This is a genomic window from Frigoribacterium sp. CFBP 8759, assembly GCF_014841655.1.
Taxonomy (GTDB): domain Bacteria; phylum Actinomycetota; class Actinomycetes; order Actinomycetales; family Microbacteriaceae; genus Frigoribacterium.
In genome coordinates this window covers 907,353-965,023 of record NZ_JACYUH010000001.1, presented here as the reverse complement: position 1 = coordinate 965,023, position 57,671 = coordinate 907,353, and the positions used below count along the sequence as shown (strand labels likewise).

General features: G+C 71.5%; 52 protein-coding genes (2 of these 52 cut by a window edge). 43 read left to right on the top strand and 9 right to left on the bottom strand.

The genetic code is table 11. The features are described from left to right. The 4 genes from IFT79_RS04505 to IFT79_RS04490 all read left to right on the top strand — a co-directional run. Window positions 1-353, top strand: the 3' end of a protein-coding gene (locus IFT79_RS04505) for a flagellin N-terminal helical domain-containing protein (RefSeq protein WP_274598573.1). 472 nt of this gene lie to the left of the window's left edge; 353 of the gene's 825 nt are visible here — the last part of the coding sequence; its start codon lies beyond the left edge, outside the window; the stop codon is at window positions 351-353. Window positions 354-540: 187 nt separating this feature from the next. Beyond that, window positions 541-1,929, top strand: a complete 1,389-nt coding sequence (fliD, locus tag IFT79_RS04500) for a flagellar filament capping protein FliD (RefSeq protein WP_123571323.1) — start codon at window positions 541-543, stop codon at window positions 1,927-1,929. Next, the gene (fliS, locus tag IFT79_RS04495; RefSeq protein ID WP_192122990.1) at window positions 1,929-2,405 is read left to right on the top strand and encodes a flagellar export chaperone FliS; all 477 of its coding nucleotides are present in this window, start codon (window positions 1,929-1,931) and stop codon (window positions 2,403-2,405) included. Before fliD ends, fliS begins: the two co-directional genes overlap by 1 nt. Then, entirely contained in the window at window positions 2,395-2,730 is a 336-nt protein-coding gene (locus tag IFT79_RS04490) for a hypothetical protein (protein ID WP_148053688.1), read from the top strand. The genes fliS and IFT79_RS04490 overlap by 11 nt, the downstream gene beginning before the upstream one ends. Before the next feature lie 30 nt (window positions 2,731-2,760). On the opposite strand, the gene IFT79_RS04485 is transcribed toward IFT79_RS04490, so the two are convergent. Continuing rightward, window positions 2,761-4,290 (bottom strand): CitMHS family transporter, encoded by a 1,530-nt coding sequence (locus tag IFT79_RS04485; RefSeq protein ID WP_056043702.1) that lies wholly within the window; start codon window positions 4,288-4,290, stop codon window positions 2,761-2,763. Window positions 4,291-4,578: 288 nt separating this feature from the next. Here IFT79_RS04485 and IFT79_RS04480 point away from each other — a divergent pair, with 288 nt between their 5' ends. Continuing rightward, window positions 4,579-6,570, top strand: a complete 1,992-nt coding sequence (locus tag IFT79_RS04480) for a sensor histidine kinase (RefSeq protein WP_342211761.1) — start codon at window positions 4,579-4,581, stop codon at window positions 6,568-6,570. Further along, window positions 6,567-7,316, top strand: a complete 750-nt coding sequence (locus IFT79_RS04475; RefSeq protein ID WP_192122989.1) for a response regulator — start codon at window positions 6,567-6,569, stop codon at window positions 7,314-7,316. The genes IFT79_RS04480 and IFT79_RS04475 overlap by 4 nt, the downstream gene beginning before the upstream one ends. 193 nt (window positions 7,317-7,509) lie before the next feature. On the opposite strand, the gene IFT79_RS04470 is transcribed toward IFT79_RS04475, so the two are convergent. Beyond that, window positions 7,510-8,475 carry a hypothetical protein gene (locus tag IFT79_RS04470; protein ID WP_192122988.1) on the bottom strand — a complete coding sequence of 322 codons (966 nt, stop codon included), beginning with the start codon at window positions 8,473-8,475 and terminating at the stop codon, window positions 7,510-7,512. After that, window positions 8,468-8,752 carry a hypothetical protein gene (locus IFT79_RS04465; protein WP_192122987.1) on the bottom strand — a complete coding sequence of 95 codons (285 nt, stop codon included), beginning with the start codon at window positions 8,750-8,752 and terminating at the stop codon, window positions 8,468-8,470. Before IFT79_RS04465 ends, IFT79_RS04470 begins: the two co-directional genes overlap by 8 nt. A gap of 192 nt (window positions 8,753-8,944) precedes the next feature. Here IFT79_RS04465 and IFT79_RS04460 point away from each other — a divergent pair, with 192 nt between their 5' ends. The 12 genes from IFT79_RS04460 to IFT79_RS04405 all read left to right on the top strand — a co-directional run bounded on the left by IFT79_RS04460 (window position 8,945) and on the right by IFT79_RS04405 (window position 19,914). Continuing rightward, window positions 8,945-9,292, top strand: a complete 348-nt coding sequence (locus IFT79_RS04460; RefSeq protein WP_055975153.1) for a flagellar basal body rod protein FlgB — start codon at window positions 8,945-8,947, stop codon at window positions 9,290-9,292. Further along, window positions 9,289-9,684: a flagellar basal body rod protein FlgC gene (locus tag IFT79_RS04455; RefSeq protein WP_043596823.1), complete on the top strand. Its 396-nt coding sequence runs from the start codon at window positions 9,289-9,291 to the stop codon at window positions 9,682-9,684. Before IFT79_RS04460 ends, IFT79_RS04455 begins: the two co-directional genes overlap by 4 nt. After that, window positions 9,684-10,040 carry a flagellar hook-basal body complex protein FliE gene (gene fliE, locus IFT79_RS04450; RefSeq protein WP_192122986.1) on the top strand — a complete coding sequence of 119 codons (357 nt, stop codon included), beginning with the start codon at window positions 9,684-9,686 and terminating at the stop codon, window positions 10,038-10,040. Before IFT79_RS04455 ends, fliE begins: the two co-directional genes overlap by 1 nt. Next, complete coding sequence (gene fliF, locus IFT79_RS04445) at window positions 10,040-11,731, top strand: flagellar basal-body MS-ring/collar protein FliF (protein WP_123571315.1); 1,692 nt, start codon at window positions 10,040-10,042, stop codon at window positions 11,729-11,731. The genes fliE and fliF overlap by 1 nt, the downstream gene beginning before the upstream one ends. Further along, window positions 11,728-12,783: a flagellar motor switch protein FliG gene (gene fliG, locus IFT79_RS04440; RefSeq protein ID WP_173153523.1), complete on the top strand. Its 1,056-nt coding sequence runs from the start codon at window positions 11,728-11,730 to the stop codon at window positions 12,781-12,783. Before fliF ends, fliG begins: the two co-directional genes overlap by 4 nt. Window positions 12,784-12,911: 128 nt before the next feature. Next, on the top strand, window positions 12,912-13,661 hold the full coding sequence (locus IFT79_RS04435) for a FliH/SctL family protein (RefSeq protein WP_192122985.1): 750 nt from the start codon (window positions 12,912-12,914) through the stop codon (window positions 13,659-13,661). 80 nt (window positions 13,662-13,741) lie between these two features. Continuing rightward, window positions 13,742-15,100, top strand: coding sequence for a FliI/YscN family ATPase (locus IFT79_RS04430; RefSeq protein ID WP_173154884.1), 1,359 nt, complete (start codon window positions 13,742-13,744; stop codon window positions 15,098-15,100). Then, window positions 15,100-15,558, top strand: a complete 459-nt coding sequence (locus IFT79_RS04425) for a hypothetical protein (protein WP_192122984.1) — start codon at window positions 15,100-15,102, stop codon at window positions 15,556-15,558. The genes IFT79_RS04430 and IFT79_RS04425 overlap by 1 nt, the downstream gene beginning before the upstream one ends. Next, on the top strand, window positions 15,555-16,334 hold the full coding sequence (locus tag IFT79_RS04420) for a C40 family peptidase (RefSeq protein WP_342211760.1): 780 nt from the start codon (window positions 15,555-15,557) through the stop codon (window positions 16,332-16,334). Before IFT79_RS04425 ends, IFT79_RS04420 begins: the two co-directional genes overlap by 4 nt. After that, window positions 16,331-18,136, top strand: coding sequence for a flagellar hook-length control protein FliK (locus tag IFT79_RS04415; RefSeq protein WP_192122983.1), 1,806 nt, complete (start codon window positions 16,331-16,333; stop codon window positions 18,134-18,136). Before IFT79_RS04420 ends, IFT79_RS04415 begins: the two co-directional genes overlap by 4 nt. A 12-nt stretch (window positions 18,137-18,148) precedes the next feature. Then, window positions 18,149-18,595, top strand: coding sequence for a flagellar hook assembly protein FlgD (locus tag IFT79_RS04410; protein WP_052505459.1), 447 nt, complete (start codon window positions 18,149-18,151; stop codon window positions 18,593-18,595). Window positions 18,596-18,744: 149 nt separating this feature from the next. Next, window positions 18,745-19,914, top strand: a complete 1,170-nt coding sequence (locus tag IFT79_RS04405) for a flagellar hook protein FlgE (protein WP_056043669.1) — start codon at window positions 18,745-18,747, stop codon at window positions 19,912-19,914. Window positions 19,915-20,125: 211 nt separating this feature from the next. On the opposite strand, the gene IFT79_RS04400 is transcribed toward IFT79_RS04405, so the two are convergent. The 5 genes from IFT79_RS04400 to IFT79_RS04385 form a co-directional block, all read right to left on the bottom strand. After that, complete coding sequence (locus IFT79_RS04400) at window positions 20,126-20,818, bottom strand: reverse transcriptase family protein (RefSeq protein WP_342211775.1); 693 nt, start codon at window positions 20,816-20,818, stop codon at window positions 20,126-20,128. Then, window positions 20,803-21,495, bottom strand: a complete 693-nt coding sequence (locus tag IFT79_RS16835) for a hypothetical protein (RefSeq protein ID WP_342211759.1) — start codon at window positions 21,493-21,495, stop codon at window positions 20,803-20,805. Before IFT79_RS16835 ends, IFT79_RS04400 begins: the two co-directional genes overlap by 16 nt. A gap of 479 nt (window positions 21,496-21,974) precedes the next feature. Further along, window positions 21,975-22,244 (bottom strand): DUF4190 domain-containing protein, encoded by a 270-nt coding sequence (locus IFT79_RS04395; protein ID WP_054146307.1) that lies wholly within the window; start codon window positions 22,242-22,244, stop codon window positions 21,975-21,977. 113 nt (window positions 22,245-22,357) lie between these two features. Next, entirely contained in the window at window positions 22,358-23,122 is a 765-nt protein-coding gene (locus IFT79_RS04390) for a YitT family protein (RefSeq protein ID WP_192123137.1), read from the bottom strand. Window positions 23,123-23,360: 238 nt separating this feature from the next. Beyond that, window positions 23,361-23,951, bottom strand: coding sequence for a hypothetical protein (locus IFT79_RS04385; protein WP_192122982.1), 591 nt, complete (start codon window positions 23,949-23,951; stop codon window positions 23,361-23,363). A 255-nt stretch (window positions 23,952-24,206) separates the two neighbouring features. Here IFT79_RS04385 and IFT79_RS04380 point away from each other — a divergent pair, with 255 nt between their 5' ends. The 13 genes from IFT79_RS04380 (at window position 24,207) to csrA (ending at window position 35,888) form a co-directional block, all read left to right on the top strand. After that, window positions 24,207-24,605 carry a flagellar FlbD family protein gene (locus tag IFT79_RS04380; RefSeq protein ID WP_192122981.1) on the top strand — a complete coding sequence of 133 codons (399 nt, stop codon included), beginning with the start codon at window positions 24,207-24,209 and terminating at the stop codon, window positions 24,603-24,605. Window positions 24,606-24,607: 2 nt separating this feature from the next. Further along, window positions 24,608-25,453 (top strand): motility protein A, encoded by an 846-nt coding sequence (locus IFT79_RS04375; RefSeq protein WP_056043640.1) that lies wholly within the window; start codon window positions 24,608-24,610, stop codon window positions 25,451-25,453. Beyond that, window positions 25,450-26,496: an OmpA/MotB family protein gene (locus IFT79_RS04370; protein WP_173153494.1), complete on the top strand. Its 1,047-nt coding sequence runs from the start codon at window positions 25,450-25,452 to the stop codon at window positions 26,494-26,496. The genes IFT79_RS04375 and IFT79_RS04370 overlap by 4 nt, the downstream gene beginning before the upstream one ends. 126 nt (window positions 26,497-26,622) lie before the next feature. Beyond that, the gene (locus IFT79_RS16830; RefSeq protein WP_056043639.1) at window positions 26,623-27,570 is read left to right on the top strand and encodes a flagellar motor switch protein FliM; all 948 of its coding nucleotides are present in this window, start codon (window positions 26,623-26,625) and stop codon (window positions 27,568-27,570) included. Next, on the top strand, window positions 27,567-28,292 hold the full coding sequence (fliN, locus tag IFT79_RS04360) for a flagellar motor switch protein FliN (protein WP_056043636.1): 726 nt from the start codon (window positions 27,567-27,569) through the stop codon (window positions 28,290-28,292). The genes IFT79_RS16830 and fliN overlap by 4 nt, the downstream gene beginning before the upstream one ends. Before the next feature lie 2 nt (window positions 28,293-28,294). After that, a complete protein-coding gene (locus IFT79_RS04355) occupies window positions 28,295-28,906 on the top strand; it encodes a flagellar biosynthetic protein FliO (RefSeq protein ID WP_192122980.1) in 612 nt (203 codons plus the stop codon). Next, the gene (gene fliP / locus IFT79_RS04350; RefSeq protein ID WP_446718851.1) at window positions 28,903-29,940 is read left to right on the top strand and encodes a flagellar type III secretion system pore protein FliP; all 1,038 of its coding nucleotides are present in this window, start codon (window positions 28,903-28,905) and stop codon (window positions 29,938-29,940) included. Before IFT79_RS04355 ends, fliP begins: the two co-directional genes overlap by 4 nt. After that, window positions 29,940-30,215 carry a flagellar biosynthesis protein FliQ gene (fliQ, locus tag IFT79_RS04345; RefSeq protein WP_043596053.1) on the top strand — a complete coding sequence of 92 codons (276 nt, stop codon included), beginning with the start codon at window positions 29,940-29,942 and terminating at the stop codon, window positions 30,213-30,215. The genes fliP and fliQ overlap by 1 nt, the downstream gene beginning before the upstream one ends. Before the next feature lie 9 nt (window positions 30,216-30,224). After that, window positions 30,225-30,977 (top strand): flagellar biosynthetic protein FliR, encoded by a 753-nt coding sequence (locus IFT79_RS04340; protein ID WP_255350769.1) that lies wholly within the window; start codon window positions 30,225-30,227, stop codon window positions 30,975-30,977. A gap of 1 nt (window position 30,978) precedes the next feature. Then, the gene (locus IFT79_RS04335; RefSeq protein WP_192122979.1) at window positions 30,979-32,253 is read left to right on the top strand and encodes an EscU/YscU/HrcU family type III secretion system export apparatus switch protein; all 1,275 of its coding nucleotides are present in this window, start codon (window positions 30,979-30,981) and stop codon (window positions 32,251-32,253) included. Continuing rightward, window positions 32,250-34,301: a flagellar biosynthesis protein FlhA gene (locus IFT79_RS04330; RefSeq protein WP_056043626.1), complete on the top strand. Its 2,052-nt coding sequence runs from the start codon at window positions 32,250-32,252 to the stop codon at window positions 34,299-34,301. Before IFT79_RS04335 ends, IFT79_RS04330 begins: the two co-directional genes overlap by 4 nt. A 1-nt stretch (window position 34,302) precedes the next feature. After that, window positions 34,303-35,511 (top strand): hypothetical protein, encoded by a 1,209-nt coding sequence (locus IFT79_RS04325; protein WP_192122978.1) that lies wholly within the window; start codon window positions 34,303-34,305, stop codon window positions 35,509-35,511. Between the two features lie 128 nt (window positions 35,512-35,639). Further along, window positions 35,640-35,888, top strand: a complete 249-nt coding sequence (gene csrA / locus IFT79_RS04320; RefSeq protein WP_043596512.1) for a carbon storage regulator CsrA — start codon at window positions 35,640-35,642, stop codon at window positions 35,886-35,888. Window positions 35,889-36,197: 309 nt separating this feature from the next. Here csrA and IFT79_RS04315 read toward each other — a convergent pair whose 3' ends face one another. Further along, on the bottom strand, window positions 36,198-37,055 hold the full coding sequence (locus tag IFT79_RS04315; protein WP_123571300.1) for a spermidine synthase: 858 nt from the start codon (window positions 37,053-37,055) through the stop codon (window positions 36,198-36,200). Window positions 37,056-37,375: 320 nt separating this feature from the next. On the opposite strand from IFT79_RS04315, the gene rpoB reads away from it, so the two are divergent. The 12 genes from rpoB to pilM form a co-directional block, all read left to right on the top strand. Continuing rightward, window positions 37,376-40,867 carry a DNA-directed RNA polymerase subunit beta gene (rpoB, locus tag IFT79_RS04310; protein WP_192122977.1) on the top strand — a complete coding sequence of 1,164 codons (3,492 nt, stop codon included), beginning with the start codon at window positions 37,376-37,378 and terminating at the stop codon, window positions 40,865-40,867. A gap of 49 nt (window positions 40,868-40,916) precedes the next feature. Continuing rightward, window positions 40,917-44,798, top strand: a complete 3,882-nt coding sequence (locus tag IFT79_RS04305) for a DNA-directed RNA polymerase subunit beta' (RefSeq protein WP_056043611.1) — start codon at window positions 40,917-40,919, stop codon at window positions 44,796-44,798. Between the two features lie 195 nt (window positions 44,799-44,993). Continuing rightward, window positions 44,994-46,196, top strand: a complete 1,203-nt coding sequence (locus tag IFT79_RS04300) for a GNAT family N-acetyltransferase (RefSeq protein WP_192122976.1) — start codon at window positions 44,994-44,996, stop codon at window positions 46,194-46,196. A gap of 165 nt (window positions 46,197-46,361) precedes the next feature. Beyond that, entirely contained in the window at window positions 46,362-48,023 is a 1,662-nt protein-coding gene (locus IFT79_RS04295; RefSeq protein ID WP_056043605.1) for a GspE/PulE family protein, read from the top strand. Between the two features lie 46 nt (window positions 48,024-48,069). Next, window positions 48,070-50,082 (top strand): type IV pilus twitching motility protein PilT, encoded by a 2,013-nt coding sequence (locus tag IFT79_RS16620; protein WP_274604814.1) that lies wholly within the window; start codon window positions 48,070-48,072, stop codon window positions 50,080-50,082. Then, complete coding sequence (locus tag IFT79_RS04285; RefSeq protein ID WP_056043602.1) at window positions 50,082-51,314, top strand: type II secretion system F family protein; 1,233 nt, start codon at window positions 50,082-50,084, stop codon at window positions 51,312-51,314. Before IFT79_RS16620 ends, IFT79_RS04285 begins: the two co-directional genes overlap by 1 nt. 295 nt (window positions 51,315-51,609) lie before the next feature. Next, window positions 51,610-52,080, top strand: coding sequence for a type II secretion system protein (locus IFT79_RS16615; protein ID WP_159827830.1), 471 nt, complete (start codon window positions 51,610-51,612; stop codon window positions 52,078-52,080). A gap of 92 nt (window positions 52,081-52,172) precedes the next feature. Next, window positions 52,173-53,558, top strand: coding sequence for a type IV pilus modification PilV family protein (locus tag IFT79_RS04275; RefSeq protein ID WP_159827828.1), 1,386 nt, complete (start codon window positions 52,173-52,175; stop codon window positions 53,556-53,558). Next, a complete protein-coding gene (locus IFT79_RS04270; RefSeq protein ID WP_056043596.1) occupies window positions 53,558-54,238 on the top strand; it encodes a PulJ/GspJ family protein in 681 nt (226 codons plus the stop codon). Before IFT79_RS04275 ends, IFT79_RS04270 begins: the two co-directional genes overlap by 1 nt. A gap of 8 nt (window positions 54,239-54,246) precedes the next feature. Then, window positions 54,247-56,097, top strand: a complete 1,851-nt coding sequence (locus tag IFT79_RS04265) for a hypothetical protein (protein ID WP_192122975.1) — start codon at window positions 54,247-54,249, stop codon at window positions 56,095-56,097. Beyond that, the gene (locus IFT79_RS04260) at window positions 56,094-56,927 is read left to right on the top strand and encodes a prepilin peptidase (RefSeq protein ID WP_192122974.1); all 834 of its coding nucleotides are present in this window, start codon (window positions 56,094-56,096) and stop codon (window positions 56,925-56,927) included. Before IFT79_RS04265 ends, IFT79_RS04260 begins: the two co-directional genes overlap by 4 nt. 28 nt (window positions 56,928-56,955) lie before the next feature. After that, window positions 56,956-57,671, top strand: partial view of a type IV pilus assembly protein PilM gene (pilM, locus tag IFT79_RS04255; RefSeq protein ID WP_159827822.1) — the 5' portion only. Its footprint extends 334 nt past the window's final position; only the first 716 of its 1,050 coding nucleotides appear in the window; its start codon is at window positions 56,956-56,958; its stop codon lies beyond the right edge, outside the window.

Below are 57,671 nucleotides of genomic sequence, written 5' to 3'. Positions count from 1 at the left end.
AGATCTCGGTGAACCTCACCGACATCACGGCCGTCGCGACCGCCGTCAAGGCGCTCACGTTCGACTCGTCGGCCAACGCCCTCACCTCGATCGCCGCCATCGACACGCAGATCAAGGACGTGTCGTCGGCTCGTTCGGAGCTCGGTGCCGTGCAGAACCGCTTCGAGCACTCCATCGCGTCGACCAACGTCGCGAAGGAGAACCTCACGGCGGCTCAGTCGCGCATCCGCGACGTGGACATGGCCGAAGAGATGGTCAAGTACACCCGCTCGAACGTGCTCAGCCAGGCCGGCACCGCGATGCTGGCCCAGGCGAACCAGAGCAGCCAGGGCGTGCTGTCGCTCCTCCGCTAGTCGTAGCCGAGGAGGGTCCCGTGCTCCCAGCCCGGGCCTGACCCACCACCTCACCGCGGTTCGAGACCGGGTGGCCTCGACGGTGCAGCTGATCCTGCACCGTCGGGCCACCCGGTCTCAGCGCTCCCCCCCACTTCGATCTGCCCCACGGTCCGACCCGGACACCCCACCTCGACAGGAGCACCTGATGGCCTCGCTCGGCATCGACGGCCTCGTCAGCGGGCTCGACACGACCACGCTCATCAACACGTTGATGCAGTCCGAGGCCGTGCCCCAGACGATCCTGAAGAACAAGGCCACCGTCGGCCAGACGCTCGTCACGGCCCTGCAGGGGCTCAACACGAAGATCGCCGACCTCGCGACCCTCGCGACCTCGACCGCCAAGGCGGGCTCGCTCTCCCTCTTCACCCCGACCAGTAGTTCGACGGCGGTGACGGCCACCACCGCTCCCGGTGCCGTCTCCGGCTCGGTCGACCTCGTGGTCGGGGCCACCGCGTCGTCCAAGACCGCGGTGACTGCGGCGATGACGGCGTGGCCCGACTCGCCCGCGACGCTCACCTTCGTCTCGGCCGCGGGCACGAGGACCGAGGTGACCGCCGCCTCCTCGTCGCTCGACGACGTCGTGACGGCGATCAACGCCTCCGCCGCCGGCATCTCGGCCGTCAAGGTCGCCTCGGGCAAGGACGCCTCGGGTGCCGTCCAGTACCGTCTCCAGCTGTCGAGCCAGAAGAGCGGAGCCGAGGGTGGCTTCGACGTCTTCCGCGGCACCACCGCCGACGTGGCCGCCGGCACCGCCCCCGACCTCATCGCCCAGCCCGGCGCCGCCGTGATCTCGCAGGCGCGCGACGCCTCGATCACCCTCTGGGCGGGCACGGCGGCCGAACAGGTCGTCACGAGCAGCAGCAACACCTTCACCGACGTCCTGCCCGGCGTCTCGGTCACGGTCTCGGCCACGACGACCGAGCCGGTGCACCTCGCGATCGCCCGGGACGCGACCGCCGCCACCAAGGTCGCCACCGACCTGGTCGCCGGCGTCAATGCCGCGTTGAGCCTGATCAGCACCAGGAGCGCGGCCACCACCACGACCAACGCGTCCGGCGTGACCACGGTCACCGCGGGCGTCTTCGGTGGCAACTCCACCACCCGTGGCATCACACAACGCTTGACCGACTCCGTGCTCAGCCCCGTCGACGGGCAGTCGCCGAGCGTCATCGGCATCTCGATCGACGCCAAGACCGGCCAGTTCGCCGTCGACGCCACGAAGTTCGCCGCCGCCCTCGCCGCCGACCCGGCCAAGGTGCAGGCGACGATGAGCGCCATCGCGGCCCGGGTCGCCTCGACGGCCACGGCCGTCTCGGACAAGTTCGACGGTTCGCTGACGAAGACCATCACGGGGCAGCAGTCGGTCGTGAAGGACCTCAACAACCGCGTCAGCGACTGGGACGACCGTCTCTCCGCTCGCCGCGCGAGCCTCCAGAAGACCTACTCGGCCCTCGAGACCTCGCTCAGCGCCCTGACCGCGCAGCAGAAGTACATCTCGAGCCAGCTCGCCAGCCTCTCGACGAGCAGCAGCTGATGGACGCCACCTCGTTCGCCGCCTTCGCCGCGGCCTCGGCCGGCCCCTCGGCCGTCGTGCAGAAGCAGCGCGCCCAGTACACGAGCGACGCCGTGCTGTCGGCGACGCCCGTCCAGCTCGTCACGATGCTCTACGACCGCCTCATGCTCGACCTGTCACGTGCCGAGGCCGCACAGGTCGCCGCGAACTGGCCCGCCGCCTCCGAGCAGTTGCTGCACGCCCAGGCGATCATCGCCGAGCTGTCGTCGTCGCTCAAGATCGACGTCTGGGACGGCGGCGAGGGCCTGCTCGCCTTGTACACCTACACGTCGACCGCCCTGGTCAACGCCAACGTGCACCGTGACGTCGCGCAGACCCGCGAGGTCGCCGGGCTGCTCGAGCCCCTGCGCCAGGCGTGGCACGAGGCCGCGGCCTCGCTGCAGGCCGGCGCCGCCTCGTCGGTCCCCGGCCTGGCCGGAGGCGTCGGTGTCGCCTAGGACCGAACGGACGCACGCCGCCTGGCGCGCGGCCCTCGACGAGTTGGAGGCGCTGGTCACCGAGGCGGACGCCTCGCTCCCCACGGGTGACGGCGACCCCACCGCGCTGCCGACTCCGGCCCGCCGCTGGACGCCGCCCGTGGGGCTGGGTCCGCTGCCGCAGGAGTTGGCGACCCGCGCCTCCTCGTTGGCCGAGCGCCAGCGCGACGTCCTCGGCCGTCTCGAGGCCGCCCGGGTCGCCGTGCTGCAGCACCTCGGAGCCGTCCGCACCGTCGAGGCGTCGCACGAGCCCTCGCGCCCGGTCTACCTGGACGCCACCGGCTGACCCCGCCCCGCTGACCCCGGCCGGGTGGCCTCAGCCGAAGGGGATGACCCCGACGACGACGGCGACCACGAGCATGACGACCGAGACGACGGCCGCCCGCCAGAGCACCTTCTTGTGGTGGTCGCCGAGGTTGACGTTCGCCAGGCTGACCAGCAGCAGGATCGCCGGCACGAGCGGGCTCTGCAGGTGCACGGGCTGGCCGATCACCGAGGCGCGCGCCATCTCGACCGGTTCGATGCCGAACGCCGCGGCGCTCTGGGCGAGCACGGGCAGGATGCCGAAGTAGAAGGCGTCGTTGCTCATGAAGAAGGTGAGCGGCAGGCTGAGCAGTCCCGTGATGACGGCCAGGTACGGACCCAGTTCGTTCGGGATCACCTGCACGAGCCACTGCGCCATCGCGTCGACCATGCCCGTCCCGTTGAGCACGCCGATCAGCACGCCGGCGGCGAAGACCATCGAGACGACGCCGACGATGCTCGGCGCGTGGGCGACGATCTCGGCCGACTGCTGCTTGACCTTCGGGAAGTTGATCAGCAGCGCGACCGCGACGCCGACCATGAACACGTAGGCCAGGGGGAAGAGGTCGAGCACGAGCAGCACCATCACCACGACGGTCAGCGCGAAGTTGAACCAGATCAGCCCGGGGCGCAGGGTCTCGCGAGTGGGGTCGAGCATCGTGTCGGCCATCGTGCCGGTCAGGGGCGTGCCGTTCTCGCTGGCGCCGCTGCCGCCGGGGTTGTCGACCGCGCGCTCGCCGGGGGCGTCTGCGCGGCTGCCGTCGGCGCGACCGCCGCGCAGGCCCAGGGCGACCGTGGGGCTGGTGAACATCGAGACGCCGACGCCCGCCTTGCCCGGTCCGCCACCGCGGGCGGCCGTGGCCAGCTCGCGCGACAGGGGCGACATCTTCTCGGCCGCGGCGGCCAGCACCGACCCGCCGAGCTCGACCGTGCCGAGGCGGCGGCGCTCGCGCAGGCCCATCAGCCAGGCGAACACGAACACGATGACGAGGCCCGTGATCAGCGACGGCACGAGGGGCACGAAGATGTCGGACGGCGCGACGTTGAGCGCCGCGGCGGCCCGCACGGTCGGCCCGCCCCACGGGACGATGTTGAGGGTGCCGTTGGCGAGGCCGGCGACGCAGGTCAGCACGACCGGGCTCATGCCGAGCTTGAGGTAGATCGGCAGCATGGCGGCGGTCGTCACGATGAAGGTCGTCGACCCGTCGCCGTCGAGAGAGACGGCCCCGGCCAGCAGGGCCGTGCCGAGCACGATCTTCGCGGGGTCGTTGCCGGTGACGCGGAGGATGAAGCGCACGAGCGGGTCGAACAGCCCGACGTCGATCATCAGCCCGAAGTACATGATCGCGAACATCAGCAACGCCGCGGTCGGGGCCAGGTCGCCGATCGCCTCGATCACCATGTCGCCGATGCCGAGGCCGGCCCCCGCGAACAGGCCGAAGATGGTCGGCACCATGATCAGGGCGAGCATCGGCGAGAGCCGCTTGGTCATGATCAGCACCATGAAGGTGGCGATCATCAGATAACCGAGGATGACGAGCATCAGGACTCCTTCGTCCGGTTCGTGTGTCCGGGCACGCTAGCCGCGCCTCCCGAGCCGCGTCGCGCTTGTGCGCATTGGCCGACTATCGCGCGTTGGCACCGTTCTGCGCGTTCTGCTCACGCCCGGCCTGCCCCCCGACCCCACCCCGGCTTGGCGCCGCGTTTCGTGCACCACACCGTGCCTAGACGAGGTGCGATGCACGGGACGCGGTGCGGCGCGTGCGCGAGGGCTGGGCGGGGCCGCGAGGAGGCGCGGTTCGCGTCGGCCGCGCCGGGTACCCTGGCGGGCGTGACCGACGACAGCTCACCACGGGGACGCCGCACGCCGGCGAGCCGTCGGGCGGGTGCGCGAGGCGGGTCGGGGCAGGGGGCGGCGCCGCGCCTCCGGAAGCGGCGTTTCGCCACCGAGGTGCTGTTGCTCCAGCTCGCCGTCGTCACCGCGATCGTGCTGCTGACCAGTGCCGTCTTCGCGACCATCGCCGTCCAGCGCCTGGCGCGCGAGGCCGAGTCGACCGCGCTCGCCGTGGCGCAGAGCGTCGCGAGCGACACCGACGTCCGGGAGCAGGTCGCCCTGCTGAGCGTCGACGGCACCGAGATCGACCAGGAGGCGCTGGCCCGGGGAGCCCTGCAGCGCACCGCGGTCGCGGCCCAGCAGCGCACCGGGGCGCTCTTCGTCGTCGTGACCGACGATCGCGGGGTGCGGCTGGCGCACCCGGACCCCTCCCGCATCGGCGAGCGGGTGAGCACCAGCCCCGACGCCGCCCTGCGAGGGGAGGAGGTCGTCGCCTGGGAGCGCGGCACGCTCGGCGACTCGGCCCGCGCGAAGGTGCCGATCTACGCTCCGGGCGTCTCGGTCGGCGCGGCGTCGGTGGCCCCCGGCTCGGCGGCGGACGTCGTCGGCGAGGTCAGCGTCGGGTACGCGCCGACCCGGGTCTACGACACCCTCGTGCAGGACGCCCTGCCCGTCGTCGGGGTGGCCGTGCTCGCCCTCGTGCTCGGCGTCGTCGCGTCGGTGCTGATCCGTCGGCGGCTCGACCGCGCGACCCTCGGGCTGCAGCCCGAGGAGCTGTCGAGCCTCGTCCAGAACCAGCAGGCCGTGCTCGGCGGGGTCGGCGAGGGGGTGCTGGCGGTGTCCGGCGACGGCGTCGTGACGGTGTGCAACGACCAGGCCGCGCGACTGCTGGCGGTCGACGCCTCGACCGCCGTGGGGAGGCCGCTCGCCGGGCTCGGCCTGCCCGAGGGGCTCGTCGCGCTGCTCGGTCCGAGCGGGCCGAGAGGGCCGCGCGACGCCGTCGACCAGGCGTCGGCCGGCACCTCGGCGGGCACCCCGGCCGACACCACGCTCGTGGTCGGCCACCACGTGCTGCTCGTCGACGTGCGTCCGGTGTCGCGCGACGGGGTCGACCTCGGCCGGGTCGCGGTGGTGCGCGACCGCACGGCCGTCGAGGCCCTGACCCGCCGGCTCGACGCCGTCGGCGCGATGACCACGGCCCTCCGCGCGCAGCGACACGAGTTCGCCAACCGGCTGCACGCCCTGTCGGGGATGCTCGAGCTCGGTCGCGCCGAGCAGGCCCGCGCCTACCTCGCCGACGTCCTCGACCACGGGCCGTTGCGCTACCCGGTCGCCCACGCCGACCGGCTGACCGAGCCGTACCTGCAGGCGTTCCTCGGGGCGAAGGGCGTCGAGGCGGCCGAGCGGGGCGTCCTGCTGAAGCTCGGGCCCGAGACGCTCGTGACGGGGTCGGTCGTCGAGCCCGGCGACGTGACGACCGTCCTCGGCAACCTGGTCGACAACGCGGTCCGGGCGGCCGTCGCCGGACGGGTCACGCCCGCCTGGATCGAGGTCGAGGTGCTCGACGACGGCACCGACCTGCACCTGTCGGTGATGGACTCGGGCGACGGCGTCGCCGACGTGGACCAGCTGTTCGACCGTGGGCCGCACGGTGCCGACGACGAGCCCGACCCCGCACGCGTGCACGGCCTGGGGTTCGGGCTGCCGCTCTCCCGGGACATCGCCCGACGCCGCGGCGGCGACGTCTGGCTCGGCTCGCCGGGCGGCGACGGGCACGGCGCCGTGTTCTGCGCGAGGCTCGTGGGCGCGGTCTCGCGCGAGGCGGTGGCGACGGGCGAGGCGGTGGTGACGGGCGCGTCCGGGCCGGCCCGCGCCTCCTCGTCCCATGGCGGCGACGACCCGCGACCGCCCGGCGTCGGCACGTCCGCCGGCAGCGCCCCCGCCCCCGGACCGCCCGCCCCCGACACCCCCGAGAGGACCACCCCGTGACGACCGAACTCACCGTGCTCGTGGTCGACGACGACTTCTACGTCGCCGACCTGCACCGCCGCCAGGTCGAGCAGCTGCCCGGCCTGCGGGCGTTGCCGGCCGTCGGCACGGTCGCCGAGGTGCGCCGCGTCCTCGCCGAACGGCACGTCGACCTGCTGCTGCTCGACGTCCACCTGCCCGACGGCAGCGGGCTCGACCTGCTGCGCGAGGTCGACGTCGACGCGTTCGTGCTCAGCGCCGCGTCGGACGCCACGACCGTGCGGCGGGCCCTGCGGCGCGGGGCGCTGGGCTACCTGATCAAACCGTTCGCGTCGGGCACGCTGGTCGACCGGCTGCGCGCCTACCAGCGGTACCGCAACGTGCTCGACGAGCGGACGGCCGTCGACCAGGAGGCGCTCGAACGGGCCCTGCGCATCCTCCATTCCGGCGACGCGGCGAAGGCGGCCTCGCCGTCGCGGTCGGCGACGGAGCAGGCGGTGCTCGAGCAGTTCGGAGCCGAGGCGGATGCGGACGCCGCGGACGCCGACACCGAGGTCGGGGCCGGGGCCGGGGCCGGGGCCGGGGCCGGGGCCGGGGCCGGCGTCGGGCCGCTCGAACTGTCGGCGGCCGACGTCGCCGCCCGGGTCGGGGTCTCGCGGGCCACGGCGCAGCGGTACCTCGCGGCGCTCGCCGCCGACGGTCTCGTCACGATGAAGCTCAGCTACGGCACCACCGGCCGCCCCGAGCACCGCTACTCGCGCCCCTGACCCGACCCGCGCCTCCTGCTCGTCGCCCGCTCGCTCGTCCGCCTGCTCGCCACCGCGTCGCACCGCCCACTGAACATCGCACCGCCCACTGAACATCGCACCGCCCACGTCGGCGGTGCGACGTCCAGTCGGCGGTGCGAAGCCCCCCCCCCCCCGCTCGTCGGGGCGGGCCGCCGAGGAGGCGCGGGCCGGCTCAGTCCGCCGGTGCGGTCTCGACGACCGGACCGTTCACCTGCACGTCGATGAGGCGGCTGAGGGAACTGTCGGGTCCTCCCTGGAGGGTCACGGTGTAGGGCTCGTCCGCACCCTCACCGGGTCCGGTGACGATCCGCCGTGAGCCGCTCGGCGTGGTCTCGTCTTCGATGACGGTGAAGCCGTCGGCGACGAGAGCGTCGACCAGCGCTGCCGTCGTCGCGTCCCGTGAGGCGCCCGGAACGAGCACGACGGAATGCGCGACGGTCCACTGTCGGATGCTGCTGTCCGGGTCGTTCGGCGTGCCGGCCACACCGGCGTCGCCGTCCTCGAACACCTCGACGCTCTCGACGACGGCCGGGTCGACGAGCGCGACCACCCGGTCGACGAGGTCGTCGGCACGTCGGCCGGTCTCTTCGAGGGAGGGGGTCGACTTCCCCGTGGGGGTCTCGTCGACGGTCGGTCCGACCACGCCGAGGAGGACGTAGTTCTGCCCGGTCGACGCCCCGTTGTCACCGGCCTGCACGGTCAGCTCGAAGCCGTCGTAGCGGTCCTCGTCCGAGGTCAACGTGACCCAGCGACCTCCCGCGTTCGACGTCTCCCGGTCGAGACCCACCGTCCAGCCGTCCGCGACGCGGGCATCGATCACGGACTCGGCGACGTCGAGCTGGGGTGCGTCCGGCACGAGGTTCACGTACCGCAGCACCCGCCACTCCTGGATGCTGCCGTCGGCGTCGTCCGCGGAGCCGCCGATCGACGCCGCGCCGTCCTCCTGGGCCTCGACGCTCGCCACGAGCGTCGGGTCGACCTGGGCCTGGAGGCCGTCGATCAGTTCCGTGGCGATCGTGCCGGTCTCCTCGAGGGTCCTTCCGTCGTCCACATCGCGAGGGCCCGTCGTGCCGGTGCTGCACGCGGTGAGGAGGGCGATGCCCAGCGCCGCGAGGCAGAGCGCTCGTCGATCACCCATGGAGACCCACGAACCACCAGAGCGACGCGATCTCGGCGGGCTGCTGCTGGAGGCCGATCCACAGACCGACCGGCCACAGGAGCAGGGGCAGCACGACCCCGACCGCGACCACCGCGACCACGAGGGCGAGGAACACGAGTCCGACCGCGGCACCGACCGACCGGCGACCCAGAGCGGCCTCCGCGGCCGCCTCGTCGTCGTCCACGACGATCTCCTCGTCCGGGTCGGCAGCGTGCTCGTCCCCGAGGCCCAGCAGTCGTCGACCGTCCTCGTCCATGCGCGCGCCCCCGTCCCCCCGGTCCTGGGCGCGACGCTAGCAGCAGGGGCCGCCCGCCCCCAGTACGGGGCAGCCGCCTGCGCACCGCTTACGTCGCCCCGCGCCCCGCCGATAGAGCGCCGTGAGCACGGATCGCTCGCACACCGGCCACGGATCGGCCCCTCGCACTCCATCGACCCCACCGGGACAGGCATGCCACTCGAATCCGTGACGCAAGCGGCGCTGCAGAGCGCCCTCGACGGTCTCTCGCTGCGTCAGAAGACGATCGCCGCGAACATCGCGAACGTCAACACCCCGAACTACACCGCCAAGCGGGTGCAGTTCGAGGAGGCGCTGGGCCGGTCGGTCGCGTCCGGCAGCGGAGCGGTCCAGGCGTCCACGTCGCGCAGCCTCGAGCCGACCCGTCTCGACGGCAACAACGTGAACCTCGACACCGAGACCCTGTCGAACGTCGACACCGTGCTGCGGTACCAGTTCGCCACGCAGGCCATGAACTCCGAGCTGACGGCCGTCCGCGCCGCGTTCCGGACGAACTCGTGACCGCCTTCGACGCGATCGGCATCGCGAGCACCGGCCTGACCGTGCACCGCAAGTGGCTCGACGCCGTGTCGGACAACATCGCCAACGTCAACACCGTGAAGTCGATGGACGACACCGCCTTCCAGGCCCGCTACGTCGAGGTGCAGGAGGGCGCCGGCACGTCCGGCGTCTTCGTCAAGGCCGACCGCTACGGCAGCGAGGCCGGCCGCGTCACGTACCTCCCCGACCACCCGCTGGCCGACGCCGAGGGATACGTGCGCATGCCCGACATCGACCTCGGCGCCCAGATGGGCGACCTGATCATGGCGCAGCGTGGCTACCAGGCCAACGCCGCCGTGGTCGACCGTGCCAAGACGGCCTACGAGGCCGCACTCCAGATCGGACGTGGCTGATGCCCATCGCAGGAATCCAGGCCCTCGGGGCCGTGCAACAGACCGGCTTCGCCGACGTGGGCACGCTCATGGGGGCCGGCGGTGCGTCCGACGTGACGGGCGTGGCCGGCGCGACCGGCGCCTCCTCGGCCTCGGGCGCGACCTTCGGCGCGACCATGACCGGAGCCGTCGAGGGGCTGCAGCAGCTGCAGTCCGAGGCGAAGACCCTCGCGGTCAAGGCCGTCACCGGTGACCTGACCGACATCCACGACGCGACCATCGCGGCGACGCGTGCCCAGGTCACGCTCGAGCTGGTCAGCGCCGTCCGCAACAAGGGCGTCGACGCCTTCAACGAGATCATGAGGATGCAGGCCTGATGCCGAACGCCGTCAAGGGCCAGCTCGCCAAGCTCGGTGCCGCCCTCCAGAGCTTCACGGTCGCGCAGCGCACGATCGCCGTCATCCTGGTCGCCGCCCTCGTGCTCGGCGTCGTCGCGCTCGTCAGCTGGCTGGGCAAGCCCACCTACACGCCTCTGTTCAGCGGCATCGACCCCACCGACGCGAGCGCCATCGTCGAACTGCTGCAGACCGACGGCGTGCCGTACGAGCTGACCGCGGGCGGCGGCACGATCCTCGTGCCCGAGAACGTCGTCTACGACGAGCGCCTCAAGGCCGCGGCCGCGGGGCTGCCCGCCGCGAGCTCGGGCGGCGGCTACTCGCTGCTCGACACCATGGGCGTCACCTCGTCCGAGTTCCAGCAGAACGTCACCTACAAGCGTGCGATCGAAGGCGAGCTCGCCAACACGATCAAGGCGATGGACGGTGTCAAGAACGCCAGCGTGCAGCTCGCGATCCCCGAGGAGTCGGTGTTCGTCGCCGAGCAGCGCGACCCGACCGCCTCGGTGTTCGTCGAGACCCAGGCCGGTGCGACGCTGGACTCCAAGCAGGTGCAGGCCATCGTCAACCTGACCAGCGCCTCCGTCGACGGCATGAAGGCGACCGACGTCGCCGTCACCGACGCCTCGGGCACGGTGCTCTCGGCCGTCGGCAGCGGAGCGGTCGGAGGCGCGGACGGCGACGCGAGCGACTACGAGTCCAAGGTCCAGGCCTCGGTCCAGGCCATGCTCGACAAGATGGTCGGCCCCGGCAACTCGTCCGTCGTGGTGGCCGCCGACCTCGACCAGAGCTCGGGCACCAAGGTGACCGAGTCGTTCTCGCAGCCGACCTCGGGGCCGATCGCCCTGAACGAGTCGGGCACCACCGAGCAGTACGGCTCCGGGGCGAACGGGGCGAACGGCACCGGTGCGACCGGCGTGCTCGGCCCCGACAACATCGCGGTGCCCAACGGCACGGCGGCCGACGGCACGACCACCGCGGGCACCGGCGCCGACGGGGGCTACACCAACGAGTCGACCACCAAGAACAACGCCGTCGACAAGGTCACCGAGAGCCTCAACGTCCCCGCCGGCGAGGTCAGCCGCCAGACGGTGTCGGTCGCGCTGAACTCGGCCGCGGCCAACGGGGTCAACATGCAGAGCGTCCGCGACCTCGTCGGTGCCGCCGCCGGCATCGACGCCGCCCGCGGCGACACCGTCCAGGTCGCGCAGGTCGACTTCGACACCTCGGCCGCGGACGCCGCCGCCGAGGCGCTCAAGGCCGCCGACGCGGCGAGTGCCAGCGAGGCGATGTGGGGCACCATCCGCACGGTCGGCATCGTCGCGGCCATCGCGATCGCCGCCATCGTGGGGCTCATCGTCTTCGCCCGTCGCAGCCGCCGCCAGGACCGCGAGGACGTCGACCTCGGCGAGCTCTCCCCGCAGAACGGCGCCCAGACCTGGGACGCCACGATGCCGCTGTCGCTCGACGACGCCGTCGCCACCTCGCGCCTGACCCTGCCCGGCATGGGCGAGCCGAAGACCGAGCTGCTCGAGGTCGACGCCCCGACGCCGTCGCCCGAGTTCGTCTCGGCCGAGCGCCGCCGGGCCGAGATCGACGCGATGGCCGAGCGCGACCCGGGCAAGACCGCCGAGCTGCTCCGCGGCCTGATGGACGACCGGCAGCCCGCATGAGCCTCGTCCCCACCACCTTCGGCGCCCCCGCGGTCCCCGGGGTCGGCAAGCCGTTGACCGGTGCCCAGAAGGTCGCGGTCATCCTGATGCAGATGGACCAGGCCCGCGCGGCCGCGGTCATGAAGGAGTTCAGCGAGGTCGAGGCCGAGGAGATCGCGGCCGAGATCGTCCGCCTGCGTCGCGTCGACCCCGCGCTCGCCGAGGCCACCGTGGCCGAGTTCCACGACCTCAGCGTCAGCGGCCGCTACCAGCGCCGCGGCGGCCACGACGTCGCCGTCGGTCTGCTCGAGGCGTCGTTCGGTTCCGAGCGTGCCGCCGGCGTCATGGAGCGCATGGCCTCCAACATGGCCGGCAAGTCGTTCGAGTTCCTCGACGAGGCCGAGGCCGGTCAGGTCGTGGCGCTCCTCGACGGCGAGCTGCCGCAGACCATCGCCCTGGTGCTCGCGCACCTCAGGCCCCAGCAGGGTTCCGCCGTGATGTCGGGCCTCGACGTCGAGCTGCGCGCCGACGTGGCCCAGGCCATCGCGACGATGGGCACGGCCACCCCCGAGTCGGTCGGCATCGTCGCGGCCACCCTCAAGGTGCGGGCCGGCGCCGTCGTCGCCCCGCGGGACCAGGTCGAGGTCGTCGGGGGCATCCAGCCGCTGATCGAGATCCTCAACCGCAGCGACGTGGCGACCGAGAAGGCGCTGCTCGAGGGCCTCGACGAACGCGACCCCGAGCTGGCCGAGGAGGTGCGCTCGCGCATGCTCACCTTCGAGGACATCGTCAAGCTCGAGTCGCGCGACATCCAGCAGGTGCTGCGCGGCATCGACGCGGCGATCCTCGCTACGGCGATGAAGGGCGCGCCGGCGGCGGTCACCGAGGTCATCCGCGGCAACGTCTCCGAGCGCAACCGCGAACTGCTGGACGACGAGCTGCAGTCGATGGGTCCGGTCCGCAAGTCGCAGATCGAGGAGGCGCGGGCGTCGGTCGTGCGCGCCATCCGCGAACTCGAGGCGATGGGCGCGATCACCATGCACCGCTCGGACGACGACGCCCTCGTCGAGTAGCCCGGCCCCCCTTCGGGGCAAGGGCTAACGCCGTCCCGGCCGAGGTCGAGAGTCGCCGGTGAGCACGGATCGCTCACCCACCCCAGGCCACGGATCGGCCGTCACCCCCAACGCCGAACGGCCCTGTGATGCTCGATTCCGTGATGACCCCCGAGGGCGCCGCCCCGGCCTTCGCGCGCGTCAGCTACCCGTCCGTCACGCTGCCGGGGTCCGACGCCGCCACCACGCGACGGGCGCACGACGCCCGGGCCGAGGCCCGGGGGCACGCCGCCGGGTACACCGCCGGCCTCCGCGCGGCCGAGCTCGAACTCGCCGCCCGCCGGGCCGTCCTCGAGGCCGAGCACTCCGACCTGCTGCACCGCCTCCAGGCCGCCACCGTCTCGGCCGTCGAGGCCCTCGCCTCGTCGGCCCGCGCGCTCGACGCCCGCGTCGCGCCCGTCCTGGACGACGCCGAGGAGGCGCTGGTCGCGACCGCCTTCGAGCTCGCCGAGGCGGTCCTCGGCTACGAACTGCGCGCCTCCGAATCCGTCGACGGCGGCTCGTACGGGGCCGACGCCACCGCCCGGGGCGCCGCCGACACGGTCGACCCCCGCGAAGGACGGACCGCCCGTGCGGCCGTCGCCCGCGCCCTCGCCGTGACCGACCCCGGCGACGTCGTGACGGTCCGCCTCCACCCCGCCGACCTCGCCCAGCTCGACGCGGCGACCCGCGACTCCGTGGCCGCCGAGGTGGCCTTCGTCGCCGATGCGACCCTGGCCCGCGGCGACGCCGAGGCCGAGCGTCGCATCGGCCAGGTCGACGCCCGCCTCGGCACCGCGCTCGACCGGGCGCGGACGGCGTTGCTCGGCGACCCGGCGACGGACGGGGGCGCCTCGTGACCCTCACCGCGCCTCCTGCCCTCGTGCCGGCGTTTGCCGTCGTGCCGACGGGTGCCGTCGTCGACGGCGGGCGTCCGCGCGTGCCGGCCGTCCTCGCGCCCCGTCTCGCCGCCGCCCGCGTCGCGGCCCGTCCACAGCGCGTGGGCCGGGTCAGCTCGGCCGTGGGCCTCGGCCTCACCGTGCAGGGCCTCGACGCGGCCGTCGGCGAGATCGTCGCCGTGGGCGACGCGACCGCGACGTCCGGGGGCACCGCCGCCGGTTCGGACCTCGCCGAGGTCGTCGCGACCACGCCCGACGGCGTGCGCTGCATGCCGCTCGGCCGTCTGACCGGCATCACGACCGGCACGCCCGTCCGGTCGACCGGCCGTCCGCTGCTCGTCCCCACCGGCACGGGCCTGTTCGGGCGCGTGCTCGACGGCCTCGGCCGACCGATCGACGGCAAGGGGCCGCTCGTCGGCGCCGACGGGGGTCGCGTCGACCTCGTGCCGCTCGACCACGAGACCCCGTCCGCCATGCACCGCGCGCGCATCGACACGCCCCTGCAGCTCGGCGTGCGCGTGCTCGACACCCTGACCACGGTCGGCAAGGGACAGCGCGTCGGCCTGTTCGCCGGCTCGGGCGTCGGCAAGTCGTCGCTGCTGTCGATGATCGCCCGCGGCTCGGACGCCCAGGTCAGCGTGATCGCCCTGGTCGGCGAGCGCGGCCGCGAGGTGCGGGAGTTCCTCGAGGACGACCTCGGGCCCGAGGGCCTCGCCCGCTCGATCGTCGTCGTCTCGACCAGCGACGAGCCCGCCCTGATGCGCCTCCGGGCCGCCTTCGTCGCGACCCGCATCGCCGAGTCGTTCCGCGACCAGGGCGCCGACGTCGTGCTGATGATGGACTCGCTCACGCGCGTGGCGATGGCCCAGCGCGAGATCGGCCTGTCGGTCGGCGAACCGCCCGCGACCCGCGGCTACCCGCCGTCGACGTTCTCGGTGCTGGCCGGCCTGCTCGAGCGGGCGGGGACCGACCGCATCGGCTCGGTCACCGGGCTCTACACGGTGCTGGTCGACGGCGACGACCACAACGAGCCCATCGCCGACGCGGCCCGCAGCATCCTCGACGGGCACGTCGTGCTCGACCGCAAGCTCGCCGTGACCGGGCACTTCCCGTCGGTCGACGCGCTCGGCTCGGTCTCGCGCGTCGCCTCGAAGGTGACCAGCCCGCCCCAGCGCGCCGCCGCGACGACGCTGCGCAAGGTCATGGCCGCGCGCCGGGCCGCGCAGGACCTGCTCGACGTCGGTGCGTACCAGCGCGGCACGAACCCGCTCGTCGACGCGGCGGTCGACCACCAGGGCGCCATCGACGCGTTCCTGCAGCAGGGCATGGACGACCGGGCGGCCTCGGCCGACTCGTGGAACGCCCTGGCCTCGCTCACCTCGCGGTTCGGAGCGATCTGATGGCGCGCCCGTTCTCGCTGCTCGGCCTGCTGCGGCTGCGCCACGCCCAGCAGGACCAGGCCGGTGCCGTCCTCGCCGAGGCCAACGACCGTCTGCGCGAGGCCGCCGACGAGCGCGTGCGCGCCAAGCGCACCCTGGCCGACGAGCCGTCCGAGGTCACCGACGCGGCCATGCTGAGCGCGCTGGCGGCCTCGCGGGCCTCGTCGCGCGGCATGCTCGCCGAGCTCGACGCCGTCACCCAGCGCCGTCAGGCCGACGCCGACGCCGCCCAGGCCGCCTTCAACGAGGCCCGTCGCGCGGCGATCGGCCTCGAGAAGCTCGAGCACAAGCACGCGGTGGCCGAGGCGGCCGCCGACCTGCGCGACGAGCAGATCGCCCTCGACGAGATCGCCTCGCGCCCCCGCGCCGACGGCTCGCCGTCCGGCACCGACCCCGAGAACCCAGGAGGCGCGGCGTGAGTCCCGTGACCGAGGTCCTGTCCCGCATCCAGGACATCCAGGCGACCATCGCCCAGCTGCGCGCCGGCACCACCGGTGCGACGTCCGCGACGGCCACCGCCGCGTCCGCGACGTCGGCCACGGCCTTCGCCGACGCGCTCGCCGGCACGTCCGGCCCGGGGGCGACGGCGACCAGCGCCTCCGTGGACGCCGTGGCCGGGTCGGTCGCGAGCGGCAGCGGAGCCGACGGCTCGGACGTGGTCGAGTCCGCGAAGAAGTACCTCGGCGTGCCGTACGTGTTCGGCGGCGAGGACCGGACCGGCATGGACTGCTCGGGCCTCGTGCAGACCGTGTTCGGGGACCTCGGCGTCAGCATGCCGCGGGTCGTGCCCGACCAGGCGAAGATGGGCGCCGAGGTGCCCTCGCTCGCCGAGGCGAAGCCCGGCGACCTGCTCGTGCCGAAGGGCGAGGGCCACATCGTGATCTACCTCGGCGACGGCAAGGTGCTGCACGCACCCCGCCCGGGCAAGGACGTCCAGATCGTCGACAACTGGTACAAGGACTCCGACCTCAGCACGATCCGGCGCATCGTCCCGGCCGAGGGCGCGACGGGTGCCGCCTCGGCGTCGTCCGCCTCGTCCGCCTCGTCCGCGTTGTCGAGCCTGTCGGGCCTGTCCGGCCTGTCGGGCTTGTCGGGTCTCTCCGGTGCCGCCGGTGCGTCGGGCGCGTCCTCGTCGGGGACCGACCTGATGACCGCGGCCCTGCAGAAGCTGATGAGCGCGGGGGTGGCCTCGTGACCCTGTCCCGCACCCTGCCGTTCGCGCCTCCTGCCCTGTCCGATGCGTCGTCGCTCCGCCCCTCCGTGGGGTCGCGGGGCCCGGGGGTCGGCACCGCCCGTGACGCCGACCGCGCGGCCACCGGCTTCGGTGCCGCCATGCGCGACGAGGGCTCCTCGACGCGGGGCGCCGACCGGAACGCCCCTGTCGCGTCTCCTCCTGCCCCCACCCCGGCTCCGGCGTCCGCCTCGGCCGTGACCGGGTCGTCGTCGCTCGATGCCCCGTCCGTCGCCCCGTGGCGCTGGCCCCTCGCCGAGGCGACCTCGGCACCGGGCTCCCTGGTCGAGGAGTCCGACACCGCGACCACCACGACCGAGGCCGCCTCGACGACCGACGGCGCCCCCACCGGGCCGGGCGCCGTGCCTGGCGACGCGGTGGTCGACGCGTCGGTGGCCGGGGGCTCCGTACCGGTCGAGGTCGCGACGTCGGCCGCCCCGGCCGAGACGGTCGCCGCCGCCCTCGCCGCTCTGCTGCGCCCCTCCGCCCTCACCGCTCCGGTGCGCGTCGCGTCGCCGGCCGCCGGTGGCGCCGGGGCCGAGCCGCTCGACCCCGCGCGCGACGGATCGGCGACCGATCCGTCCGCCGCCTCCGCCGCTCTTGCTCGGACGGCAGCGGCTGTCCTGGCGGCACCGGCGGTGCAGGCATCCGCAGCCGCAGCTCCCGCCGCGGCCCTCGCCGCGACCGCCGTCTCGACCGTGCAGCCCGCGTCCGCTCCTGCCCCGGGTCCCGCCGGCACGTCCGCCACCGCGGCGAGCCCCGCGGCCGCCGGCGCGGGTGTGCCCGTCGCGCCCGGCGAGCCGACGCCGTCCGCTCCCGGTGGTGCGGTCCGCGCCGAGCCGGCCGCCGGTCCCGACACGGCCGCCGTCGTCGGCGACTCGTCCCGGAACGGTTCGCCGATGCGGGCACCCGCTCCCACCCCCGTCCCGGCAGTGGTCGACCGCGCCCTCGCGCCGGCCGCCCTCGTGCTGCCCGGCACGCCCGGTCCGTCGAGCGCGACGACCGGCGCACCGTCCGCGCCGTCCGCGACGCCCGCCGCGGCCTCCCCGGCCGGAGCCTCCGCCCCCGCGGCCTTCTCGGCGACGGCTGCGGCCTCCGCGGCGACGCCCGCGGCGTCCACCTCCGCACCCGTCCCGGCTCCCGCGACCACCGACCCGATCGTGTTCGCCGCCCCCGCGGTCGGCGCGACGTTCCCCGTCGCCGCGACCGCCGCCTCCTCGTCCGCGACCCCGTCGCCGGTCGCCACCCCGCCGGCGCCGTTGACCTCGCAGCTCTCCCGGCCCCTGTTCACGCTCGCCGCGGCGGGCCCCGGGGTGCACGTCGTCACGGTCGACGTCGCCCCCGAGGCGCTGGGCCCGGTCACCGTCCGGGCCCACGTCTCGGCGCACGGCACGCACGTCGAGATGTTCGCCGCGTCGGACGCCGGCCGTGACGCCGTGCGGGCGATCCTCGGCGACCTGCGCCGCGACCTCGCGACGGCCGCCTCCACGACCGCGGGAGGCGCGGGTCACCAGACCAGCGTCGACCTCTCGTCCCAGGACCAGCCGTCCGACGGCCGGGGTGACCGCTCCGGTCAGCTCGGCTCGCCCGGGGCGCAGGCCGGTGCCGACGGAGGCGCCGGGCGACAGGCCCGTGACGCCGCCGAGGTGCGCGGCGCCACCGGCCGCACGCCGCGCGACGGAACCGACCCCCTCGACGCGACGGGCGCGGTCGACCGTGCCCGCGCCTCCTCGTCCCTCTCGACGTCCCTCGACGTCCTGGCCTGAACCGGAGACCCCATGCCCTCGATCGACCAGATATCGGGAACCGTCGACGTCGCGACCCAGATCGCCGCCGCCAACGCCGCGAAGAGCGGCTCGAGCCGTGCGACGGCGAACACGATGGACAGCGAGATGTTCATGAAGCTGCTCGTCACGCAGCTGAAGAACCAGGACCCGTCGACCCCGATGGACACCAACGCCATGATGTCGCAGACCACCCAGCTGGCGATGATGGAGCAGGTCACCGCGCAGACGACGACGGCCAACGAGAACTTCTCGCTGCAGATGCGCATCGCCGCGTCGAACCTGGTCGGCCGCGAGGTCAGCTACACGGGACCCGACGGCGTCGAGGTGAAGGGCACCGCGACGAGCGTGTCGTTCGCCGAGGCCGTCCCCAAGGTCTCGGTCGGCGGGAAGGAGGTCGCGTTGGATCTCATCTCGGGCATCGCCACCACGAAGGCGTGACACGCGTCCCCGACGCGCACCCCGCAGCACCACCGGCACCACCCGCACGACCCGCACCACCCCTCGAACCACACCGGGAGCAGGACGCGACCGGCACCACCCGCGCAGGACGCGCCTCCAGATCTCTCCCCAGCTGAAAGGCAGCACCCATGCTCCGCTCCCTCTACTCCGGCATCTCGGGCCTCCGCTCGCACCAGACGATGCTCGACGTCACCGGCAACAACATCGCCAACGTCAACACCGCCGGCTTCAAGTCGTCGACCACCCAGTTCCAGGACACGCTGTCGCAGATCACGCAGGGCGCCGGCGGCCCGCAGACCGGCATCGGCGGCACGAACCCCGCCCAGATCGGCCTCGGCGTGCAGGTCGCCGGCATCTCGACGAACTTCGCCCAGGGGTCGGCGCAGGCCACGGGCAAGGCGACCGACCTGATGATCTCGGGCGACGGCTTCTTCGTCACCCGCCTCGGCAACGACACCGTCTACACCCGCTCGGGCGCCTTCGACTTCGACGCCGACGGCCGTCTCGTGTCGTCCGACGGCAAGATCGTGCAGGGCTACTCGGCCACGAACGGCGTCATCAACGACGGAGGCGCGCTCGGCGACATCACGCTGCCCCTGAACGCGGCGGCCCCCGCGACGGCGACCTCGAGCGCCACGGTCGGCGGCAACCTGCCGAGCGAGTCGGCGGTCGGCGACAAGATCGTCCGCGACACCAAGGTGTTCGACGCCAACGGCCTCGAGCGCACCCTGACGCTCACCTTCACCCGCACGACGGCCGGCTGGGACGCCTCCGCGACCGACGGCAACGGAGGCGCCACGGCCTCGCTGGCCTTCGCCGACGGCAAGCAGGCGGGCGCGGCGTCGCTGCGACTGAACGGCGTCACCGTCGACCTGTCGGGCATCACCGGGTTCGCGGCGCTCAACACGACGTCGATCACCGAGCAGAACGGCCGTGCGGCCGGCACGCTGCAGGGCTTCTCGCTGTCGAAGGACGGCACGCTCATGGGCCAGTTCAGCAACGGCTCGACGGTCGGCCTCGGCCGCGTCGTCCTGGCGACCTTCACGAACCCCGGCGGCCTCGAGAAGGAGGGCAACTCGGGCTACCGCGCCACCGCCAACTCGGGTGCCGCGACCGTCGGCGCCCCCGGCTCGCCCGGCATCGGCTCGCTCTCCAGCGGCTCGCTCGAGATGTCGAACGTCGACCTGTCGCAGGAGTTCACCAACCTGATCGTCGCCCAGCGCGGCTTCCAGGCCAACGCCCGCATCATCACCACCTCGGACGAGGTGCTGCAGGAGCTCACCAACCTCAAGCGCTAGTCGGCCGGCGGCAGCCCGCCGCTGGCCGCTGGTCGCCAGCGGCCGGCGGCAGCCCGCCGCACCCTCCGCACCGCGTTCCGTGCACCACACCCGATCTCGTCGCGGTGCGGTGCACGGAACGCGGTGCGTTCGTCGTCAGGGGGCGCGGCGCCGGCCAGGAGGCGCGGCGCCGGCCAGGAGGCGCGGCGCCGGTCAGGAGGCGCGGCGCCGGTCACCGGGGGACGCGCGCGAAGGCGGCGCGCAGCCGGGCCCCGCGCCCGGGGTTCAGCTGCTCGACCCAGCCGATGCGCCCCCAGAGCTGGGCCGCGAAGTCCGGGTGTCCGGCCCGGTTCTGCGCCTCGAGCCCGGTGGTGGCGGCGTTGTGCAGCACGGCCCGCAGCCGGTCGTACTCGGAGCGCATCGTGTTCGTGCCCGCGTTGACCACCACGCCGGTGACGACCTGTCGCGTGGCGGCTCCGCGCACCCGGGTCTTCGTCGCGTTCAGCAGGTGTCCCTCGTCGCCGACGATGCGTCCGACGCCCCGCACGAACGCGTCGGCCCGCCCCGCCAGCGTGCCGTCGCCGCTGAACGCCAGGTCGTCGGCGTACCGCGTGTAGGTCGCTCCCGCGGCCCGGGCGTAGCCGGCGAGCCGCGAGTCGAGCCTCCGCACCGCCACGTTCGCGAGGGTCGGCGAGGTCGGGGCTCCCTGGGCGAGGTGGGCGGCCGAGAGCGCGTGACGCAGGGCGAACCGCTGCTCGGGGCTGCCGCCCGGCGGCATGCGCGACAGCACGCCCGGCGGCACGGAGGTCGTGCAGAGCCCGGTGAGCACGTGGGCGACGGCGTCCGGCAGGCCCTCGCGGCGCAGCGCGCCGAACACCTGCCCGGCGGTGACCCGGGCGAAGAACGAGGTCAGGTCGAGGGCGATGACGACCTCTCGGCCGACGTGCCGTCGCGCGCCGGTGACGGCGCTGCGCCCCGGGACGAAGAGTGCGCCGCGTCGTGCAGCGGCACCGCCGCCAGCACCTCGTCGAGCACGACGCGGTGCAGGTCGCGCAGGCGGAACCCGGGCACCTCGAGCAGCCGCGGCGTGCGTCCGGGCCGTGCACGCCACTCGTACCGGTGGTGCTGCAGCGGACCTCCTTCGATCCGGCGGTTCCACCGGCCGGGGTCGGCGAACCAGTCGAGCTCGCCCACGGTCAGGTGCAGCAGTCGGGCGACGTCGGCCACGGTGCCCAGACGCAGGAGGCGCGGGTCGGTCGAGCGCGCCTCCTGCGTCACGGGCACGTGGTGGACGATGCGCAGGGGCCGGCCGCGCCTCCTGGCCTCGGTCACCGCCTCGGTGAAGGCCGGATCGCGGCGGATGAGGGCGACGAGCGTGCGGGGGTCGTCGTGTGGTGCCCGGGGCAGGACGCGGACGAGGCCGCGGGCGAGCGGACGCCAGAACCTGGCCGGTCCGTCGACGGCCTCGCCTGCGGCGGCGGCCAGTGCGCCCACGGTCCACTCGGCCGCGAGCAGGGCGTCGGCGAGGGCGGTCGCGACGGCATCGGGACCCGGGTCGGGCTCGCGGGCGCCCACGGCGGACGCGGGGGAGTGGGCGGTCACCCGGTGGTCGTCCGACCGCCGGCCGCGCGGGTCGCGGTCGGGTGCCGCCGGGGCGGGTGCGGAGTCCGTGTCGGGGGTGACCCGCCTGCGTCCGCGGCGGGTGCGGTGGGGTGGCTGCGGCGGTGCCTCGGCGACTCGTGCATCGGTGCGGGCCGCGAGCCGCGCGGAGCGCGGTCACCGGCCTGCGGAGCGGTGCCGTGGTCGATCTGCGTGCCCCGGGGTAGCCCCGGAGAGGACGGCACAGCGCGTGTGCCCTCCACCTCGCCGAGACACCGTCGCATGCCCACACGCTAACGGCGACCCCCGACGATCGCGATCCCCCGCAGGGCTGAGCCCCTCGGCGGGCTGGGCCCCCCCCCGCAGGGCTGAGCCCCGTGCGTGGTCGGGCCTACGGGCCCGCGACGCGAAGGAGGCGCGGTGCCTGCTCTGCAGACGCCGCGCCTCCTGTGCTCCCCGGCTCGTGCGCCGGGTCGATCGACCTAGTAGGTCTGGACCTGTGCCATGCCGGCGCTGAACGCCGAGATGCCGATGATGATGCCGCCGACGAGGAAGACGGCGCTGAGGATCACGCCGGCCAGGGCGAGGCCGTGGCCGCGCTCGCCGGTCTTCTTGATCTGCGACAGGGCGATCAGGCTGACGATGAGGCCGGCGAGGCTGAAGACGAAGGCCAGGATGAACCCGACGATCGCGAGGACGTTGTAGCCCGCGGCGGTGCCGGCGGACTGGGGCATGGCGGTGTTGTTGGACATGGGACTCCTAGGTGGTGTGACGTCCGGGGACGTGCAAGAAGAAAGTGACCGCTTCGAGACGAGAATGCCTCAAACAGACCGGTCGTGCACGGAAGTCTGGCAGAAAGGTGTGATCACGTGTGTCCGACGTACCGGCCGGCCTTGTGGTTCATCGCCAGTACGAGGTTCAACACGACGGCGCCGAGGGCCGAGAGCAGCACGATCCACGGCGAGACGACGGTCAGCGAGGTCAGCACGATGACCACGTCGAAGCCCATCTGGACGTAGCCGGCGCGCAGCCCGGCGCGTTCCTGCAGCACAAGGGCGAGGATGTTGATCCCGCCGAGGCTGGCCCCGTGCCGGAACAGGATGAGCAGGCCGACGCCGACGAGCAGGTTGCCGGCGAGGGTGCCGTAGATCGGGTTGATCCCGTCGATGTCGAACATCAGCGGGTGCAGGTACGAGAAGGCGGACAGCATGACGACGGTCAGGATCGTCCGCAGGGTGAACGGCCAGCCCTTCTTCCACACGGCGAGCGCGAAGAACGGCACGTTGACGAGGACGAACAGCACGCCGAAGGTCCAGCCCGTGGCGTAGCTCGTCAGCAGGGCGAGACCGGCCGTGCCGCCCGACACGGCCCCGCTGGTCTTGAGCAGGAAGAGCCCGAACGAGGCGAGGAAGACACCGGTCACGACGCCCATCACGTTCTCGGCGAGCGTGTGTTTGTTGACGTCGACGGTCTCGATCGAGCCGGTCAGGGCCGGGTCGTCGATGCCGTGCCGGGCGGGGGCTGCGGCGTCCGGGGTCGCGGCGTCCGGCAGGCCTGCCGGGGAGGACTCGGGGGCGGGCCCGTCGTCGCTGCCGACGGCGTTCCGCTCGGAGCTCGCGGCGCGGGACATGCTCGCGGTCGGGGTGGGGGAGGAGGTGCGGGTGACGTCGTCGGCGCGGGCGGCGGGGGTGGTGCCGGGGCGCGACTCGTCGAGGGGTTCGTGGGTCACCGGCACATCCTGCCAGCCCCCCGTTTCGCGCACGTGACGCGCCGCGCGCCCGCTTGTCAGCCTGCCGCACCGTCGAGTGGACGTGACGCCGCCGCATGCCGCGGTGTCTCGTCCACACGGCGGTGTCCTTCCGGAGCGATCAGGCCACGCCGCTCATCACCATGGCGATCGGCACGACGACGGCGATCAGACCGGCGACCGCCACGAGGGCGCAGAGCACCGGACGGCGGTTCGTCAGCGGGATGACACCTGGCACAATGGCGGCTGCGTTCTTGCCCGAGAAGACCTGATCGGCCGGCATGATCGTGAGTCGTCCGTGCTGAGCGATCTCGAGCAGTTGTTCTCCAGGCCAGTTGGCCTCGGTGAGGACGAGTCGGCGGCCCTTGCCGTCCCGGACGGCGAGGTATCCGAGGTTCTGCACGCCCTGGTTGAGCATGCAGAGGATGCCCTGGTGGTCGCCGTCCAGGGCGACGGTCGTCGTGCGTCCCCAGCGCCGACGGGTGACCGCCGTGCCCGAGACCGAGAGGGTCGTCGTCCGAAGGTAGATCCCCAGGCCCACGGCCATCACGACCACCCCCGCCACGAGGTAGGGCAGGGCGGAGACGCCCATCCGGTTGATGCACACGAGGAAGGCGAGGGGGACGAGGAACACCCGGCCCTTGGCCTTCGCCCAGAAGTGCGACCACGTCGGTCGGTAGGTGACGGGGGTGCTGAGGGGAGTGGTGGTCATCGATCTTCTCTCCGGTCGGACGAGGCGTGGGGGCTGCCCTGCCGGTCGGAGCGCGTCGTGGCATCCCGTCATCCGACATGAGCAATGTCACCAACCTACCGATCGTCGAGCCTGGCACGGCAGGGCTGTGGACAACCGCGACCCGCACCTAACGCCCCGCCACCCCCGGCCGATAGTCACCCGTAGCCGCTCAGGACGAGCAGCGACACCTGCCCCCACGGACGGAGGCAGGAGACACAGACCTAGGACGGGCCGATGATCGTCGTCACGCGACTCAACGACAGCAGATTCGCTGTCAACCCTGACCTCATCGAGCGCATCCACGAGACGCCCGACACGGTCCTGATCATGGTCGACGGCGCCAAGTACGTCGTGACCGAGCCGATGGCCGAGGTCATCGAGATGATCGCCCGTTACCGGGCCCGCATCGTCTCGCTCGCCTACGACGAGCCGTCCGCCACCGCGCCGACGCCCCAGGCGCTCGGCAACCGCACCTCCACCGGTCCGCAGCTCGGCATCGTCCGAGGCTCGTCGGGTGCAGGAGGCGCGGGTCGCGTCACCGAGTTCCGTCCCGCCGTGCAGGCTCCCGCCGTCCACGCGCCGTCCGTGCCGGCTGCGCCGGCCGCATCGGCCGACACCACGCAGGGACGCTGACCGTGGATCCCGCAACGATCATCGGCATCGTCCTCGCCCTGGGTGCCCTCTTCGGCATGATCCAGCTCGAGGGCGTCAGCATCGCCGGGCTGCTGTTGCCCGCCCCGATCATCCTCGTCTTCGGCGCCACCATCGGCGTCGGCATCGCCGGCACGACGATCAAGGACGCGATCCTCAGCTTCAAGAAGATCTCCCGCGCCTTCACCGGCAAGGTCGTCCCTCCGCAGTCGGTCATCGACGGCGTCGTGTCGCTCGCCGAGAAGGCCCGCAGCGAGGGCCTGCTCTCGCTCGAGCAGGAGGCCGAGAAGCTCGACGACCCGTTCATGAAGGGCGCCCTGCAGAACATCGCCGACGGCACCGACGGCGAGGAGCTGCGCATCCTGCTCGAGGACGAGATGGAGTCCCGTCTCGCCGCCGACCGCACGGCCAGCAAGTTCTTCATGAGCCTCGGCGGGTACGCCCCGACGGTCGGCATCGTGGGCACGGTCGTCAGCCTCACCCACGTGCTCGAGAACCTCGCCGAGCCCGACGAGCTCGGCCACATGATCGCCGCGGCGTTCGTCGCGACCCTGTGGGGCCTGCTCACGGCGAACTTCCTCTGGCTGCCGCTCGGCGCGCGCCTCAAGAAGCTGGCCGACCTCGACGAGCTGCGCATGACGCTGCTGATGGAGGGGGTGCTGGCGGTCCAGGCCGGAAGCCAGCCGCGCCTCCTCGGCGAACGGCTCAAGGCCATGGTGCCGACGCACGCGCTCGACGGCGGCGACGGCAAGGGCGGCAAGGGTGGCAAGGGCGCCAAGGCCAAGGCCGGCGCCAAGACCGGTGGCGACGACCAGGGGCTGGCCGCATGAGCGGGGCACGCGGAGGTCGCAAGAAGAAGGGGCACGCCGAGGACGAGCACCCCGACGAGCGCTGGATGGCCTCGTACATGGACATGATCACCGTGTTGATGTGCATGTTCATCGTGCTGTTCGCCATGTCGAACGTCGACCAGGACAAGTACATCGCCCTGCGCAACTCGCTCGCGACCGGCTTCGGCCAGACCGACGTGGGCAAGGTCGACACGGCCTCGGGCACCGTCGTGAACGCCGCCGACGTGACGAAAGAGGGCAAGGGCTACTCGTCGGGCGACGAGACCGACCTGAGCAAGGCCGCCGCCTCGGGGGAGGCCCAGACCGCCGAGCAGGCCGCCGCCGCCACGGTCGCGGCCCAGGGCGAACTGGACGACCTCACCGCCATCAAGGCCGCGATCGCCGCGAACCTCGAGGGCTCGGGGCTCAGCGCCGACGTCGAGTTCGCCGTCGACGCCCGGGGCCTGACCGTCCGCCTGATCGGCTCCGAGACCTTCTTCGGCACGAACAGCGCCGACCTCAGCGGCACGGCCGTGAACGTCATGAACGCCATCGGGCCGGTGCTGAAGACCTCGGGTCACGACGTCTCGGTCGAGGGCCACGCCGACCAGCGCAGCTCGACCGCGCCCTTCGCGACCAACTGGGAGCTCTCCTCCGCCCGCGCCACCCAGGTGCTGCGCGACCTCGTCGAGCGGGGCGGCGTGGGTGCGGACCACATCCAGTCGGTCGGCTTCGGCTCGTCGCGTCCGCTCAGCACCGGCACGACCGACGCCGACCTCGCGTCGAACCGCCGGGTCGACATCGTCGTCCTGTCTAACCAGTCCGACACGGTGAGCGCGCTGCTGCCGCAGCTCGAGCAGGCCGCCGCCGCCGCAGGAGGCGCGGTGACCGACGGTCGCAACCCCACCGTCCAGCAGGCGGCCGACACCTCGACCACGGCCGAGTCGGGTGACGCGTCGACGGCGGACGCCGCGGTCGAGACGAAGACCGAGACGAAGACCGAGAAGAAGACGGAGAAGAAGGAGGAGTCCTCGGGCCACTGACCTCCGCCGGGCCCCTCCGGCCCGGGAGCGCGACCCCGCGCCGCAGCACGACGACGGCAACCCAGTCCGGGGGGTACGACCGATCCTGGGCTAACGCCCAGGTGGGGCGGGCCGATAGCTCCGTCCGTGACACTCCTCGACGCCCCGACGGGCAGCAGCGCACCGACCTCGACGGTCGGCTCGTCGACGCGCCCGCAGAAGACCGTCGAGGTCTACGACTTCCGCCGTCCGACGACCCTCGCCCGTGAGCACTCGCGCGTCCTCGAGCTCGCCTTCGACACCTTCGCGCGGCAGTGGGGCACCCAGCTCACCGCCAAGGTCCGGGTGCTCTCGCAGGTGACCTGCGACCAGGTGCAGATGCTCACCTACGACGAGTACGCCTCGTCCCTGCCGCCGACCACCGCCATGGTGCTCTGCACCCTCGAGGGCGTCTCGGCGAAGGCCGTCATCCAGTTCCCGTCGTCGGCCGCGCTCACCTGGGTCAGCCACATGCTCGGCGCGGTCAAGCCCGCCACGCTGCCCGAGCGCACCTTCACGCCCATCGAGCAGGCCCTCGTGCGCCGGCTGATGGACGACGCCCTCGACGACCTGCGCTACTCGTTCGGCACCATGCTCGCCGACCCGATCAGCGTCGGCGGGTTCCAGTACAACTCGCAGTTCGCCCAGGCCGCCCAGAAGTCCGACCTGATGATCGTGGCCTCGTTCGAGATCCGCGTCGGCGAGCGCGTCGCGCCCGGCACGGTCGCGATCCCCGCCGACGTCCTGCTGTCGCAGCTGGGCGAGTCCAACCCGACGATCGACGCCGCCGACGCCCGCGACCTGCTCGGCGCCCAGCTGGCCTCGGTGCCGGTCGGCGTCTCGCTGACCTTCGCCCCCGCCGCGGTGCTGCCGAGCGTCGTGCTCGGGCTGGCCGTCGGCGACCTGCTGCCGCTTCCCCACCCGCAGCACCGCCCGCTCGAGATCAGCGTCGACGGCCAGCCCGTCGGCCGTGCCGCCGTCGGAGCCGCCGGCTCCCGTCTGGCCGGCATCGTCGTCTCCACCTCCCTGACCGGCACCGAAGAAGGAACCTCATGACCGGCACGACCATCACCCTGCACACCGCGGCGGTCGAGGCGCTGGTCGCCCAGCTGCCGACGCCCACGCCCCTGCGTGCCGTGGCCGTCGACCCGGCCTCCGCGCACGGCCTCCGCCTCGCGGGTCCGTCCGTCGTGGTCACGTCGTTCGTCGGGTCGGTCTCGGCCGACACCGCGGTCCTGCTGGCCGACATGGACCAGCTCGCCGCCGCGGCTGGCACCGACAACCCGATGGTCTCGGTCTCGGACGTCCTGCGTCCCGCGCTCGAGGCCGCGACGGGCGTGCTCGGCACCGGCGTGCTCGGCGAGAGCCGTCGCGAGTCGGCCGACGCGCTCCTGACCGACCCCGAGACGGTCGTCTTCGAGCTGACGGCCGCGGGTCAGCCCGCCGGCTGGTTCGCCCTGCGCCTCCGCGAGACCGGCACGATCGGCGGCTCGTCGCCCGTGGCGCCGACCGTGGGCGCGGTGTCGACCGGCAACCTCGGTCGCATCAACAACGTCGAGATGGCGCTGACGGTCGAGATCGGCCGCACCCGCATGTCGGTCCGTGACGTCCTGGGCCTCGAGCCCGGGGCCGTCATCGAGCTCGACCGCTCGGCCGGTGCCCCCGCCGACGTGCTGCTCAACGGTCGCCTGATCGCTCACGGCGAGGTCGTCGTCGTCGACCAGGACTACGCCGTCCGCATCACCAAGATCCTCGACGTCGCCGACGGCATCGCCTGATCGTGGACACCGTCGTCGTCGGCCTGCGGGTCGTCCTCTCGTTGGGCGTCGTCCTCGCCCTGCTCTGGGTGCTGCAGAAGCGCCTGGTGAAGGGCGGTCGTGCGGGCTCCCGCGCCACGTCGCAGGTCTCGGTCGTCGCCCGTCAGGGCGTCGGCGCGAAGGCCAGTGTCGTGGTGGTCGACGTCGAGGGCGAGCGTCTCGTGCTCGGCGTGACCGAGTCGTCCGTGACCGTCCTGGCGGCCGCCGACCGTCCCGTCGACGCCGGTGCCCTGACGCTGGTCCCCGAGCCCGAGGAGTCCGCGACCGAGTCCGTCACGCAGGAGGCGCGGGTCACGTCGATCGCCCCCGTCGCGTTCGCGTCCGTCCTCTCCGCCGAAGGCGCCGCGGCCCGCGACGAGCGGCCCGCCCGCCCGGCCGACGCGACCCCCGTCGACGCGACCCCCGTCGAGTTGCTGCGCCCCCGCGGCGCCGCCCGCCGTGCCGCCGTCTCGCGTCCTCGTGACCTCGACGCCCGTCGTCGCGGTCGCACCGCCAAGTCGATCGAGGGCTCGATCCTCGCACCCGACACCTGGCGTCAGGCGGCCGCGGCCCTGCGCAGCGGACGAGCCGGATGACCGGCCGCCGGTCGTCCGCGTCCCCGACCCGCCCCTCCTTCGCGTCCGCCCTGCGTCGCCTCGCCCGCCCGACGCTGCGGGACGGCCTGCACGGGGCCCCCCTCGGCCGCTCCCTGGTGGCCGCACCCGTGCGCTTCGCCGACACGCGCTTCGCCCGGGCCGTCGTCGTCACGCTGCTCGCGCTCGTCGTGGCGTCCGCCCTCGTCATGTTGATCGGTCAGCAGGCGAACGCGGCCCCCGTCTCGCCGACGGCCCCCACCGCCCCCACCGCCCCGGCCACGGACGGCACCGACGCCACCACCGGCACGACCCCCACCGACTTCACCGACACCGACCAGACCACGTCGGACGGCACCGGCTCGGGCGGCCTGAGCATCGACATCAACGGCCCCGACGGTGCGCCCAGCCAGGCCGTCGTCACCCTGATCGGCATCACGCTGCTGAGCGTGGCGCCCGCGCTGCTGCTGATGATGACGTCGTTCACGAAGATCTTCGTGGTGCTCGCGATGACGAGGAACGCGCTCGCGCTGCCGTCGATCCCGCCGAACCAGGTGCTCGCGGGGCTGGCCCTGTTCCTGAGCCTGTTCATCATGGCTCCGATCCTGACCCACATCAACACGGACGCCGTGCAGCCCTACCTCGACGGCCGCCTCGACCTGCAGGGCGCGATCGACGCCGGCATCGCGCCGTTGCGGGAGTTCATGCTCGCCCACACCCGCGAAGAGGACCTCGCGCTGATGACCCGGTCGGCGAACCAGCCGAACCCCGACAGCCAGGCCGACGTGCCCATGCTGACGCTCATCCCGTCCTTCATGATCAGCGAGCTGCGCGCCGCGTTCATCATCGGCTTCGTGATCTTCATCCCCTTCCTCGTCATCGACCTCGTCGTCAGCGCCGCGCTCATGTCGATGGGCATGATGATGCTGCCGCCGGTGATGATCTCGCTGCCGTTCAAGATCCTGCTGTTCGTCCTCGTCGACGGCTGGGGCCTCATCATCAAGAGCCTCATCGAGAGTTACCAGGTGGGTGCCTGATGGATTCCAACGCCGTCCTCGACCTCTCGATGCAGGCCCTGATCATCACGGGCAAGCTCGCCGCGCCCGTGCTGATCACCTCGCTCGTCGTCGGTTTCGCGATCTCGCTGCTGCAGTCGATCACGCAGATCCAGGAGGTCACCCTCTCGTTCGTGCCGAAGGCCGTCGCCGTCGGCATCGCGCTCATCGTCACCGGCCACTGGATGATCAGCGAGATGGTGTCGTTCACGACGATGGTGTTCGACCGCATCCCCCAGCTGCTCAGCGGCGGGTAGGGACGCACCGTGTCGTTCGACCTCAGTTGGCTCGAGGCCACCCTCCTCGCCGCCGTGCGCATGACCGCGTTCCTCGTGATCGCGCCTCCGTTCTCGTACCGGGCCTTCCCGGCGAGGGTGAAGGCCATGCTCGGCATCGGGCTCGCGCTCGCCGTCGCGCCCCGCGTCGCCCCCGGCTACGTGTCCCTCGAGACGGGCCCTTTCGTCATGGCCCTCGTGCTCGAGCTCGTCGTCGGCGCCGTGCTGGGCTTCCTGGTGTTCGTCGCCTTCGCCGCGGTGCAGGCGGCCGGCAGCCTGATCGACCTCTTCGGCGGCTTCACGCTCGCCCAGGCGTTCGACCCGCAGTCGATGGTCAACGGCGCGCAGTTCACCCGGTTGTTCCAGATGACCGCGCTCGCCCTGATGTTCGCGACCGGGGGGTACCAGCTGATCATCGGCGGCCTCACGCGGTCCTTCGACGCCGTGCCGCTCGGCCTCGGCATGGACCTCTCCCGTCCGGTCGAGCTGCTGACGACCGGCGTCAGCCAGCTCTTCCTCTCGACCATCCAGATCGCCGGGCCGCTCTGCGTCGTGCTGTTCCTCGCCGACGTCGGCCTCGGACTGCTCTCCCGCGTCGCGCCGGCCCTCAACGCCTACGCGATGGGCTTCCCGCTCAAGATCCTCATGACGGTCATGCTGGCCGGCGGCGTCTTCCTCGCCCTGCCCGGCGTCGTGGCCTCGTTGACCGGCGACGCCGCCGACATGCTGCTGGGGGTGGGCTGACATGGCGGACGACTCCGGCGAGCGCTCCGAGGCCGCGACCGAGAAGCGGATGAAAGAGGTCCACTCGAAGGGCCAGCTGTCCCGGTCGCAGGACCTCAGCGCCTGGGTGGGCGTCGGCGCCGCCGCCGTGATGATCCCCTCGACCATCGAGCGCGCCTCCTCGGCGGGCGTCGACCAGATGTTCTCGATCCGCCAGGCCATCACGCACCCCGACTCGGCGACCGTGGTCACCGAGCTGATGCAGGGCGCGGGTTCGATGGGGGCCACGATCGGGCCCATGCTGGCCGTCGTCGGCGTGGCCGTCCTCGCGACCGCGATCGTGCAGGGCGGCGTGCACATCAAGCGCATGACCGGCAACTACGAGCAGTTCAACCTGCTCAACGGCCTCAAGAACACCTTCGGCACGCAGGCGCTCTGGAACGGCGCGAAGGCGTTGATCAAGACGACCGTCGTCGGCCTCGTGCTCTGGTTCGCGATCCAGGGTCTGATGCCCGTGCTCATGAGCGGCGGCGGCCTCAGCGTCTCGGCCGTGCTCGAGGAGGCCAAGGCCGGCACCGGCATCCTGATCAAGGCCGCGATCGCGGCCGGCCTGCTGCTCGCCTTCGCCGACGTGTTCGTCGTCATGCGCCGCAACCGCAAGAAGACCCGCATGACCAAGAAAGAGGTCAAGGACGAGAACAAGTCGAGCGACGGCGACCCCCTGGTCAAGTCGCAGCGGCGTTCCCGTCAGCTCGCGATGAGCCGCAACCGCATGATCGGGGCCATCGCCGACGCCGACGTCGTCATGGTGAACCCGACCGACTACGCCGTGGCGGTCAAGTACGAACCCGGCAAGTCGGCTCCGCGCGTCGTCGCGAAGGGCGCCGGCACTGTCGCCGCCCGCATCCGCGAGCAGGCCACCGCCGACGGCGTCCCGCTCGTCGTCGACGTCCCGCTGACCCGAGCCCTCCACGCCGCCTGCGGCCTGGGCGAGGAGATCCCCGTCGACCTCTACACGCCGGTCGCCCGGGTGCTCACCTTCGTCATGGCGCTCAAGGCCCGCGGCACGCTGAAGGGGACGCACACGCCGCCCCGCGTCACCACGGCCGACGAGGTGGCCGGCGTCCTGGCTCCCGAGTCGCTCGAGGCCGACGCCGTGCCCCGCCGCCTCCGCATCGCCCGCGAGGCCGCGACCGGCGCGACCGGCACGACCGGCGCGACCTCCGCACCGTCCCGCACCGCGCCTCCTGCGCTCTCCCGCTCCGTCCGCCCCGCCACCCCTGGAGGCACCCGATGAAGTCCACCCTGCCCAAGCTCGCCGTCCCGGTCGGCATCGTCGGCATCGTGCTGCTGCTCGTCGTGCCGGTGCCCGCGCCGATGCTCGACGTGCTGATCATCCTCAACATCCTGTTGGCGCTGGTGATCCTGCTGACGACGCTGTTCGTCAAGAAGCCGCTCGACTTCTCGGTCTTCCCGTCGCTGCTGCTGGTGGCGACGCTGTTCCGCCTCGGGCTCAACGTGGCCTCGACGCGCCTCGTGCTCGGCGACGGCTTCGCCGGCGACGTCATCGCGGCGTTCGGGCACGTCGCCGTGAGCGGCTCGATCATCATCGGCTCGGTGATCTTCCTGATCCTCGTCGTGATCCAGTTCGTGGTCGTGACCAAGGGTGCCGAGCGCGTCGCCGAGGTGGGCGCCCGGTTCACCCTCGACGCCATGCCGGGCAAGCAGATGGCCATCGACGCCGACCTCAACGCGGGCCTCATCACCGACGAGGTCGCCAAGCAGCGTCGCGCCGACGTCAGCGCCGAGGCCGACTTCTACGGCGCCATGGACGGTGCGTCGAAGTTCGTCAAGGGTGACGCGATCGCCGGCATCATCATCATCATCATCAACCTGGTGGGCGGCATCGCGATCGGCGCGCTGCAGAACGGCATGGCCATCGGCGACGCCCTCTCGCACTACGGACTGCTCACCATCGGCGACGGCCTGACCACGCAGATCCCCGCCCTGCTGATGGCCGTCTCGACCGGCATGATCGTCACCCGCTCGGGCGCCGACACCGAGATGGGTGCGCAGGCCGCGTCGCAGCTCGGCCAGTCGCGCATCGCGCTCGCCGTGGCCGGGACCGCCGCCATCGGCATGGGCTTCATCCCCGGCATGCCGATCGTCGCGTTCCTGCTGATCGGTGGGGCGCTGCTGCTCGTCGCCTACCGGCTCGGCGTGGCCGCCAAGGCCGAGGAGGCGCGCGCTGCTCTCGCGGAGCAGCAGGCGGCGGTCGTCGCCCCCACCGACACGACCGACGACCTGCTCGAGCAGATGCGGGTGCACGCGCTCGAGATCCTGCTCGCGCCCGACCTCGTCGACATGGTCGGGGGAGCGTCGGACGACCTGCTCGGCCGGGTCAAGGCCCTGCGTCGCAAGATCGCGGTCGACCTCGGCATCGTCGTGCCGCCCGTCCGCACCCGGGACAGCGTCGACCTGCCGCCGGCCACCTACTCGATCCGCATCGCGGGCGTCGAGGCCGGTCGCGGTCAGGCGCCGGCCCGCTCCGTGCTGGCCCTCGGCGACGCGCTCGACGGCCTGCCCGGCACCGCCACGGTCGAGCCGGTCTTCGGCCTCGCCGGCAAGTGGGTGCCCGCCGAGATGCGCCACAGCGCCGAGATGACCGGTGCCACGGTGATCGACCGCGTCTCGGTGCTCGTGACGCACCTGTCGTCGATCATCGCCGACAACGCCGCCCGACTGCTCACCCGCGAGGACGTCCGCGTGCTGACCGAGGGCGTCAAGCAGGTCAACGCCCCGGCCGTCGACGACCTCGTGCCGAACATGCTGTCGCTCGCCGAGCTACAGCGCGTCCTCCAGGGCCTGCTGTCGGAGCGCATCCCGATCAACGACCTCGCGCGCATCTGCGAGGGGCTGACGCTGCGGGCGAAGGTGTCGACCGACCCGGAGGGACTCGTCGAGGCGGCCCGCGCCTCCCTGGGCCCCGCGCTCACGGCGCAGTACCTCGACGGCCGCGTGCTGCGGGTCATCATGATCGACCCGACCCTCGAGCAGTCGATGCTCGAGGGGCTGCGACCGAGCGACCAGGGGACGCAGATCCTGCTCGACGGGCACCGGGTCGAGCAGGTGCTCGGGTCGCTGCGCGAGGCCGTGCAGTCGGTCGAGGCGCAGGGTCTCAGCGCGGTGCTGGTCTGCGCCCCGGCGTTGCGACCGGCCATCCACCGGCTCGTGTCGGCGCAGCAGAACGGCCTGCCGGTGCTGTCGTACCAGGAGGCCACCGCCGCCGGCTCGACCATCGAGACCGTCGGCGTCGTCCGCGCGACCGACTCGATCGTGGCCTGAGATGCCGACCACGATCGTCATGACCGGCGAGACGCTCGACGGGCTGCGCCGCGAGGTGCGGGCGACCCATGGGGCCTCGGCGCGCATCGTCGCGGCACAGAAGGTGACCGTCGGGGGAGTCGGCGGCTTCTTCGCCCGCAAGCACTACGAGGTCACCGTCGAGGTGCCCGACCCCGCGATCGACCTGCCCGTCGCCCGGGTGCGCATCACGACGCCGGTGCCGGCCGAGCGTGCGGGCATCGCGGCGTTGCTGGCGTCGGCCGACGAGGCCGAGGACGCCCTGCAGGCGGGGGCTCCGGCAGCCCGGGCCGCGTGGTCGGCATCGCTGGCCGCGGGGGACGCCGCCGCCACGGCGGCGACGCCCGCGCGCGACGGCTTCGACGACGTGCTGACCGGTTCGGCCGTGCCCGTGAGCCCGCGTCGGGCCGCTCGTGCCGCGGCGGCCGCCGCGACGGGTCCCGGCGGGGCCTCGGCCTCGCCGTCGAGCGCAGGAGGCGCGGTGCCGGTCGCGTCCCCGGCCGACGTCTCGACGCGCACCGACGCGTTCGCCTCGATCATGGACGACCTCACCTTCAACGGCATCGCTCCGGCCGCCGGTGCCGCCGCCGGCCTCGGAGCCGGTGTCGCGGCGACGGGCCCGGGCTCCACCGCCGTCGCCGACGGTGACGCCGCCGACCCCGACGCGCCGCACGGGGCCGCTCCCGGTCGGACGGCGGCGTCGCTCGCGGCCGCTGCCGACGCCCTCGCCGCGCAGGCCCGGGCCGTGGCCTCCCCGGGCGTGCCGCCCGCCCCCGACGTGTCGCGCGGGGCAGGCGACCTCGTCGTGGTCGTCGGCCGCCCCGGCGACGCCTTCCGCGTGGCCGCCCAGATGGCCTCGACGTTCGGGCTGCGCTCCGTCGACGTGTCGGATCGCCGGAGCGGCATCCTGGCCCGGGCCACCGGCGTGCACGAGAACTCGGCCGTCGTGACGGCCCTCGCCTGGGACGCGGCCGCTCCCGCCGCCCTCGAGGCGATCGCCGCCGACCAGGTCTGGGTCGCGGTCGACGTCGGGCGAAAGCACGACGACACCGCCCGCTGGGTCGAGGCCGTCCGGGCGGTCGCGCCCGTGGTCGCGGCCGCCGTGGTCGGCGAGGACGACACGGCGACCCCGGGCACGGTGCACCTGCTCGGCGTGCCGGTGGGCTGGCGCGAAGGAGGCGCGGGCCGCTGAGTCGCGCCTCCTCCGGCGGTCGTCCTCCCGCGGTCGCGCCTCGGGGCCGATGCCGTCCTGTGATCGCCGACCCGCGCCTCCTGCCTGTCGTCGTGGCCGGTGCGCCCCGCGCTCGGTAAGCTGGTCCGATGCTGGTGCTGACACGCAAGGTCGGAGAACGCATCGTGATCGGCGACGACATCGTCATCACGGTGCTCGACTCCCGTGGCGACGGCGTGCGCATCGGGATCGACGCACCGCGCGGGGTCAAGATCCAGCGCGAAGAGGTCATCAAGGCCGTGACCGAGGCCAACGTCGAGGCGGCCAAGGCCCCCGACGACGCCGAGGCCCGCCTGCGTGCCGCCCTCGGCGCCCCCGCCCCCCGCGCCGACCAGTAGTCCCGCCGCCCGGCCCCCTCCGCAACCGGCCCGGGCCGCTCTGGCCTCGTGCCGCGGCGCGCTCGTGCCGCCCCGCCGCCGTGCCCTCACGTCGCCTTGCCCTCACGCCGCCACGAGATGGACACAGCGCCACCTTTTCGCCTGGCGTCGTGTCCACATCGTGGCGGGTTGCCGGAGAGAACCGCAGCCTCTGACGGTTCTGAGTAGTCGCGGCACTGTGGCTCGTGTTCTTCTCACCTGTCGCGCCCCTCGCCTCGGCCGCCGTCGTGGGCGCCACGGGGGCGGCCCACTGGCTCGACCGGGGCGTCGTCAGCGCGCCCCGAACACGCTCCGTGACGGCTCGGGCGAGGGCACGGCCGTCGCGTCGGTGACGACGGGCGCCCCGGCGACGAAGTCGCGCAGCTCACGGCCGTGGACGACCTTGGCCGGCAGCGGGTCCGACGAGTAGAGCCGGGGCATGCGGTCGGTCGGCAGCGGCGACGGCGAACCGATCAGCACGACGTTGCCGAAGCGACGGCCCTTGAGCGTCGCGGGGTCGGCCACGGCGACGACGTGCTCGAACACGGTCGCGAGGGTCGACGCCTGGCCGCGGGCGAAGGCCAGCCCCGCGCCGTCGGCCGAGTTGACGATCAGCATGCCGGTCGGCGACAGGAACTCGGCCGCCGCCGTGTAGAACTCGAGCGACGTGACGTGGGCGGGGATCTGCGAGCCACCGAACACGTCGACGATCAGCAGGTCGACCGTGCCGCGCAGTCCGGCGGGCAGCTTCACCATGACCTCGCGGGCGTCGCCGTAGCGCACCCGGATCGAGGCCCCCCGCGGCAGCGGCAGGGTCTCGCGCACCAGGGCCACGAGGTCGGCCTCGAGCTCGATCACCTGCTGGCGCGAACCCGGTCGGGTGGCCTCGACGTAGCGCGGCAGGGTCAGGGCGCCGGCGCCGAGGTGCAGTGCGGTGACCGGCCCCTCGGGCAGCAGGTCGACGGCGTGCCCGATGCGCCGGACGTACTCGAAGGCCAGGTGCGTCGGGTCGTCGAGGTCGACGTGCGACTGGGGCGTGCCGTCGACGACGAGGGTGTACGAACCGGGGCGGTGCCGGTCCTCGTCCACGCGGGCGAGACCCGCCCCGATCGAGATCTCGACGGGCGGGTCGTCGTGCTGTGCGGCCATGCCCCAAGCCTCCCATCCCGGGGACGAGGAGGCGCGCGCGGCCCTCGATCCCGTGGAATGCCTGTGCATGCGCCCGGGTTATACCGAAGCTCGGGCGAAAGGTCAACGACAGGGCTTGCCAGGCGTGTCCGGGGCGACCTAGTATGGACCTTTGCGCTCCCCGTGCGTCCTGTCGTCATATTGCGGTCGACAACGTCTCGAGACACCCACCCCCGAATATGACGGCGGGGTGGATGGTGTCCGCCGGGTAGGGCCGTTCACTCACTCACCACATACTGTCCGACAGTGATGACCCGACGGGGTCCACGGAGGTTACTTCCTTGGCTGCTGCGAACAACGCATCCACCAACTCACCCAAGAACGGTCGCAACGCATCGCGGCTCTCGTTCGCCAAGATCACCGACACGCTGACGGTCCCCGACCTGCTGGCGCTCCAGACCGAGAGCTTCGACTGGCTCGTCGGCAACGACATCTGGAAGGACCGCCTCGCCGAGGCGACCGAGCAGGGTCGAACCGACCTGGCCCTCCACTCGGGCCTGGAAGAGATCTTCGAAGAGATCTCGCCGATCGAAGACCTCGGCGAGACCATGCAGCTCTCGTTCACGGCCCCCGAGCTCGAAGAGCCCAAGTACACGATCGACGAGTGCAAAGAGCGTGGCAAGACCTACGCCGCGCCGCTCTACGTGAACGCCGAGTTCATGAACCACCTCACCGGTGAGATCAAGACCCAGACGGTCTTCATGGGCGACTTCCCGCTCATGACCGAGCGTGGCACGTTCATCATCAACGGCACCGAGCGTGTCGTCGTCTCGCAGCTCGTCCGCAGCCCGGGCGTCTACTTCGAGCGCGCCTCCGACAAGACCAGCGACAAGGACATCTACTCGGCTCGCGTCATCCCGAGCCGTGGTGCCTGGCTCGAGTTCGAGATCGACAAGCGCGACCAGGTCGGCGTGCGCATCGACCGCAAGCGCAAGCAGAGCGTGACCGTCTTCCTCAAGGCACTCGGCCTGACGAGCGAAGAGATCATGGAGGAGTTCAAGGGCTTCGCCTCGATCGAGGCCACCCTCGAGAAGGACGCCATCCTCACCAAGGAAGAGGCGCTCAAGGACATCTACCGCAAGCTCCGTCCGGGCGAGCAGGTCGCTGCCGAGGCCGCGCGCGCGCTCCTCGACAACTTCTACTTCAACCACAAGCGCTACGACCTGGCCAAGGTGGGTCGCTACAAGATCAACCGCAAGCTCGGCATCGACGCGCCCCTGGGCGACTCGGTCCTGACCGTCGACGACATCGTCGCGACGATCAAGTACCTCGTGTCGCTGCACGCCGAAGAGAAGTCGATGAACGGCACGCGCGAGGGCGAGCCCGTCCAGCTGCGCCTCGACGTCGACGACATCGACCACTTCGGCAACCGTCGCATCCGCGCGGTCGGCGAGCTGATCCAGAACCAGGTCCGCACCGGTCTGTCGCGCATGGAGCGCGTCGTCCGTGAGCGCATGACCACGCAGGACATCGAGGCGATCACGCCGCAGACCCTGATCAACGTGCGCCCCGTCGTCGCCGCGATCAAGGAGTTCTTCGGCACCTCGCAGCTCTCGCAGTTCATGGACCAGAACAACCCGCTCTCGGGACTGACGCACAAGCGTCGTCTGAGCGCGCTCGGCCCCGGCGGTCTGTCGCGTGAGCGCGCCGGCGTCGAGGTCCGCGACGTCCACCCCTCGCACTACGGCCGCATGTGCCCGATCGAGACCCCTGAAGGCCCGAACATCGGCCTGATCGGCTCGCTCGCGTCCTTCGCGCGCATCAACTCGTTCGGCTTCATCGAGACGCCCTACCGTCGCGTGGAGAAGGGCAACGTCACCACGACGATCGACTACCTCACCGCCTCCGAAGAGGACGACTACGTCGTCGCCCAGGCGAACGCGCCCCTCGACGACAAGTTCGACTTCGTCGACGACAAGGTGCTCGTCCGCAAGAAGGGTGGCGAGGTCGAGCTCGTCGACAAGGCCGAGGTCGACTACATGGACGTCTCGCCGCGCCAGATGGTGTCGGTGGCCACGTCGCTGATCCCGTTCCTCGAGCACGACGACGCGAACCGCGCCCTCATGGGTGCGAACATGCAGCGTCAGGCCGTCCCGCTCGTCCGCAGCGAGAGCCCCCTCGTCGGCACCGGCATGGAGGGCTACACCGCGATCGACGCCGGTGACGTCGTCACCGCCGACGCCGCGGGCGTGGTCTCCGAGGTGTCGGCCGACGTCGTCACCGTCCAGCTCGACGACGGCGGCACGCAGGACTACTACCTGCGGAAGTTCGACCGCTCGAACCAGGGCGCCAGCTACAACCACCGCGTGATCGTCGACGCCGGCCAGCGCGTCGAGGTCGGCGAGGTCATCGCCGACGGTCCCGCGACCGAGAACGGCGAGCTCGCGCTCGGCAAGAACCTGCTCGTCGCGTTCATGCCCTGGGAGGGCTACAACTACGAGGACGCGATGATCCTGTCGCAGAACCTCATCAAGGACGACACGCTCTCGTCGATCCACATCGAAGAGTACGAAGTCGACGCCCGCGACACGAAGCTCGGCAAGGAAGAGATCACCCGTGATCTCCCCAACGTCAGCCCCGACCTGCTGGCCGACCTCGACGAGCGCGGCATCATCCGCATCGGTGCCGAGGTGCGCCCCGGCGACATCCTCGTCGGCAAGGTCACGCCCAAGGGCGAGACCGAGCTCAGCGCCGAAGAGCGCCTGCTGCGCGCGATCTTCAACGAGAAGAGCCGTGAGGTCCGCGACACGTCCCTGAAGGTGCCCCACGGCGAGCAGGGAACGGTCATCGGCGTCAAGGTCTTCGACTCGCAGGACGGCGACGACGAACTCGGCTCGGGCGTCAACCAGCGCGTCGTCGTCTTCATCGCCCAGAAGCGCAAGATCACGGCGGGCGACAAGCTCGCCGGTCGTCACGGCAACAAGGGCGTCATCTCGACGATCCTGCCCGTCGAGGACATGCCGTTCCTCGCGGACGGCACGCCGGTCGACATCATCCTCAACCCGCTGGGCGTCCCCGGTCGGATGAACTTCGGCCAGGTGCTCGAGATCCACCTCGGGTGGATCGCGGCGCAGGGCTGGAACGTCGAGGGCGTCCAGGAGTGGGCGAAGAACCTGCCCGAAGAGGCGCTCAGCGCCGCTCCCGGCACGAAGGTCGCCACCCCGGTGTTCGACGGTGCCGCCGAGCGCGAGATCGAGGGTCTGCTCGACTCGACCCTGCCGACCCGCGACGGTGAGCGTCTGATCGGTTCGTCCGGCAAGGCGCGCCTGTTCGACGGTCGCTCGGGTGAGCCGTTCCCGAACCCGATCTCGGTCGGTTACATGTACATCCTGAAGCTGCACCACCTCGTCGACGACAAGATCCACGCGCGTTCGACGGGCCCGTACTCGATGATCACGCAGCAGCCGCTGGGTGGTAAGGCACAGTTCGGTGGCCAGCGCTTCGGTGAGATGGAGGTCTGGGCCCTCGAGGCCTACGGCGCCGCGTACGCGCTGCAAGAGCTCCTGACCATCAAGTCGGACGACATCCTCGGCCGCGTGAAGGTGTACGAAGCCATCGTCAAGGGCGAGAACATCCAGGAGCCCGGCATCCCCGAGAGCTTCAAGGTCCTCATCAAAGAGATGCAGTCGCTCTGCCTGAACGTCGAGGTCCTCTCGGCCGACGGCCAGACGGTCAGCCTGCGCGACACGGACGACGAGGTCTTCCGTGCCGCCGAAGAGCTCGGCATCAACATCTCCTCCCGCTTCGAATCGTCGAACGTCGACGAGATCTAAGCCCCCTTCCCACAACGACACGTCGATACATCTGACAAGGGATTAAATTTTGATCGAAGCAACAACTTTCGATGAGCTGCGGATCGGCCTCGCCACTGCCGAGAACATCCGCGCCTGGTCGCACGGTGAGGTCAAGAAGCCGGAGACCATCAACTACCGCACGCTGAAGCCCGAGAAGGACGGCCTCTTCGGAGAGCAGATCTTCGGGCCGTCGCGTGACTGGGAGTGCGCGTGCGGCAAGTACAAGCGCGTCCGCTTCAAGGGCATCGTCTGCGAGCGCTGCGGCGTCGAGGTCACGAAGTCGTCCGTGCGTCGTGAGCGCATGGGCCACATCGAGCTCGCCGCTCCCGTCACGCACATCTGGTACTTCAAGGGCGTCCCCTCGCGCTTGGGCTACCTGCTCGACATGGCACCGAAGGACCTCGAGAAGGTCATCTACTTCGCGGCCTACATGGTCATCTCGATCGACGAAGAGGGCCGTCACGCCGACATGCCCGGGCTCGAGAACGAGCTCCGCCTCGAGATCAAGCAGCTCGAGTCGCAGCGCGACACGCGCATCGCCGACCGCCTCCAGAAGCTCGAGGACGACCTGGCCGTCCTCGAGGAAGAAGGCGCGAAGAGCGACCAGAAGCGTCGTGCGAAGGACGGCGCCGAGAAAGAGATGTCGCAGACGCGCAAGTCGTTCGACGAGGACATCAACCGCCTCGAGCGCGTCTGGGAGGACTTCCGCAACCTCAAGGTCGGCGACCTCAAGCCCGAGGACGCCGTCTTCCACGAGCTGCAGGACCGCTTCGGCATCTACTTCGAGGCCCACATGGGCGCCGAGGCGATCAAGAAGCGCCTCGAGGGCTTCGACCTCACCACCGAGGCCGAGAACCTCCACCTGCAAATCTCCGAGGGCAAGGGTCAGAAGAAGATCCGCGCCATCAAGCGCCTGCGCGTCGTGAGCTCGTTCCTGGCCACCGGCAACTCGCCGGCCGCCATGGTCCTCGACGTCGTCCCGGTCATCCCGCCCGAGCTGCGCCCGATGGTGCAGCTGGACGGTGGCCGCTTCGCGACCAGCGACCTGAACGACCTCTACCGTCGCGTGATCAACCGCAACAACCGCCTCCGTCGCCTGCTCGACCTCGGTGCTCCCGAGATCATCGTGAACAACGAGAAGCGCATGCTGCAAGAGGCCGTCGACGCCCTGTTCGACAACGGTCGTCGCGGTCGTCCCGTCACGGGTACCGGCAACCGCGCCCTGAAGTCCCTGAGCGACATGCTCAAGGGAAAGCAGGGTCGCTTCCGCCAGAACCTGCTCGGCAAGCGCGTCGACTACTCGGGTCGTTCGGTCATCATCGTCGGCCCGACGCTGAAGCTGCACCAGTGCGGTCTGCCCAAGCAGATGGCCCTCGAGCTGTTCAAGCCGTTCGTCATCAAGCGCCTGATCGACCTGAGCCACGCTCAGAACATCAAGTCGGCCAAGCGCATGGTCGAGCGTTCGCGCCCGCAGGTCTGGGACGTCCTCGAAGAGATCATCCGCGAGCGCCCCGTGCTGCTGAACCGTGCGCCCACGCTGCACCGTCTCGGCATCCAGGCGTTCGAGCCCCAGCTGGTCGAGGGCAAGGCCATCCAGCTGCACCCGCTCGTCTGTGCGGCGTTCAACGCCGACTTCGACGGTGACCAGATGGCCGTGCACCTGCCGCTGTCCGTCGAGGCCCAGGCCGAGGCGCGCATCCTGATGCTCGCGTCGAACAACATCCTGAAGCCGTCCGACGGTCGTCCGGTGACCCTGCCCGCACAGGACATGATCATCGGTCTGCACTACCTGACCACGGTCACCGAGGGTGCCGAGGGTGAAGGCCGAGCCTTCTCGTCGGTCGCCGAGGCGATCCTCGCGAAGGACCAGGGCACGCTCGACCTCAACGCGATGGTCAAGATCCGCATGAACGGCGTGCACTTCGCCGAGGGCGAGGCTCCCGAGGGCTACGAGGTCGGGCAGGACATCCTGCTCGAGACGACCCTCGGTCGCGCGCTCTTCAACGAGAACCTGCCGGCGGACTACCCGTTCGTCCAGCAGGTGACCGACAAGGGCATGCTCTCGACGATCGTCAACGACCTCGCCGAGCGCTACCCGAAGGTCGCCGTCGCGGCGGCACTCGACAACATCAAGGACGCGGGCTTCTACTGGGCCTCGCGTTCGGGTGTCACCGTCGCGCTGTCCGACGTGCTCACGCCTCCGCGCAAGCCCGAGATCGTCGCGGGTTACGAGAAGCAGGCCGCCGCCGTGCAGTCCGAGTTCGACAAGGGCTTGATCTCGGACGCCGAGCGTCGCGCCGACCTGATCAAGATCTGGACGGAGGCCACGAACGAGGTCGCCGCCGAGATGCGCGCGAACTTCCCGATCGACAACACCATCAACCGCATGGTGACGTCGGGTGCTCGTGGTAACTGGCTGCAGGTGCGCAACATCGCCGGCATGCGAGGCCTGGTGAACAACCCGAAGGGTGACATCATCCCGCGCCCGATCATCTCCTCGTACCGCGAGGGTCTGTCGGTGGCCGAGTACTTCATCGCGACGCACGGTGCCCGCAAGGGTCTGGCCGACACGGCCCTCCGTACGGCCGACTCGGGGTACCTGACCCGTCGTCTCGTCGACGTGTCGCAGGACGTCATCATCCGTGAGGACGACTGCGGCACCTCGCGTGGCCTCGAGATGCCGATCGCCGCACCCGACGCCAACGGCGTCATGGTGCGCGACGCGACCGTCGAGAACACCGTGTTCGCACGGTCGCTCGCGGCTGCCGCGGTGGACGCGAAGGGCACGGTGCTGGCCGAGGCCGGCGCCGACGTCGGAGACGTCCTGATCGACGAGCTCGTGGCGGCCGGTGTCGAGACCATCAAGGTCCGCTCCGTCCTCACCTGTGAGGCCGCCGTCGGTGTCTGCGCCCAGTGCTACGGCCGCTCGCTGGCCACCGGCAACCTGGTCGACATCGGTGAGGCCGTCGGCATCATCGCGGCCCAGTCGATCGGTGAGCCCGGCACGCAGCTGACGATGCGTACCTTCCACACCGGTGGTTCGGCCTCGGCCGACGACATCACGCAGGGTCTGCCCCGCGTGACCGAGCTGTTCGAGGCGCGTACCCCCAAGGGTGCGTCCCCGATCGCCGACTCGGCCGGTCGCATCACGATCGAGGACACCGACAAGGCTCGCCGCGTCATTCTGCAGCCCGACAACGGCGACGAAGAAGTGATCTACCCCGTGCTCAAGCGTTCGACCCTCCTCGTCGAGGACGGTCAGCACGTCGAGCTCGGCGAGCAGATCATCGCCGGTGCGGTGGACCCGAAAGAGGTCCTGCGCGTCAAGGGCGTCCGTGCGGTGCAGCAGCACCTCGTGGGTGGCGTCCAGGACGTCTATCGCTCGCAGGGTGTGCCGATCCACGACAAGCACATCGAGGTCATCGTCCGTCAGATGCTCCGCAAGGTCACCGTCGTCGACCACGCCGACACCGACCTGCTGCCCGGTGAGCTCGTCGACCGGTCGAAGTACAACGAGATCAACCGTGCGGCACTGACCGAGGGCAAGCGGACCGCGTCCGCTCGTCAAGAGGTCATGGGCATCACGAAGGCCTCGCTGGCGACCGAGTCGTGGCTGTCCGCCGCGTCCTTCCAGGAGACGACCCGCGTCCTGACGCAGGCCGCCATGGAAGGCAAGAGCGACCCGCTGGTCGGTCTGAAGGAGAACGTCATCATCGGAAAGCTCATCCCCGCGGGCACCGGCCTGTCGCGTTACCGCGACGTGTCGGTCGAGGCGACGGAAGAAGCGAAGGCGGAGCGGTACCCCAACCGCGTCTTCACCGACGACGCGTCGTTCAACGAAGCCGACCTGAGCTTCGTGGACTTCGACTCCTTCTCGTCGGACGACTTCACTCCCGGCACCTACAACTGAGAACCCCGTCAGGAGGCGCGGTGAGGGTCTGACCCCCACCGCGCCTCCTGAGGGCCTCACCTCGAAGGGCCCCGGCTCGCACTCCGTGCGGACCGGGGCCCTTCGTCGTCCCCTCCCGGTCGGGGCGGCGACGCGAGCGGGTGTTCCCCCGCCGGGCTGAGGCGACGGGGGAAGCCGACCCGGCAGGATGGAGGGATGCCTGACGATCAGCCCGACGAGACCGCCACCCTGACGACCGGCGTCGCCGCCACTGCTGCTGCCGCCACGGCCGCCGCCGCCGTCGGAGCACCGGCCACACCGCCCCCGGTCGTCGTCGGCCGAGGCGAGGCCGCCGAGGGGGTCGGCATCGGCACGGCCGACCGCCCCGTCCGCGAGCGGGTGACGGCACCCGACGTCGTGGCGTCACCGGAGCCCGTCGCCGGTGTCACCTGGCGACCGCTCACCCTCGACGACCTCGTGCCCCTGCACGCGCTCTGTGCCCGCATGGGGTCGGTCGACCACCCCGACCGCGGCCATGCGCTCGAGGTCGTGCGTGACGACCTCACGTCGCCCGGCATCGACCTCGTGCGGGACAGCATCGTCGGGGTGGACGCCGACGGCCGCTTCGTCGCCTGGGGCCTCAGCCACCTCGGCCCGACGCGGGTCAGCCTCGTGCGGGTGGGGGTCCCCGGCGGTGTCGACCCCGGGCGACGCGGCGAGGGTCTCGGTCGCCGCCTCCTGGACTGGCAACGGGTCCGGGGCGAGCAGCACCTGGCCACCTGTGACGAGGTGCTGCCGGCCGGTCTCGTGACCGACGTCGAGGAGGACGCCCTCGCCACGCGGGCGGCGTTCCGTCGGGCGGGGTTCGACGAGTCGCGGTGGTGGACCGAGCTGCGGCGCGACCTGACGGAACCGGTCGAGCGCGTCGCGCTCGACCCGGCCGTCCGCCTGGTCACGATGACCGACGAGTGGGTCGAGGCGACGCGCCAGGCCCGCAACGACGCCTTCCGTGACCACTGGGGCAGCCAGCCGACGAGCGAGGAGCGATGGGGGCGGATGGTCGGTGCCGGCACGTTCCGGCAGGACCTCTCGCTGCTGGCCGTCGCCCGTCCCCTCGACGACCCCGAGGCCGCCGAGCAGGTCGTCGCGTTCGTGCTGAGCGACGTCGACCCCGAGGACTGGGCGGCCCTGGGGCGGCGGTGCGCCTACGTCGAGTACGTCGGCGTCCGGCGCTCCTGGCGGGGACGACACCTCGCGCAGTCCCTGCTCGCGTCGACGCTGGAGGCGCACGTCGCCGAGGGGCTCGAGGTCACCGTGCTCGACGTCGACTCCGTGAGCCCGACGGGCGCCCTGGGGCTCTACGACCGGGCCGGGTTCGTCGCCGCGAGGCGCTCCGCCACGGTGGTCCGCGCCTACTGAGTCCGACCGGGGGGCGACCGGCGCACCCCTTCGAGGGGCACCCGCTCTGGGACGTGCCGCCGACGGCGTCGCCACCGTAGCGTGAGGCAAGCTCGGACCCGACCCCGAGCGTCGAACGGCCTCGTCGTCCTACCCCCGAGGCCCTGTACTTCCGAGGAGGTACGCGTGGCTTCCATGACCGAGATCCTGATCTTGCACGGGCTGTTGCCGATCGAGCAGCTCGACGTGATCCCGCGCGGCCCTGCCGAGGAAGAGGCGTCCATCCGCGACCTCCTCTCGCGGGGCGTCGTCACCGAGATGCAGGTGGCGAGGGCCCGGGCCACCGCCGCCGACCTCGACTTCGTCGAGCTGATCGACTACCCGGTCGACCGCTCGGCCGTGACGATGGTGCCCGCGGCCGTGTGCCGACGGCACAAGGTCCTGCCGATCGGCGTGCGCGACGGTGCGTTGATCCTCGCCATGGAGGACCCGGGCGACGTCTTCGCCATCGACGACGTCCGCGCCGGCCTGCGCATGGGCGTCGACCCCGTCGTCGCCGAGAAGAACGACCTGCGCGCCGCCATCGACCGGTACCTGCGTGCCGACGACGAGCTGAACGACCTGACGTCGACCCTCGAAGAGGAGAGGGCACACGAGACGGCGGCCGACATCACGGACGGCCCCGACGACGACGTGCCGATCGTCCGGTTCGTCAACCTGCTCGTCAGCCAGGCGATCACCGACCACGCCTCCGACATCCACATCGAGCCGTCCGAGACCGACGTGCGCATCCGGTACCGCATCGACGGCGTGCTGCACGAGATGCAGCCGGCGCCCAAGGCGATCCAGAACGGCGTGATCTCGCGCCTCAAGATCATGAGCGAGATCGACATCGCCGAGCGCCGCAAGCCGCAGGACGGCCGCATGTCGGTCCGCCACGGCGGCCGGCAGATCGACCTGCGGGTGGCGACGCTGCCGACCGTCTGGGGCGAGAAGGTCGTGATGCGCATCCTCGACAACTCGAACACCTCGATGAGCCTGCGCGACCTCAACCTGCTCGAGCGCAACTTCGACGTCTACGCCGAGTCGTACTCGAAGCCCTACGGCATGATCCTCGTCACCGGCCCCACGGGTTCCGGCAAGTCGACGACGCTGTACACGACGCTGAACGCCGTCGCCCGTCCCGAGATCAACGTCATCACGGTCGAGGACCCGGTCGAGTACCGGATGAAGGGCATCAACCAGGTGCAGGTCAACCCCAAGGCGGGCCTGACCTTCGCGAGTGCGCTCCGCAGCATCCTGCGGTCCGACCCCGACGTCGTCCTGCTCGGCGAGATCCGCGACCACGAGACGGCGCAGATCGCGATCGAGGCGTCGCTGACCGGCCACCTCGTGTTGAGCACGTTGCACACGAACGACGCCCCGAGCGCGATCACCCGACTCACCGAGATGGGCATCGAGCCCTTCCTCGTCGGGTCGGCCATCGACTGCGTCGTCGCCCAGCGCCTCGCGCGCCGGCTCTGCGACCGGTGCAAGACGCCCACGGCCTACTCCCCGTTGCAGCTGGCGCACCTGAAGTTCCGGGTCGAGCCCGACGAGAACCCCACGGTGTACCAGCCGGTGGGCTGCCAGCAGTGCTCGAACACGGGCTACCGCGGCCGCATCGCGCTGCACGAGGTGATGAGCGTCTCCGAGGACATCGAGCGGCTCGCGGTGAGCCGTGCGTCCAGCGCCGAGATCGGCCGGGTCGCCCGCGAGCAGGGCATGTTGAGCCTGCGTCAGGACGGATGGGAGAAGGCCAAGCTCGGCCTCACCAGCGTCGAAGAGATCCTGCGGGTCGTCGCGTGACGCCCGCCTCCGGCCGAGCCCGGACCGACCACGAGGAGCCCCTCTCATGAGCGCTTCGATCTACGACATCCCCGACGACGCAGCCGCCGAGGACGCCGCCCTCGCGGGGTGGACGCCGGGCCGTCCGGGCAACGAGGTCCGGTCCGCCACCGCGACCGCGACCGGCTCCGCGACCGCGTCGTCGACGGCTCCGGCCGACGCGTCGCCGTTCCCGTCCGCTCCCGCGTCGCCCGGCGGTGCCGCGACGGGCCCCGTCTACAGCCTCGACGGAGGCCAGGACCCGGTCATGGGCTGGACGCCCACGCGTGCCCCCTCGAGTCGTCGCGCCGCGCGGCTGGCCGAGGCGCTGGTCGACAAGGCCGCGCTCGCCGACCAGGAGGCCCTGCTCGTCCCCGACACCGGCCCCTCGCCCGTCCTGCCCCGATCGGCCGTGGCCCCGTCGTCGGTCTCCGCGCCCTCCTCCGTGGCCCCGTCGCCCGCGGCAGCCGCCCCGGCACCGCTCAGCCCGCCCCCCGCCGGCCACGTGCTCCCGTCGACGCCGCGACCCGGCTGGGTCGACCCGCGCTTCGAGGAGCCGATCCGCGCCTCCCGGGCTCAGGCGTCCCCCCTGCAGGAGGCGCGGGCCGGCTCCGCGACGGACCTCGCCGCCCCCGCCCTCGCGGACACGGCCGCGGTCGGCACCACGGCCAGCACGACGGCCGCGTCCGCGTCGCTCGCGTCGTCCTCGCCGTTCGCCGCCGAGGGCGTCGTCCTGCCGAGCCCTGCCGGCGCCTCGGCCGGCCCGACCGCGACGGCCCCCTGGGACGCGCCGGCTCCGCAGCACGTCGCCGCCGACGCGCCGACCGCCGTGCTCGCGACGGCCGAGGACGCGGCCGACTTCCACGGCATCGAGTTGCACCGCCACCCGCGCGACCACGCGCACGCCGGGCTCGTCTCGGCGCTGATCCAGGTCGTGCTGCAGAACGCCTCCGACCTGCACGTCACCACCGACGCCATGCCCACGATCCGCGTCGACGGCGACCTCCGACCCGCCCTCTCCGGAGGCACCGTCTGGGACGCGGCCATCGTCCGCACGGCGCTGGAGAGCCTGCTCACGCCCGAGCAGCAGCAGCGCTTCGACGAGGAGCTCGAGCTCGACTTCGCCTACTCGCTCTCGGACGAGTCGCGTTTCCGCGTGAACTTCTACCAGCAGCGCGGCTCGTTGGGGGCGGCTTTCCGGTTGATCCCCACCGAGATCAAGCAGCTCGGCGACCTGGGCGTGCCCGAGTCGGTGTCGACCTTCGCCAAGCTCCCGCGCGGTCTCGTGCTCGTCACGGGCCCCACGGGTTCGGGCAAGTCGACGACCCTCGCGGCGCTGATCGACCTCGTCAACCGCACGCGGGCCGACCACATCGTGACGGTCGAGGACCCGATCGAGTTCATGCACCAGCACAAGAAGTCGCTCGTGAACCAGCGAGAGGTCGGGCACGACACCCACAGCTTCGCGGCGGCGCTCAAGCACGTGCTGCGGCAGGACCCCGACGTCATCCTCATCGGCGAGCTCCGCGACCTCGAGACCATCTCGGTCGCGCTGACCGCCGCCGAGACCGGCCACCTCGTCTTCGCGACGCTGCACACGCAGAGCGCGGCGCAGACCATCGACCGCGTCATCGACGTGTTCCCTCCGTACCAGCAGGACCAGGTGCGCACCCAGCTCGCCTCGACGCTGCAGGGCGTCGTCTGCCAGACGCTGCTGCCCAAGGCCAGCGGCCGCGGCCGGGTCGTGGCGACCGAGATCATGATGATGACCCCGGCGATCGGCAACCTCGTGCGGGAGGGCAAGACGTACCAGATCGCCTCGTCGATGCAGGCGGGCCGGGACCTCGGCATGCACACGATGGACCAGAAGCTCGCCGATCTGGTGAACACCGGCGTCGTGACGCACAAGGCCGCGATGGAGAAGGTGCACGACCGTGAAGGGTTCGACCGCCTCGTGACGCGAGTGATCAACAAGTCCGAGAGCCAGGGACTCGACAGCGGCATCGACTTCGGCGACTCGTTCTCGGGCGGGGCCGCCTGATGGCCGGGGCAGTCGCCTACGCCTACAAGGGGCGTGACGGGGCCGGCAAGGTCGTCAAGGGCAAGGTCGACGCGTCGAGCGAGGGCGCGGTCATCACCCGCCTCCGCACGATGGGCGTGCAGCCGATCTCGATCAGCGAGGCGGGTGCCGGCACCGGCCTGCAGCGCGAGGTGTCGATCCCCGGGCTCGGCGACCGTGCGGTCAAGATGAAGGACATCGCGGTCATGTCGCGCCAGATGGCGACCATGATCGGTTCGGGGCTGTCGCTGCTGCGCACCCTGACGATCCTCGCCGACCAGGTCGACAACAAGCGGCTGGCCAAGATCATGGCCGAGGTGCGCGACGACGTCGAGACCGGCGTCTCGTTCTCCGACGCGGTCGGCAAGCACGACAAGGACTTCCCTCCGCTGATGATCAACATGATCAAGGCGGGCGAGACCGGCGGGTTCCTCGACAAGGCGCTCGAGTCGACGGCCGAGAACTTCGAGAAGGAGGTGGCGCTGCGGTCGACGATCAAGTCGGCCATGACCTACCCCGTCGTCGTGCTCGTCATGTCGCTCGTCGCGGTCGTCATCATGCTGCTGTTCATCGTCCCGATCTTCCAGGACATGTTCACCAACCTCGGCGGTCAGCTGCCGTTGCCGACGATGATGCTCGTCTACGCGTCGCGGGCGATGCCGTACGTCGTGCCGGCCGGCATCGTCGTGGGGATCGCGTTCTCGATCTGGTGGCGGACGAACAAGAACTCGGTCAAGGTGCGGGCGTTCCTCGACCCGCTGAAGCTGAAGCTGCCCGTCTTCGGTGCGCTGTTCCGGAAGATCGCGATCGCGCGGTTCAGCCGCAACTTCTCGAACATGATCGGCGCCGGCGTGCCCATACTCACGGCTCTGCGCATCGTGGGCGAGGTGTCGGGCAACTACGTGCTCGAGGAGGCGCTGGTCAAGGTGGCCGAGTCGGTGCGGCAGGGCGAGTCCATCGCCGGCCCGCTGACCGAGTCGGGCGTCTTCCCGTCGATGGTCACGCAGATGATCTCGGTCGGCGAGGACTCGGGTTCGCTGCAGACGATGCTCGAGAAGGTCGCGGACTTCTACGACCAAGAGGTCAAGTCGACGACCGAGTCGCTGACGGCCCTGATCGAGCCCCTCCTGATCGCCTTCCTCGGCGTCGTCGTCGGCGGCATGATCGTGGCGCTGTACCTGCCCATCTTCCAGATCACCTCGCTGATCAAGTAACGCACCAGGCACCCCCGCAGGAGGCGCGGGCCGGCTCACGAGGCCGGCTCGCGCCTCCTTCTCGTCCCGGACGTCCGGCGACCGTGCGGTCTACCCCGCAAACGAGTGCTGACCAGCGATTTCCGGCCTTTCGGGGGATACCCGAACTGGGGCCGTGTCGCAGGCCAAAACCCCCCTTCCAAGGGATTCTGGGGCACTTTCCCAGGTGGCACCATCGATCTCGGCGGGAGCTCAGTGACCGCCTCACCCCCTCACCGGGCATCACTCCCGCACCCGATCGAACAGGACCAGCGACATGTACTTCACCCTCATGGGCAAGCTCAGCGCCCGCCGCCAGAACCTCACCGAAGACAAGGACAAGGGCTTCACCCTGATCGAGCTCCTCGTCGTCGTCATCATCATCGGCATCCTCGCCGCGATCGCCATCCCGGTGTACCTCGGCGTGCAGAACAACGCCAAGGACTCGTCGGTCAAGAACGACCTGACGAACGCCAAGACCGCCGTCATCAGCGTCCAGACGAACACCGGCAAGCTGCCCGCCGCCGGCGTACTCGACCCGGCGAACGCCGACCTCAAAGCCGGTGGACTGACCAAGGGCGACAACTCGGGCGACCTCACCATGACCGTCGGGGGCACCACCGCCGCACCGACCTTCTGCATCTCGTCCACCAGCACCGCCACGTCGAAGACCTACGCGACGAGCGACGTCGTCGGCACGGCCGAGGGCACGTGCTCGTCGTCTGGTGTCTTCACGAAGAAGGCCTAGCCACCAGTTCTGCGGGGGTGGTGGCCGCGCCGTCGGCTACCACCCCCGCCTTCCCGCTGATCCGCCCCTGACCCGACCGGGAGGTGACCACCATGTTCCAGAAGCTCAGCCAGCGCCTCCGTCCGTCCGACGACGTCGACCGCGATGCGGGCCTGACCCTCGTCGAGGTGATGGTCGCCATGATGGTCTTCGCGATCATCTCGGTCGGTGTCGCCTACTCCATCACCAACGCGCTCGTCCTGACCCGTGAGTCACGGGCGCGGGCGATCGCCACCAACCTCGCCGCGCAGCAGATCGACCTGGTGCGGGCCACCCAGAACGTCTTCACCGTCGACGACAAGCAGATCGACAACACGGTCTCGGGCATCGACTTCCGTCTGTCGCAGACGGTGCGCTGGGTCGACTCGACCTCGACCGTCACCGACTGCGGCACCGGTACCGGAACCCTGCAGTACAAAGCCGTCACCATCAGCGTCAGCTACTCCGGCCAACGGTCGATCACCGCACCCGTGACGACCGAGACCGTGCTCGCCCCGAGCGACCGCATCAACGACCCGGCCCTCGGCACGATCGTCGTCAAGGTCACCGGCGCCGGCGGCACCGGCAATCCGGGCGTCGCCGTCGCCATCGCACCGGCGGCCGTGCCGAACGGCGCCTCGGCGCCCACGACCCCGGCCGTCACGAACACCCAGGGCTGCACGTACGCGCTCAAGGTGAAGCCGGGCAACTACTCCGTCGGCGTCGTCGAGTCGGGCAACCTCGACATCAAGCAGGTCGCCGCCCCGAAGACCACGCCCGTCGTCGTCAAGGCCGGCACCTCGTCGTCGGTCAGCTTCACCTACGACACGGCCGCCACGTACACGCTCAAGTACGCCTCGAACTACAGCAGCAGCGTCCTGTTGCCGACCGACCTCGAGACCACGTTCGTCAGCACCCTCGGCGGGGTCCAGACGGTCAAGTCCGCCGCGAACCCCGCGACCCTCTTCCCCGTGGCCTACACCGTCATGGCCGGGGGCTACGTCGCCCCGATCAAGGACGACAAGGGCGTCGTCACGAACACGCCGTGCGTCGACGTCGACCCGTCGGCCTGGGCCGCGACCCCCGGAAACGGTGCCGGCCAGCCGCTCACGGCAGTCGCCGCGCCACCCGGCGGCACCGCCACGGTCGACGTCCCGATGGGTGTCGTGCGCCTGCCGAAGATGAACGGCACGGCCACGGTCGTTGCCACCTCGGTCGGCACCAAGGCCAACGGTGACCCGGGCTGCAACACGAACAAGGCCTACACCTTCACCGTCAGCGGCCAGAAAGACGTGGCGCTGCCGTTCGGCACCTGGAAGTTCTCCGTCGTCGTGCTCGACCTCCTCGGCGTCGTGACGGCGCAGAGCCCGGTCACCCTCGACGCCGACGCGATCCGCACCCGCGGCACGATCGACAAGTCGACCGGTGCGGCCACCCTCGACCCCCGACCGGCCGGCTGATGACCATCGCCCTCGCCCGCCGCCTGCGCCGGCTCGTCGACCAGCCCGAACGGGGCATCTCGCTCGCCGAGATGCTCGTCGCCATGGCGCTCTTCGCCGTCCTCATGGCCCTCACCGGGGGCTTCGTCGTCACGGCGTACCGTGCCTCGGCCTCGAGCCGCACGATCGACGCCGCCACCCGTACGGCCACGGTCGGCATGACCGAGGTCACCCGCACCGTCCGGGCCGCGACGAACAACCCGGTCTCGACCTCGAACATCGCCGACGCCGCGTTCGTCACGGCGACCGACCAGAGCCTCAAGATCTACGCCTACGTCAACCTCGCGTCGTCCGAGGAGAAGCCCGTGACCGTCGAGTTCAAGGTCGTCGACGGCAAGCTCGTCGAGACCACCTGGGCGTCGTACGACCTCGGCGGCGGCTACTGGGGGTTCCAGACCACCCCGAGCTCGGTCCGTACGATCGCCTCGCCCGTCGTGGGCACGGCGCAGGGTGCACCCGCGCTGTTCCGCTATGTCGACTCGGGGGGCTCGACGATCCCGCTGACCGCGGGAGCCGTGCCGATCGGCCTGGTCCGGGGCATCTCGGCCGTGCAGGTCTCGCTGCAGGTCGGCTCGTCCGCCGATCTGTCGAAGTCCACCGTCCTGACCAACACGGTCGGCCTGCCCAACCTGACGTCGTAGGAGTCGAGATGATCACGCTGCTGCACGCCCGGCTCGGTCGCCGATGGGCCCGCGCTCGCCAGGACGGCGAACGGGGCGTCGCCCTCATCACCGTCATCGGATTGGGGGCAGTCCTGCTGCTCCTGAGCGCCACGATGGTCTCGGTCGCGATCAGTGGCGCGACAGCGTCACGCACCGACTCCGACTTCAACGCCGCGATCGCCGCCGCCTACGCCGGCGTCGAGGACTACCAGAGCAAACTCGCCAACGACAACACGTACCCGCAGTACGGCGTCAAGGGAACCGAGTTCAGCAAGACGAGCACCTTCACGGGCGCGGCCGGCAACCCGGCCTTCGGCGTGGGTGTGGCGGGCACCTGGATGCCCGTGGCGGGCAGCCCCACGTCGTCGTACCGGTACGAGGTCGACAACTCGGCCTACTCGAAGTCCGGCATCCTGCGCCTGCGCGCCACGGGCAAGGTGGGCACGACGACGCGTACCGTCGTGGCCGGCCTGAAGCAGAAGGGCTTCATCGACTTCCTGTACTTCACCGACTACGAGCTGTTCGACCCTCAGCTGTCGAACACCTCGTGCACCCCGGCCTACGAGTGGGCGGTCACCGACCGTCCCGCCTGCACGACCCTGCAGTTCGGTTCGGCCGACGTCATCGACGGCCCCCTCCACAGCAACGACACCCTGCTGATCTGCGGCGCCACCTTCAACGGAGCGGTGACGAGCGCCAATCCCGACAGTCCCCGGTACAGCACCCCGTCGGGCTGTGGCACACCCAAGTTCGTCAACCCGAACTACCCTCTCTTCGCCAAGCGCGTCGACATGCCCGCGACCAACCAGAGCCTGCGCCAAGAAGTGCGGTCCGACCTCACGAGCTCGACCGTGCCCCGCCCGGGCTGCCTCTTCACCGGTCCGACGACCATCACGTTCAACTCGGACGGCACGATGAGCGTCTACTCGCCGTACACCGTGGCGACCAACGTCAGCGGCGAGCCCGCCACGGGTGGTTCCGTCGCGTCCGGCTGCGGCACGCCGGGCTTCAGCAGCTCAGGAGGCACGCTCGGCAGCCCGGGCGGCCAGACCATGCCCGTGATCGCCAACAACCTGATCTTCGTCCAGGACGTCCCCTCGTTGACTTCCGACCCGAACTTCCCGAAGAAGGCACCCACGAGCTTCTCGTGCACCGGCGCCGATGGGACGACCCCGGGCAACGGCGTCGGATTCCCGGTCGTCGGCGAGACGCCCCCGGTGACCTCGGGCGACACGATCTCGTACGGCTGCACCAAGGGTGACGTCTTCGTCAAGGGTGCGCTCAAGGGCAACGTCACGGTCGCCGCGGCGAACTACGTGTACATCACGGGCAACCTCACCTACGTCGACCAGGCAGCAGACATGCTCGGCCTCGTCGGGCAGAACGCCGTCTTCGTGCACAACCCGGTCAAGACGACGACCACGACCGAGACCTACAACGCCACCTGCCGCAACGGCTTCTTCGTCTACACCTGCACCCAGACCCGCGACGTGACGACCTCCACCCTGCTCGACCGCAGCAAGACCGACCGCACCGTCAGCGCCGCCATCCTGTCGGTCGCGCACACCTTCACCGTTCAGAACTACAACCTCGACAACGGTTACCCCAAGGGCAAGTTGATCATCAACGGGGCCATCGCCCAGAAGTTCCGCGGGCCGGTCGCGACGACGTCGGGTGGTGCCATCGTCACGGGTTACACGAAGGCCTACAAGTACGACACCCGCATGGAGTTCATGGCCCCGCCGAAGTTCCTGTCGCCGGTGTCGACCAGCTACGGCATCAGCCAGCTCGTCGAGAGCAAGACCGCCTTCACCGCCGCGGGGGTCGAGATCAAGTGATCGCCCTCGTCTTCCCCCTGTCGCTCACCGCGGCGCTCGGCCTCGCCATCGGATCGTTCCTCAACGTCGTCGTGTACCGCGTCCCCGCGGGCATCTCGGTCGCGCGACCCGCGAGCGCCTGCCCGGGCTGCAGCACGCCGATCCGTCGACGCGACAACGTCCCCGTGGTCAGCTGGCTCGCCCTCGGCGGCAAGTGCCGTGACTGCCGCACGTCCATCTCGGCCCGGTACCCGATCGTCGAGCTGGCCACCGGCCTGTTCTTCGTGCTCGTCGCCGCCCGCCTGTGGCCGCTCGTCGGCGTGCCGACCGAGGCGCTGCCGCTCGTGGCGCGCCTCCTGGCCCTCGTCGCCTTCCTCTGGCTGGCCGGCGTGAGCGTCGCGCTCGCCGTCATCGACCTCGAACACCACCGTCTGCCGGACGCGATCGTCCTGCCGTCCTACGCGGTCGGGGGCGTCCTCCTCGCGGCGTCGAGCATCCTCGTGGGCGACTGGCCGGCGCTCGTCCGCGCCGCCATCGGCCTGGCCTCCCTCTTCGCCTTCTACCTGATCGCCGCCCTGTCGTACCCGGGTGGCATGGGCTTCGGCGACGTCAAGCTCGCCGGCGTGCTCGGCCTGTACCTCGCCTGGCTCGGCTGGGGCGAGTTCGCCGTGGGCGCCTTCGCGGCGTTCCTGCTCGGCGGCCTGTACGCCGTCGTCCTCCTGGTCACCCGACGCGTCGAACGCACCGGTGGCATCCCCTTCGGCCCCTGGATGCTCGCGGGCGCCTGGGTCGGCGTCTTCGCCGGCGGCACCGTCGCCACGGCGTACCTCACCCTCCTCGGCCTGGCATGACCGGGCGAGCTGACAGAGAGCAGAACTGATGGGCAAGAACATCGTGGGCATCGACATCGGCAGCCGCTTCGTGCGGGCGGTCGAGGTCGCCGACGTCGACAAGGCCAAGCCGACCATCGTCCGGTTCAGCGAGGTGTCCCTGCCCGACGGTGCGGCGAGCCGCGGAGAGGTGATCGAGTCGCAGACCATGGCCGGCACGCTCAAGCAGCTGTGGTCGGCCGGGGGCTTCAAGAGCAAGCGCGTCGTGCTGGGCATGGGCAACCAGCGGGTGCTCGCGCGCGACATGACCGTGCCCAAGGCGTCTCACAAGCGCATCCGCGAGATGCTGCCGTTCCAGGTGCAGGACATGCTGCCCGTCCCGGTCGCCGACGCCCTGCTCGACTTCTACCCGTACGCCGAGGGGCTCGGCGAGAACGGTCCCGTCGTCCACGGGCTGCTGATCGCGGCGGTCAAGGACGCCGTCCTCGGCAACGTCCAGGCGAGCAAGCTCGCCGGCCTGACCACGCTGGGGGTCGACCTGATCCCGTTCTCGAACACGCGCCTCCTCGTCACCCGCCCGCGCATCGCGGGCACGGTCGCACTCGTCGAGATCGGTCACAGCACGACCTCGGTGATCATGATCGCCGACGGGGTCCCGCAGTTCGTCCGCATCATCCCCTCGGGAGGCGACGACGTCACGCAGGCCGTCGCGACGAAGCTCGAGGTCTCGACCCAGGTCGCCGAGGGCATCAAGTTCGGCCGTGG

Bases quoted from the DNA above. Each gene is read 5' to 3' on its own strand.
- fliD (WP_123571323.1), top strand. From the start codon at position 541: ATGGCCTCGCTCGGCATCGACGGCCTCGTCAGCGGGCTCGACACGACC.
- fliS (WP_192122990.1), top strand. From the start codon at position 1,929: ATGGACGCCACCTCGTTCGCCGCCTTCGCCGCGGCCTCGGCCGGCCCC.
- IFT79_RS04485 (WP_056043702.1), bottom strand. From the start codon at position 4,290: ATGCTCGTCATCCTCGGTTATCTGATGATCGCCACCTTCATGGTGCTG.
- IFT79_RS04470 (WP_192122988.1), bottom strand. From the start codon at position 8,475: ATGGGTGATCGACGAGCGCTCTGCCTCGCGGCGCTGGGCATCGCCCTC.
- IFT79_RS04465 (WP_192122987.1), bottom strand. From the start codon at position 8,752: ATGGACGAGGACGGTCGACGACTGCTGGGCCTCGGGGACGAGCACGCT.
- IFT79_RS04460 (WP_055975153.1), top strand. From the start codon at position 8,945: ATGCCACTCGAATCCGTGACGCAAGCGGCGCTGCAGAGCGCCCTCGAC.
- fliE (WP_192122986.1), top strand. From the start codon at position 9,684: ATGCCCATCGCAGGAATCCAGGCCCTCGGGGCCGTGCAACAGACCGGC.
- fliF (WP_123571315.1), top strand. From the start codon at position 10,040: ATGCCGAACGCCGTCAAGGGCCAGCTCGCCAAGCTCGGTGCCGCCCTC.
- fliG (WP_173153523.1), top strand. From the start codon at position 11,728: ATGAGCCTCGTCCCCACCACCTTCGGCGCCCCCGCGGTCCCCGGGGTC.
- IFT79_RS04435 (WP_192122985.1), top strand. From the start codon at position 12,912: ATGCTCGATTCCGTGATGACCCCCGAGGGCGCCGCCCCGGCCTTCGCG.
- IFT79_RS04425 (WP_192122984.1), top strand. From the start codon at position 15,100: ATGGCGCGCCCGTTCTCGCTGCTCGGCCTGCTGCGGCTGCGCCACGCC.
- IFT79_RS04410 (WP_052505459.1), top strand. From the start codon at position 18,149: ATGCCCTCGATCGACCAGATATCGGGAACCGTCGACGTCGCGACCCAG.
- IFT79_RS04405 (WP_056043669.1), top strand. From the start codon at position 18,745: ATGCTCCGCTCCCTCTACTCCGGCATCTCGGGCCTCCGCTCGCACCAG.
- IFT79_RS04395 (WP_054146307.1), bottom strand. From the start codon at position 22,244: ATGTCCAACAACACCGCCATGCCCCAGTCCGCCGGCACCGCCGCGGGC.
- IFT79_RS04390 (WP_192123137.1), bottom strand. From the start codon at position 23,122: ATGTCCCGCGCCGCGAGCTCCGAGCGGAACGCCGTCGGCAGCGACGAC.
- IFT79_RS04385 (WP_192122982.1), bottom strand. From the start codon at position 23,951: ATGACCACCACTCCCCTCAGCACCCCCGTCACCTACCGACCGACGTGG.
- IFT79_RS04380 (WP_192122981.1), top strand. From the start codon at position 24,207: ATGATCGTCGTCACGCGACTCAACGACAGCAGATTCGCTGTCAACCCT.
- IFT79_RS04370 (WP_173153494.1), top strand. From the start codon at position 25,450: ATGAGCGGGGCACGCGGAGGTCGCAAGAAGAAGGGGCACGCCGAGGAC.
- fliN (WP_056043636.1), top strand. From the start codon at position 27,567: ATGACCGGCACGACCATCACCCTGCACACCGCGGCGGTCGAGGCGCTG.
- fliP (WP_446718851.1), top strand. From the start codon at position 28,903: ATGACCGGCCGCCGGTCGTCCGCGTCCCCGACCCGCCCCTCCTTCGCG.
- fliQ (WP_043596053.1), top strand. From the start codon at position 29,940: ATGGATTCCAACGCCGTCCTCGACCTCTCGATGCAGGCCCTGATCATC.
- IFT79_RS04335 (WP_192122979.1), top strand. From the start codon at position 30,979: ATGGCGGACGACTCCGGCGAGCGCTCCGAGGCCGCGACCGAGAAGCGG.
- IFT79_RS04330 (WP_056043626.1), top strand. From the start codon at position 32,250: ATGAAGTCCACCCTGCCCAAGCTCGCCGTCCCGGTCGGCATCGTCGGC.
- IFT79_RS04325 (WP_192122978.1), top strand. From the start codon at position 34,303: ATGCCGACCACGATCGTCATGACCGGCGAGACGCTCGACGGGCTGCGC.
- csrA (WP_043596512.1), top strand. From the start codon at position 35,640: ATGCTGGTGCTGACACGCAAGGTCGGAGAACGCATCGTGATCGGCGAC.
- IFT79_RS04315 (WP_123571300.1), bottom strand. From the start codon at position 37,055: ATGGCCGCACAGCACGACGACCCGCCCGTCGAGATCTCGATCGGGGCG.
- IFT79_RS04300 (WP_192122976.1), top strand. From the start codon at position 44,994: ATGCCTGACGATCAGCCCGACGAGACCGCCACCCTGACGACCGGCGTC.
- IFT79_RS16620 (WP_274604814.1), top strand. From the start codon at position 48,070: ATGAGCGCTTCGATCTACGACATCCCCGACGACGCAGCCGCCGAGGAC.
- IFT79_RS04285 (WP_056043602.1), top strand. From the start codon at position 50,082: ATGGCCGGGGCAGTCGCCTACGCCTACAAGGGGCGTGACGGGGCCGGC.
- IFT79_RS16615 (WP_159827830.1), top strand. From the start codon at position 51,610: ATGTACTTCACCCTCATGGGCAAGCTCAGCGCCCGCCGCCAGAACCTC.
- IFT79_RS04275 (WP_159827828.1), top strand. From the start codon at position 52,173: ATGTTCCAGAAGCTCAGCCAGCGCCTCCGTCCGTCCGACGACGTCGAC.
- IFT79_RS04270 (WP_056043596.1), top strand. From the start codon at position 53,558: ATGACCATCGCCCTCGCCCGCCGCCTGCGCCGGCTCGTCGACCAGCCC.
- IFT79_RS04265 (WP_192122975.1), top strand. From the start codon at position 54,247: ATGATCACGCTGCTGCACGCCCGGCTCGGTCGCCGATGGGCCCGCGCT.